This window comes from Devosia sp. 67-54, assembly GCF_001899075.1.
In the GTDB taxonomy this organism is placed as follows: domain Bacteria; phylum Pseudomonadota; class Alphaproteobacteria; order Rhizobiales; family Devosiaceae; genus Devosia_A.
This window is the reverse complement of the sequence record NZ_MKVA01000009.1, coordinates 230,268-287,938: the sequence shown is the minus strand read 5'-3', so window position 1 is coordinate 287,938 and position 57,671 is coordinate 230,268. Positions and strand designations below refer to the sequence as shown.

51 protein-coding genes and 3 pseudogenes (2 of these 54 cut by a window edge) are annotated in these 57,671 nt (G+C 66.5%); 30 read left to right on the top strand and 24 right to left on the bottom strand.

Going from position 1 to position 57,671, the window contains the following annotated elements; genetic code table 11:
- On the bottom strand, window positions 1-505 hold the 5' portion of the coding sequence (locus BGO82_RS16540; RefSeq protein WP_291306717.1) for an IclR family transcriptional regulator. 344 nt of this gene lie to the left of the window's left edge; 505 of the gene's 849 nt are visible here — the first part of the coding sequence; it begins with the start codon at window positions 503-505; its stop codon lies off the left edge, out of view.
- Window positions 506-911: 406 nt separating this feature from the next.
- Here BGO82_RS16540 and BGO82_RS16535 point away from each other — a divergent pair, with 406 nt between their 5' ends.
- From BGO82_RS16535 to BGO82_RS16505, 7 genes are all read left to right on the top strand, one after another.
- Entirely contained in the window at window positions 912-1,985 is a 1,074-nt protein-coding gene (locus tag BGO82_RS16535; RefSeq protein ID WP_291306716.1) for a Gfo/Idh/MocA family oxidoreductase, read from the top strand.
- Window positions 1,930-3,045: a Gfo/Idh/MocA family oxidoreductase gene (locus BGO82_RS16530; protein WP_291306715.1), complete on the top strand. Its 1,116-nt coding sequence runs from the start codon at window positions 1,930-1,932 to the stop codon at window positions 3,043-3,045. The genes BGO82_RS16535 and BGO82_RS16530 overlap by 56 nt, the downstream gene beginning before the upstream one ends.
- A gap of 27 nt (window positions 3,046-3,072) precedes the next feature.
- The gene (locus BGO82_RS16525; RefSeq protein ID WP_291306714.1) at window positions 3,073-4,263 is read left to right on the top strand and encodes an enolase C-terminal domain-like protein; all 1,191 of its coding nucleotides are present in this window, start codon (window positions 3,073-3,075) and stop codon (window positions 4,261-4,263) included.
- A gap of 120 nt (window positions 4,264-4,383) precedes the next feature.
- Complete coding sequence (locus BGO82_RS16520) at window positions 4,384-5,331, top strand: Gfo/Idh/MocA family oxidoreductase (protein WP_291306713.1); 948 nt, start codon at window positions 4,384-4,386, stop codon at window positions 5,329-5,331.
- A gap of 490 nt (window positions 5,332-5,821) precedes the next feature.
- A complete protein-coding gene (locus tag BGO82_RS16515) occupies window positions 5,822-7,063 on the top strand; it encodes an extracellular solute-binding protein (protein WP_291306712.1) in 1,242 nt (413 codons plus the stop codon).
- 89 nt (window positions 7,064-7,152) lie between these two features.
- Window positions 7,153-8,004 (top strand): sugar ABC transporter permease, encoded by an 852-nt coding sequence (locus BGO82_RS16510; protein WP_291306711.1) that lies wholly within the window; start codon window positions 7,153-7,155, stop codon window positions 8,002-8,004.
- A complete protein-coding gene (locus BGO82_RS16505; protein ID WP_291306710.1) occupies window positions 7,997-8,830 on the top strand; it encodes a carbohydrate ABC transporter permease in 834 nt (277 codons plus the stop codon). Before BGO82_RS16510 ends, BGO82_RS16505 begins: the two co-directional genes overlap by 8 nt.
- Here BGO82_RS16505 and BGO82_RS16500 read toward each other — a convergent pair.
- The 12 genes from BGO82_RS16500 to BGO82_RS21080 all read right to left on the bottom strand — a co-directional run bounded on the left by BGO82_RS16500 (window position 8,805) and on the right by BGO82_RS21080 (window position 22,373).
- Window positions 8,805-9,104, bottom strand: coding sequence for a hypothetical protein (locus BGO82_RS16500; RefSeq protein WP_291306709.1), 300 nt, complete (start codon window positions 9,102-9,104; stop codon window positions 8,805-8,807). The two genes, BGO82_RS16505 and BGO82_RS16500, sit on opposite strands and share 26 nt — an antisense overlap.
- Window positions 9,105-10,075: 971 nt before the next feature.
- The gene (locus BGO82_RS16495; protein ID WP_291306708.1) at window positions 10,076-10,954 is read right to left on the bottom strand and encodes a dihydrodipicolinate synthase family protein; all 879 of its coding nucleotides are present in this window, start codon (window positions 10,952-10,954) and stop codon (window positions 10,076-10,078) included.
- 12 nt (window positions 10,955-10,966) lie between these two features.
- On the bottom strand, window positions 10,967-11,776 hold the full coding sequence (locus BGO82_RS16490) for an IclR family transcriptional regulator (protein ID WP_291306707.1): 810 nt from the start codon (window positions 11,774-11,776) through the stop codon (window positions 10,967-10,969).
- The gene (locus BGO82_RS16485; RefSeq protein ID WP_291306706.1) at window positions 11,773-12,810 is read right to left on the bottom strand and encodes an oligopeptide/dipeptide ABC transporter ATP-binding protein; all 1,038 of its coding nucleotides are present in this window, start codon (window positions 12,808-12,810) and stop codon (window positions 11,773-11,775) included. Before BGO82_RS16485 ends, BGO82_RS16490 begins: the two co-directional genes overlap by 4 nt.
- On the bottom strand, window positions 12,800-13,885 hold the full coding sequence (locus BGO82_RS16480; RefSeq protein WP_291306705.1) for an ABC transporter ATP-binding protein: 1,086 nt from the start codon (window positions 13,883-13,885) through the stop codon (window positions 12,800-12,802). The genes BGO82_RS16485 and BGO82_RS16480 overlap by 11 nt, the downstream gene beginning before the upstream one ends.
- 4 nt (window positions 13,886-13,889) lie before the next feature.
- Entirely contained in the window at window positions 13,890-15,011 is a 1,122-nt protein-coding gene (locus tag BGO82_RS16475; protein ID WP_291306704.1) for an ABC transporter permease, read from the bottom strand.
- A 10-nt stretch (window positions 15,012-15,021) separates the two neighbouring features.
- Window positions 15,022-16,017, bottom strand: coding sequence for an ABC transporter permease (locus BGO82_RS16470; protein ID WP_291306703.1), 996 nt, complete (start codon window positions 16,015-16,017; stop codon window positions 15,022-15,024).
- A gap of 34 nt (window positions 16,018-16,051) precedes the next feature.
- On the bottom strand, window positions 16,052-17,245 hold the full coding sequence (locus BGO82_RS16465) for an exo-alpha-sialidase (RefSeq protein WP_291306702.1): 1,194 nt from the start codon (window positions 17,243-17,245) through the stop codon (window positions 16,052-16,054).
- A 97-nt stretch (window positions 17,246-17,342) separates the two neighbouring features.
- A complete protein-coding gene (locus tag BGO82_RS16460; protein ID WP_291306701.1) occupies window positions 17,343-19,346 on the bottom strand; it encodes an ABC transporter substrate-binding protein in 2,004 nt (667 codons plus the stop codon).
- Between the two features lie 62 nt (window positions 19,347-19,408).
- Window positions 19,409-20,185 (bottom strand): RraA family protein, encoded by a 777-nt coding sequence (locus tag BGO82_RS16455; RefSeq protein ID WP_291306700.1) that lies wholly within the window; start codon window positions 20,183-20,185, stop codon window positions 19,409-19,411.
- Between the two features lie 97 nt (window positions 20,186-20,282).
- Window positions 20,283-21,224 (bottom strand): Gfo/Idh/MocA family oxidoreductase, encoded by a 942-nt coding sequence (locus BGO82_RS16450; RefSeq protein WP_291306699.1) that lies wholly within the window; start codon window positions 21,222-21,224, stop codon window positions 20,283-20,285.
- Window positions 21,225-21,953: 729 nt separating this feature from the next.
- The gene (locus tag BGO82_RS21080; protein ID WP_366246966.1) at window positions 21,954-22,373 is read right to left on the bottom strand and encodes a class I SAM-dependent methyltransferase; all 420 of its coding nucleotides are present in this window, start codon (window positions 22,371-22,373) and stop codon (window positions 21,954-21,956) included.
- Between the two features lie 137 nt (window positions 22,374-22,510).
- Here BGO82_RS21080 and BGO82_RS16445 point away from each other — a divergent pair, with 137 nt between their 5' ends.
- The 9 genes and pseudogenes from BGO82_RS16445 (at window position 22,511) to BGO82_RS16405 (ending at window position 28,603) form a co-directional block, all read left to right on the top strand.
- Window positions 22,511-22,738: a CopG family transcriptional regulator gene (locus BGO82_RS16445; protein ID WP_291306698.1), complete on the top strand. Its 228-nt coding sequence runs from the start codon at window positions 22,511-22,513 to the stop codon at window positions 22,736-22,738.
- Window positions 22,735-23,172: a TA system VapC family ribonuclease toxin gene (locus BGO82_RS16440; protein ID WP_291306697.1), complete on the top strand. Its 438-nt coding sequence runs from the start codon at window positions 22,735-22,737 to the stop codon at window positions 23,170-23,172. The genes BGO82_RS16445 and BGO82_RS16440 overlap by 4 nt, the downstream gene beginning before the upstream one ends.
- 131 nt (window positions 23,173-23,303) lie before the next feature.
- Window positions 23,304-23,804 (top strand): Lrp/AsnC family transcriptional regulator, encoded by a 501-nt coding sequence (locus BGO82_RS16435; RefSeq protein ID WP_291306696.1) that lies wholly within the window; start codon window positions 23,304-23,306, stop codon window positions 23,802-23,804.
- A gap of 230 nt (window positions 23,805-24,034) precedes the next feature.
- A pseudogene (locus tag BGO82_RS16430) lies at window positions 24,035-24,454 on the top strand (aminotransferase class III-fold pyridoxal phosphate-dependent enzyme); the annotation flags it as partial.
- 5 nt (window positions 24,455-24,459) lie between these two features.
- Window positions 24,460-24,831, top strand: a complete 372-nt coding sequence (locus BGO82_RS16425) for an ABC transporter permease subunit (RefSeq protein WP_366246970.1) — start codon at window positions 24,460-24,462, stop codon at window positions 24,829-24,831.
- A gap of 125 nt (window positions 24,832-24,956) precedes the next feature.
- Complete coding sequence (locus BGO82_RS16420) at window positions 24,957-25,739, top strand: ABC transporter ATP-binding protein (protein WP_291306695.1); 783 nt, start codon at window positions 24,957-24,959, stop codon at window positions 25,737-25,739.
- A gap of 37 nt (window positions 25,740-25,776) precedes the next feature.
- Complete coding sequence (locus BGO82_RS16415; protein ID WP_291306694.1) at window positions 25,777-26,547, top strand: ATP-binding cassette domain-containing protein; 771 nt, start codon at window positions 25,777-25,779, stop codon at window positions 26,545-26,547.
- On the top strand, window positions 26,544-27,557 hold the full coding sequence (locus BGO82_RS16410; protein WP_291306693.1) for an acetamidase/formamidase family protein: 1,014 nt from the start codon (window positions 26,544-26,546) through the stop codon (window positions 27,555-27,557). Before BGO82_RS16415 ends, BGO82_RS16410 begins: the two co-directional genes overlap by 4 nt.
- Window positions 27,554-28,603 (top strand): ornithine cyclodeaminase, encoded by a 1,050-nt coding sequence (locus tag BGO82_RS16405; RefSeq protein WP_291306692.1) that lies wholly within the window; start codon window positions 27,554-27,556, stop codon window positions 28,601-28,603. Before BGO82_RS16410 ends, BGO82_RS16405 begins: the two co-directional genes overlap by 4 nt.
- Before the next feature lie 566 nt (window positions 28,604-29,169).
- Here the strand turns inward: BGO82_RS16405 and aldA are convergent.
- The 8 genes from aldA to BGO82_RS16365 all read right to left on the bottom strand — a co-directional run bounded on the left by aldA (window position 29,170) and on the right by BGO82_RS16365 (window position 39,806).
- Window positions 29,170-30,609: an aldehyde dehydrogenase gene (gene aldA, locus BGO82_RS16400; RefSeq protein ID WP_291306691.1), complete on the bottom strand. Its 1,440-nt coding sequence runs from the start codon at window positions 30,607-30,609 to the stop codon at window positions 29,170-29,172.
- A gap of 30 nt (window positions 30,610-30,639) precedes the next feature.
- A complete protein-coding gene (locus tag BGO82_RS16395) occupies window positions 30,640-31,368 on the bottom strand; it encodes a VOC family protein (protein WP_291306690.1) in 729 nt (242 codons plus the stop codon).
- Window positions 31,368-32,123: a hypothetical protein gene (locus tag BGO82_RS16390; RefSeq protein ID WP_291306689.1), complete on the bottom strand. Its 756-nt coding sequence runs from the start codon at window positions 32,121-32,123 to the stop codon at window positions 31,368-31,370. Before BGO82_RS16390 ends, BGO82_RS16395 begins: the two co-directional genes overlap by 1 nt.
- A complete protein-coding gene (locus BGO82_RS16385) occupies window positions 32,120-34,432 on the bottom strand; it encodes a molybdopterin-dependent oxidoreductase (protein WP_291306688.1) in 2,313 nt (770 codons plus the stop codon). The genes BGO82_RS16390 and BGO82_RS16385 overlap by 4 nt, the downstream gene beginning before the upstream one ends.
- Window positions 34,429-36,333 (bottom strand): ABC transporter ATP-binding protein, encoded by a 1,905-nt coding sequence (locus tag BGO82_RS16380; protein WP_291306687.1) that lies wholly within the window; start codon window positions 36,331-36,333, stop codon window positions 34,429-34,431. Before BGO82_RS16380 ends, BGO82_RS16385 begins: the two co-directional genes overlap by 4 nt.
- Window positions 36,330-37,193: an ABC transporter permease gene (locus BGO82_RS16375; protein WP_291306686.1), complete on the bottom strand. Its 864-nt coding sequence runs from the start codon at window positions 37,191-37,193 to the stop codon at window positions 36,330-36,332. The genes BGO82_RS16380 and BGO82_RS16375 overlap by 4 nt, the downstream gene beginning before the upstream one ends.
- Entirely contained in the window at window positions 37,190-38,149 is a 960-nt protein-coding gene (locus BGO82_RS16370) for an ABC transporter permease (protein WP_291306685.1), read from the bottom strand. The genes BGO82_RS16375 and BGO82_RS16370 overlap by 4 nt, the downstream gene beginning before the upstream one ends.
- A gap of 76 nt (window positions 38,150-38,225) precedes the next feature.
- Window positions 38,226-39,806, bottom strand: coding sequence for an ABC transporter substrate-binding protein (locus BGO82_RS16365; RefSeq protein ID WP_291306684.1), 1,581 nt, complete (start codon window positions 39,804-39,806; stop codon window positions 38,226-38,228).
- A 351-nt stretch (window positions 39,807-40,157) separates the two neighbouring features.
- Between BGO82_RS16365 and BGO82_RS16360 the strand changes: the two genes are divergently transcribed.
- The 13 genes and pseudogenes from BGO82_RS16360 to BGO82_RS16300 form a co-directional block, all read left to right on the top strand.
- Window positions 40,158-42,260, top strand: coding sequence for a hydantoinase/oxoprolinase family protein (locus tag BGO82_RS16360; RefSeq protein WP_291306683.1), 2,103 nt, complete (start codon window positions 40,158-40,160; stop codon window positions 42,258-42,260).
- Complete coding sequence (locus tag BGO82_RS16355; RefSeq protein WP_291306682.1) at window positions 42,257-44,044, top strand: hydantoinase B/oxoprolinase family protein; 1,788 nt, start codon at window positions 42,257-42,259, stop codon at window positions 44,042-44,044. The genes BGO82_RS16360 and BGO82_RS16355 overlap by 4 nt, the downstream gene beginning before the upstream one ends.
- Window positions 44,045-44,069: 25 nt before the next feature.
- The gene (locus tag BGO82_RS16350; RefSeq protein ID WP_291306681.1) at window positions 44,070-44,450 is read left to right on the top strand and encodes a cyclophilin-like fold protein; all 381 of its coding nucleotides are present in this window, start codon (window positions 44,070-44,072) and stop codon (window positions 44,448-44,450) included.
- Window position 44,451: 1 nt separating this feature from the next.
- Complete coding sequence (locus BGO82_RS16345; protein ID WP_291306680.1) at window positions 44,452-44,907, top strand: hypothetical protein; 456 nt, start codon at window positions 44,452-44,454, stop codon at window positions 44,905-44,907.
- Complete coding sequence (locus tag BGO82_RS16340) at window positions 44,904-45,899, top strand: D-cysteine desulfhydrase family protein (protein WP_291306679.1); 996 nt, start codon at window positions 44,904-44,906, stop codon at window positions 45,897-45,899. Before BGO82_RS16345 ends, BGO82_RS16340 begins: the two co-directional genes overlap by 4 nt.
- Window positions 45,900-45,903: 4 nt before the next feature.
- Window positions 45,904-47,943: a hydantoinase/oxoprolinase family protein gene (locus tag BGO82_RS16335; RefSeq protein WP_291306678.1), complete on the top strand. Its 2,040-nt coding sequence runs from the start codon at window positions 45,904-45,906 to the stop codon at window positions 47,941-47,943.
- Complete coding sequence (locus tag BGO82_RS16330; RefSeq protein WP_291306677.1) at window positions 47,936-49,582, top strand: hydantoinase B/oxoprolinase family protein; 1,647 nt, start codon at window positions 47,936-47,938, stop codon at window positions 49,580-49,582. The genes BGO82_RS16335 and BGO82_RS16330 overlap by 8 nt, the downstream gene beginning before the upstream one ends.
- On the top strand, window positions 49,579-50,397 hold the full coding sequence (locus BGO82_RS16325; protein ID WP_291306676.1) for a rhodanese-like domain-containing protein: 819 nt from the start codon (window positions 49,579-49,581) through the stop codon (window positions 50,395-50,397). Before BGO82_RS16330 ends, BGO82_RS16325 begins: the two co-directional genes overlap by 4 nt.
- A 5-nt stretch (window positions 50,398-50,402) precedes the next feature.
- Window positions 50,403-51,581 carry an amidohydrolase gene (locus BGO82_RS16320; protein WP_291306675.1) on the top strand — a complete coding sequence of 393 codons (1,179 nt, stop codon included), beginning with the start codon at window positions 50,403-50,405 and terminating at the stop codon, window positions 51,579-51,581.
- Between the two features lie 43 nt (window positions 51,582-51,624).
- Complete coding sequence (locus BGO82_RS16315) at window positions 51,625-52,521, top strand: DUF1684 domain-containing protein (RefSeq protein WP_291306674.1); 897 nt, start codon at window positions 51,625-51,627, stop codon at window positions 52,519-52,521.
- A gap of 80 nt (window positions 52,522-52,601) precedes the next feature.
- Window positions 52,602-53,552: a thioredoxin-disulfide reductase gene (trxB, locus tag BGO82_RS16310; RefSeq protein ID WP_291306673.1), complete on the top strand. Its 951-nt coding sequence runs from the start codon at window positions 52,602-52,604 to the stop codon at window positions 53,550-53,552.
- 136 nt (window positions 53,553-53,688) lie between these two features.
- Entirely contained in the window at window positions 53,689-54,498 is an 810-nt protein-coding gene (locus BGO82_RS16305) for an IclR family transcriptional regulator (protein WP_291306672.1), read from the top strand.
- A gap of 17 nt (window positions 54,499-54,515) precedes the next feature.
- Window positions 54,516-54,666, top strand: a pseudogene (locus BGO82_RS16300) (IS481 family transposase); the annotation flags it as partial.
- Window positions 54,667-54,784: 118 nt separating this feature from the next.
- Here BGO82_RS16300 and BGO82_RS21075 read toward each other — a convergent pair.
- From BGO82_RS21075 to BGO82_RS16290, 3 genes and pseudogenes are all read right to left on the bottom strand, one after another.
- Window positions 54,785-54,865 (bottom strand): annotated as a pseudogene (locus BGO82_RS21075) (hypothetical protein); the annotation flags it as partial.
- On the bottom strand, window positions 54,838-55,341 hold the full coding sequence (locus BGO82_RS16295) for an AroM family protein (protein ID WP_291306671.1): 504 nt from the start codon (window positions 55,339-55,341) through the stop codon (window positions 54,838-54,840). The pseudogene BGO82_RS21075 and the gene BGO82_RS16295, both read right to left, overlap by 28 nt.
- Before the next feature lie 1,022 nt (window positions 55,342-56,363).
- Complete coding sequence (locus BGO82_RS16290) at window positions 56,364-57,167, bottom strand: phosphatidylinositol-specific phospholipase C/glycerophosphodiester phosphodiesterase family protein (protein WP_291306670.1); 804 nt, start codon at window positions 57,165-57,167, stop codon at window positions 56,364-56,366.
- A 107-nt stretch (window positions 57,168-57,274) separates the two neighbouring features.
- On the opposite strand from BGO82_RS16290, the gene BGO82_RS16285 reads away from it, so the two are divergent.
- Window positions 57,275-57,671, top strand: the 5' end (the start) of a protein-coding gene (locus BGO82_RS16285) for a sulfatase (protein ID WP_291306669.1). 1,124 nt of this gene lie beyond the right edge of the window; 397 of the gene's 1,521 nt are visible here — the first part of the coding sequence; the start codon lies at window positions 57,275-57,277; its stop codon lies beyond the right edge, outside the window.

Sequence of the window (57,671 nt, the reverse complement as noted above, 5' to 3'; positions counted from 1 at the left end):
TGTTGGGCGATATCCGCCGCAGGCCGAGCGCGAGGAATCTGTCGAGCGTGGCCTGAGACTGGAAAGCCAAGGCGACCTTGCCCGACGACGTCGCATGGGCGGGCGACGATTCCAGCACGAACAGGGTGTTGACCCGCTTGCCTTCGGGGTCAGTCCGATTGATGACCGTCGAATTGATGCCGTCGAAGACCGACAGGTGCACGATCTCGCCGCTCACGCGCGTCAACGACTCCACGCTGCTTTGGGCCTCGCGCTGCAGATCCATGTTGGCGAGGACGGTCGTGCCAAGCTCGAACAGCTTCATGCCCAGCCGGTACTGGTCCCGCTGGCGCTCCTGCTCCATCAGCCCTAGGTCGCGCATCGTGCGAATGATGCGATGGGCGGTGCCGCGCGGCATGTTCGTCCGCTTGGCGATCTCGGCGACCGACAGCTTGCGCTCCAGTGTCGAAAAACAATCGAGAATCGACATCATCTTGACGATGCTTTTCAGATTGTCCTGACTCATCGGTCGACACGTCCCATTCTCGATTGCGAAGACTTGCCCCGAATCGAAAGCGGCGATCGGAGCCGGCAATATCTTTCCTCTATCGCTTCGCATCGTGGCGCCGCAAGCGCTGGGCCCGGGATGGTGGACTCGGCTGTCAGACAAACCCGCACATTCCGCGGTACGCGCAAGCTATGACATTGCCCACGATATGATCAATGTGAACGATTGGCAACTCGACCAGCGTTGGCCTTTCAGGTACTGCGTTCTCGCCTGGCGCGGGCCACGCAGTGAAGAGCAGGGCAGGGCGGCACTCTCCAGGACCGCCCTTTCCGCCCTTGCATCACCATGGTCACTCCGATAGTGTTTCGTAAAATGGTCTATATGACCGTATTGTGGTCAAATAATCTTAGGCGGAGAGACTGGAATGACGACGCTACAGGTGGGCCTCGTGGGCCTGGGGCTGGTCGCCCAGGTGGTGCATCTGCCGGTGCTCCGCACGATGCCGGAGCGCTTCGAGGTCGTCGCCGGCTGCGATCTCTCGCTGTCCCATGCCGAGGCGGTGGCTGCCCGTCACGGCATTCCGCGTGTCCACTCTTCACTTCACGCGATGCTGGCCGCAGAGCAGCTCGACGTCGTCGCCGTGCTCAACAGCGACGAGTACCACACCGACGCGACCATCGCGGCGCTGGACGCCGGATGCCATGTGCTGCTCGAAAAGCCCGTCTGCCTGAACCTTGCGGACGTCGCGGCGATGATCGCGGCGCGCGACGCGGCGCAACGCAAGGTCACGGTGGGCTATATGCGCCGCCACGCGGACGCCTATCGCAAGCTGCAAGCGGCGCTCGGGCCGGCGCCCGATATCCATCACGTCGCGATGCGCGCCATCATCGGGCCCAACGCCTATTTCAACGAGCAGAAAAAGGCCCTGCTCGTCGCCGGCGATCTCCCCGAGGCGGCGGCGCGCGAGCGGTCGGAACGCGCGGACCGCCAGGTGCGGGCCGCCATCGGCGACGTGCCCGAGGCCAGCAGCAATGCGTTTCGCCTGCTGAACAGGCTCTCCAGCCACGACTTTTCCGCCCTGCGGGGCCTGGTCGGCAGTCCGCGGCGCGTGATCGCGGCGAGCTGCAAGCGCGATGGCCGCTACGTCTCGGCGCTCCTCGATTATGGCAGCTTCGTTGCCACCTACGAGACCGGCTCGGACCAGGTGGGCAGGTTCGACGCCCATATCGAAATCTTCACCGGCGAGCGGCGCTGGCGCATCCAGTACGACAATCCCTATGTCCGTCATCTGCCGACCCGGCTCGAATGCCACGGCGCCGGCGACGAGCCGTTCAGCGTGATCGATACGGCGCGCAGTCCCTACGCGATCGAGTGGATGTCGCTGTGGGACGCGCTCGTCAACGGCAAGGATTTCGAGGCGACCCTCGAGGACGCGGCCGAGGATGTGCGGCTGGCGATCGAAATCGTCCGCGCTTTCGCGCCGGACGCGGACGCCTAGCGGTGAATCCCGTTCAGCTCGAGGTCGCACCCGAGGAAGATCGATGTCGACACCATTGAACTGGGGCATATTGGGGAGCGGCCGAATTGCCCGGACATTCGCGGATGCCATCGAGCACAGCGCTCGCGCCAGGCTGGTCGCGATCTCCAGCCGGACACCGGATCGTCCCGATATCGCGGCGCGCTTCGGCGGCCTGCCGGTCCTGTCCTATGAGGCGTTGATCGCGTCCCCGGAGATTGACGCTGTCTACATCGCGGTCAACCACGCCGGCCATGTCGGCCTCGCCAAGGCAGCGGCGCGGGCCGGCAAGCATATCGTGTGCGAAAAGCCGGTCGGCGTGTCGCTTGCGGACGTCGAGGAGATGTTCGCCGTCATCGGCGAGAGCAAGGTCTTCTTCATGGAGGCGTTCATGTATCGCTTCCATCCGCAGATCCGGCGGGCCGTCGAGATCGTCGAGGCCGGCACCATCGGCGATCTCCGGTTTATCCAGGCGGAATACGGTTTCTCCCGGCCATTCAGCAGCCATCGCCTCTACAGGCCCGACGAGTATGGCGGCGGTGTGCTGGACGCCGGCGGCTATCCGATGTCGATGGCGCGTCTGTTTGCCGGCCTTGCCCGGCGCGCGCCCTTCGCCAATCCGGAGTCGGTGCAGGCCATGGCTGCCTTCCACGAGGTCGGCGTCGACATCCTGGCGCTCGCAACGCTGCGGTTTCCCGGCGACGTCCTGGCGCAGATCTCGACCGGCATCGCCATGAAGCATGGTCAGGTGGCCCGGCTTTATGGCACGGGAGGCAATCTCGTGATCCGCTCGCCCTGGTTCGGCGGCGGCATCCATGGCGGCCGCTGCGAGCTGGTGCTGACGCGCGATGGCGAGGAGCCGCAGACAATCGTGATCTATGACGATGTCTGGCTCTACGAGCACGAGGTCAATGCGCTGATCGATGGTGTCGCGGCCGGCAGGACCGAGCCCGAGGCGCCAGCCATGACCTGGGCCGATACGCTCGGCAATATGGCCGCACTCGAGCGGTGGTATCGCGCCAGCCGCAAGACGCAGGCCTAGCCGGCGGTTGAGCCGCGGGAGAGTTGCATGAGCACCATCACAGAAGTCGACATCCTGCCCTTCACTTTCGAGGTCAACGATTTGTCCTTGGCCGTCGACAAGGCGACGGGCGCCAGCACCATGGTTTTTGCCAGGGGTGAGACGCGTCGCGTCATGCGCTACGGGGTCGCCATCCGCACCGACGACGGGCTCGAGGGGCGCTATGTCACGCACTGGGTCGGCACCCCGTCGGCGCTCGGCCAGACCCTCATGCTTGCGCCGAGGCTGCTGGGGCGCAACCCGGAGCATCGAGAATCCATCTATGATGATCTGAAGCGCGAGGCGCGCGCCTACGACCATATGGGCCACGGGCCGCTCGACATCGCGCTGTGGGACTTGGTCGGGCGCAAATATGGCGCATCCATCGCCAGCCTCCTCGGCGCCTATCGCGAGCGGCTGCCGGCCTATGCCAGCACGCATCACGGCCAGGACATTCCGGGCGGTCTCGATAGCGTCGAGGCATTTGCCGACTTCGCCGTCGCGTGCCGCGAACAGGGCGTGCCCGGCTTCAAGATTCATGGCTGGCACGATGGCGACCGCCGGCGCGAGGCCCGGGTGATCGGGGCGGTGCGCCAGGCAGTCGGCGCCGACATGGAGCTCATGGCCGATCCGAGCTGCAAGTTGCGGACCTACGCCGACGCGCTCTATGTCGGACGGGCGTGCGACGAGAACCGCTGCCTTTGGTACGAGGACCCGTACCGTGACTGCGGGGTTTCGGTCATCGGTCAAAAGATGCTCCGCGACAACCTCAGGACGCCCCTGCTGGTCTCCAAGCATATTCGCGGCCCGGAGCAGAAGGCGGCCTTCGCCCTGGCCGGCGGCTGCGACATGATCAATACGGATCCGGAATATGATCTTGGGATCACCGGCACGATGAAGATCGCCCATTTTGCCGAATCGATCGGCATGGACCTGCAGGTGCATGGCTGCGGCCCGGCGCACCGGGCCTGCGTTGCGGCGATGCGCAACACCCATTTCTACGAGATGACATTGGTCGGACCGGGCATGCCGAACCTCGTTCCGCCGGTCTACAAGTGTGGCTACAGCGACCAGTTGGCTGCAATTTCCGGCGATGGAACCGTGCCCGTTCCGTCCGGCCCTGGCCTCGGGGTCGACTATGACTGGCCCTATATCGAAGCCAATAGAACGGCGGAACACTGCTTCCGGCTTGACGCCTGAGCAGTGGCTGCGCGGCGGGCAAGGCTTATGCGGCTCGCGAGCCTTCGCCCGCCATCCGAAACACGGACAGACGACCGAATAGCGACAGCTTTTGTGGATTGGTGGGAAGGGAATGGGTGGATGATGATGCAACGGCCAAGCCTTGAGGGGCGCCCCCTGCGTATCGGCGTTTGCGGCAACGGGCATTGGGCGGGGACCGTGCATGTGCCGACGCTCGCCGCAATGCCTGCGGTCGATCTCGTGGGCGTTTGGGGGCGGACGCAGGAGCGGAGTAGGGCCCTGGCGGATCAGTTCGCGATCCAGAGCTTTGCTGATTTCGACGCGTTGCTCGACGAGGTCGATGCGGTGAGTTTCGCGGTGCCGCCCGAAATCCAGGCCGCTCTGGCGCTGCAGGCGGCGAATGCCGGAAAGCACCTGCTCATCGAGAAGCCGGTGGCCACCACGCTGGCCGAGGCGGATCGTCTGGTGGAGGTCGTGGAGCGACGGCAGTTGTCCGCCGTCGTCTTCCTGACGCGATTCTTCGTCGATGGCGCGAACGACCTGATTGCCCGCGCCCGGGCGGGCGGGCATCGTCGCGGCGAGGCCAGCTGGAGCTCGAGGGCGCTGCTGCCGGGCAGCCCGTTCGCGGCCTCCGTTTGGCGCAACGGCGACTACGGCACGTTGTGGGATCTCGGGCCGCACGTGCTGTCGATCTTCATCCCCGTGTTCGGCCCTGCAATGCAGGTTGAGGCGAGGCGGCTACGCAAGGCGAAATTCGCATGCCGGGTTCTGCATGCCGGCGGCGCAGAATCGATCGTGACGCTGGACCAGATGGACGAGTCGCTGACCCGGGGCAGTGTCGAGCAATATGTCTTTTCGGGCGGTGACGGGGTGGTTCGGGGCGGTCCCTTTACCTATGAGGCGGCGAGCTGCCTGGCGAGCGCGGTTCGGCTGCTGATCGACGGCATCGGCTCGACCGACGCGCCCGTGGGCCCCAACATCCGCTTCGGCCGCGACATCGTCGCCGTGCTCGAAGCGGCTTGCTCCAGCATCGAATGCGGCTGCACACCCGTCGATGTGCGTCTCTAGCGCGCGCAGGTGTGTGCCTGAGGCGCAGCGGATGTGCCGTGCCGAAGCTGTGCGGCATCGAGTCGCTTGTCGGTCTGACATTGTCGTATAATGGACAAATATTTGCCCGCGATCCGTCAGTTTGCGATGCGAGAGGCACCTGCGGGCGAAACGGAAAAAGCGTCGACTTCTGCGCCCCCCTGCTGCTGTTATCATCCCAGGTCGCTTCCTCTCGAAGCTGCCGCTTATTAAGGAGATTATTTAAAGGATTCAATCGGTTGAGCGATGGTGTGGTGAGCAGCGAGGCGCGAGCCTTTAATAGCAGTGCGGGGTGCGCTCCCGCGGCCGCGAGCCAAGTCGGAACGCTGCCCATTGTGGATTGACTATTGTTCGAATTGCGGACAAACTAAATTTGTCCGAGAAGCGGACAAAGTGAGCCGTCAGATGGTGGCTACCGAGATCATGGGAGAGGGATATGCGACAGACGAATAGACGGAGTGTGCTGTCAGGAATGGCGGCGACATTTCTGGGGGCGCCGCTGGCCGGCTCGCTGGTCACGCCCGCGCGGGCGGCCGAGGGCGACTTCAGGATCCTGGGCGGGGCTGTTCAGTCGTTCGGGGCCAGCATCGCGCAGGCATGGGCCGACAGCCACAATCTGAAGCTCGAATACATTTCGCTCGACGTCGATTCGCACCATACGCGGCTGTTCCAGGAAGCCAGCCTTGCCGAAACGACCGTGGACGTTTCCATCATTCTCAATCGCTTCCTCAGCGACAACATCGTCAATCTGTTCGATCCGCTCGATGCCTACCAGGCTGCAAACCCGATCGAGAATCTGGACGGGATCAGCGCCGGCCTGAGGCAGGCCATGACCTATGGTGGCAAGCTCTATGGCGTCCCGTTCCGGCACGCCACCGAGGGCCTCCATATGAACACCGCGCTGCTCAAGGAGCGAGGCATCACCGAGTACCCCAAGACATTCGAGGAGGTGTTGGACTACGCCGAGAAACTCACCTACAAGCGCGCCGACGGCACGCAGGTGTCCGGGCTGATCTTCGAGGGCCCGACCGTCGCCTCCCTGTCCGAATATTATCGCAATTTCGGCGCGGAGTTCATTACACCGGACATGCAAGTCAAGGCGGATGCGCCGGAAATGATTGCGGCGATAACCCAGCTGCAGAAGTTCTTCGCAGACGGCGTGCTCCCCAAAGCCTTCCTCAACTTTGTTCCGCCCGCCGACACGAACAATTTGATGCAGCAAGGTCGCGCCGCGATGATTTTCTCGCCGTTCGGTCGTACCTTCGTCTACGCCGACAGCAAGGCGTCGAAGTTTCCGAACGACATGGCCGTCATTGCCGTTCCGCCGCGTGCGGGACATGCGGCACCCCCGACAAAGACCGAATTCTGGGGGTACGTCATCCCCAAGAACTCCACCAGAAAAGATCTCGCCTGGGATTTCATCCGCTACATGTCGTCGCTCGAGAGCATCGTGCAGATGGCGGTACAGTACGGGAACGGACCGGTGCGTCCGGCGGCCTATGCCGATCCGCGGGTGCAGAAGGCGTTTACCTATGCCGACGCGGAGGCCGCGGCGATCGCCAACGCTACGCCGCCTCTGCCGGGCTTCCCCCAGTCCGCCAAGGCGGCGGATTATTTCACTGCCGCGGTTCAATCGGTGCTGATCGGTGCCAGCTCCGCGGAAGATGCAATGAAGGATGTGGCGTCGCAGACCCGCGCCCTCCTCAAGCAATAAAGCGCCGCTGGTGAAAGTGCCGGCCGGGCCTTCAGCTCGACCGGCCAGTGCGAGGACAATGCGAGGATAGGGTGCGTCCAAAAGGGCTAATGCCGTACCTGCTGACCGCCCCGGTCATGATCATGCTGGGCTGCATCCTGCTGGTGCCGTCGATCTACGTCGTCTGGATGAGCCTCAACTCGTCGAGCTTCGGCGTCGAATCGAATTGGGTGGGGCTCGACAACTACGTCCGCATTCTCTCCGATCCGGTGTTCTGGCGATCGACGTTGAACACGCTCATCGTGGTCAACATCGTCGTTTATGTGGAGATCGTTCTGGCGATCTGCCTCTCGCTCGCGCTGGCGCGCAATGTGATCGGCCGGGCGGTGATCATCTCGATCATCCTGATGCCCTACGCCGTCAGCGAGGTCGCGGCGATCGTTATGTGGCGCTACATGTTCGAGCCCGACGTCGGGATCGTCAACTACGGGCTGGAGTGGCTCGGCCTCGGCCAGCTGAACTGGGTCGTCGACCGCTGGCACGCCCTGTTTCTCGTATCTTTGCTGACCATCTGGCAGAGCTTTCCGTTCACGTTCCTGATCATCTACGCCGCGGTCAAGAACCAGCCGCGCGAGACGATCGAGGCGGCGTTTGTGGATGGCGCCAACAGGTTCCAGGCGTTCTTCAACGTCACGCTGCCGGCAATCATGCCGGTGGTGCTGGTGGCGGTGATCTTCCGCTACATCTTCGGGCTTCGCCTGTTCTCGGAGGTGTGGCTGCTGACCCAGGGCGGGCCGGCGCGGCTTACCGAAGTCATGGCCACCTACCTCTACCGATACGGCTTCCGCTACCAGGATTTCGGCGTCGCCGCGGCGACGGCTCTGATCATGCTGGTCGTCTCGCTCGCCATCGCGACGGTCTATGTCCGCTGGCTGTATCTGAGGTCGTCGAAAATTGGATAAAGATCCTTTCCACATCAAGGTGATCCGCTACAGCGTTATCCTGGTCATGACGATCTGGTCGGCGGTGCCCGTTTATTTCGCCGTGGCGTCGTCGTTCAAGCCGCCACGCGACATTTTCAGCGTACCGCCGACCTTCATCTTCCAGCCGACGCTGGAGAGCTATGAGCAGCTGTTCACGCTTTGGCCGACATTCACCGACGCGATGCTCAACAGCCTGGTCATCGCGGTTGGAACGACGCTATTGACGGTGGTCTCCGCGTCGCTGGCGGGCTACGTCTTCTCGCGCTATCAGAGCCGTGTGCTGAGCGGCGCGGCGATCTTCACGCTGCTCATTCGCATGCTGCCGCCGATCATCATCACCCTGCCGCTGTTTCCCGTCGTCAATGCGTTGCGGCTCAACGACACGCACATCCTGCTCATCGTCATCTATGCGACGTTTCAGCTCAGTTTCGCGACATGGATCATGAAAGCCTTCATCGATGCCGTGCCCAAGGAGCTCGAGGAAGCCGCTCTGATCGACGGGGCGGGCACGGCATCCATTCTGCTGCGCGTGATCATGCCACTGGCCGTGCACGGCATGATCGTGGCGGCGACCTTCGCCTTCATTGCGTCATGGAACGAGTTTCTCTTCGCCTACGTTTTCTCGTCGACGCGCGCCAGGACGGCTCCGCTGATTCTCAGCCAGATGCTGGCAACGGAGAGCAATGTCGAATGGGGCGTCCTGTTCGCTGGCACGTCGATCCAACTGATCCCGGTGATCGTGCTGGTGCTCGCTTTGCAGCGCTTCATCATCGCCGGCCTCACCGCCGGCGGGGTAAAAGGATAAGCTGCGACAGAACATCGTTCTTTCCCTTGCGCTCCACGCTCGTCAGGCGCGAGGCTCTGCTCGCGGCTGACGATAGAGTCGCTCGCGGCTGCAGCAGGCTGCGGACCAGTTCGGGGCGGAGGAACAGGTAGCCCTGGCCGATGGTGATGCCGGTCTTGTCGAGGAGAAGCGCAGCCTCCTCGCTGACCTTCAGCTTTTCGGCCACCGCCTTCAGCCGGTGGCTTTCCGCCTCGGTCAGGCTGGTCCGCTTGGCCGCGAAGACATACGAGGCCAATAGCGAGAATTTGCGCGTCAGCGGGCGCGGCCTGCCGTCCCTTTCAGCCCTGTTGACAGTGCCACTTTCTTCTACAATTTATAAATTGGAATTTATAGAGCTATTGGCCACTATTATCGCGGGACGGGTATAGGGAGCACGAGAGTTAGGATCCTCATAGGTGGTGGCACCACGACTTTCTGTCGTGCCCTCATAGCCGCTTGAAGCCGGACGACCCGCCAGGATCGCATCGGCGTGCAGTGGCGGGGATAGGGGCCAATTGCTCCTTGCCTTCACGGTTGCCGACGCCCTCAGCACCGCGACATTCCAAACCCATTCCAGTTGCCCTCCAGCAGCCTCGGGACCGGGCAATAAAGGACAAAAGCAGGACGAACAGATCCGAGCCCACGGGATCGGGCAAATCATCTGCTTAAGCGACCGCCAGTGCCAAATGATCATGGAAAACTCATCTCGCACTGCGTGCATCGAGCTGGAGAACGAGGAGGGTTGAGTAGTGGTCACTCTGAGTGGCGAAAACGCGATCTTTATCCTGCCGGAGGCCGCCACCAATGGGCGTATGCATCGAGAACGGCGCTCTAATTCATTGCGGCCGTCGCTTTCCTCGACACAGAAGATGGTTCTCGGTCATTGAGGAAGCCCCCACAACGTGGGGCTTACGCGACATGGTCACGCGGAATCGGTTCGCCGTTCATTTTTCGGCTTGCGGTTTTGGCGACCACATTTGGGCAATCGATGGATATCACCTTCACCAGCCCTGAAGAAAAGCCATAGGCTGAGCCTATGGATTTCTGCCTGTCACGTGGAGCGCTTCACCATCTTGAGCCGTTCCGGAGGCGTCGTCATCCACGCTGCCGTGGGTAGGATGGCCACTACTCTCCCACATCCGAACGCCTGCAAGTACGTGCATCCATAGGTGGCCGCGGGGCACACTCAACATTCGGCACCTGGAACCGTCTTCGGCATGACCGATGTCAGCGGCTGCCGGCGCGGAAGCTGCCATCGAGCGGCGGCATTGCACGGCGCCAAGCCTCGTCGCCTGTGCGGGTGGCCAGGCCGGCCTTCAACGCCAGCAACCCACCCGCACTGTCGATCTCTGCAATGCGCTGCGCCGCCAGTGCCGCGAGCTCGGCGGCGCGCGCGCCGTCGGGGTCGCGGTAGAGCGCCACGAGGTCCTCGACATAAAGGTTCGGCAACCCGCCGATCATGCCGGCGCCGCCCACCCTCAGCAGATGCGGCAACACGCGATCGTCGCCGGTGAAAATCGCCAGCTCGGGGAACGCCTCGACATAGGCAACACCACTCGCGAGATCGCCCGTCGAATCCTTGACTCCCGCAATATGCGGACCCTTTCCGGCCTGCAGCGCCCGCACCAACTCATGCGTGATGGTGACGCCGGTCATGTGGGGAATGTTGTAGAGGACCAGTCGGATGTCCGGCCGGCCGGCGCGCTCGAACACCGCCTCGAAGAAGGCCACGAGGCCTGCGGTGGACGGCGCGCCATAGTAGAACGGGGGCAGCATCAGGATGTCGCGGCACCCCAGCGCGACGAGGTCATGCATCTCAGCGGCCGCGGTGCCGACCGACGACGTCATGATCGCCGGCAGGAGTTGGTCGGGCCGCACGCCGGCGGCCAGCAACGCCGCAACGGCCTCGCGCTTCTCGGCCGGGGCGAAGGCGACGCCCTCCCCCGTGCTGCCGAAGGTGGAGATACGGCTGCCACCCTGAGCAAGCAGGTCGCGCGCATGGCGGACGAGCCGATCGGTGTCGATCGTCAGGGTTTCGTGCACCGGCGTGAGAATCGCCGTCATGATGCCGTTGAGGGGGGCCAGCGTCGTGGCGTGCTTGTTCATGGACTCACCAAATCAGCGAACTGTCGCATGCAGTTGCGCATAGGAGGGCGGCACGTAGCCGAGGTTGCGGGACATATCGAAGCAGCAGGCGATGAGTTGCCGCCCGATTTCGGGAGCGCGGGCTCCGATGATCTCGGGGTCTGTACCGGAAATGGAACAGCCCCCGATGACATGCCCGCTGGCGTCAAGCACGGGGGCACCGACGCAGTAGTTGCCGATCTCGTTTTCGCTGTTGTCGAAGGAATAGCCTCGCGTGCGGATCACCGCGAGCTGGTCCATCAGCTCGTCAACGACGGTGATGGTGTTCGGCGTGACCCGGGGCATGCCCACCCGCTCCAGGATCCCACGCGCCTCGTCGGGCGGCATAAACGCCAGGATGGCCTTGCCGACGCCGGTGCAGTGCATCGGCATGCGGTCGCCCACCGCCGTCCGGGCGATCAGGCGGCGCGACGATTCCACGGCGTAGATGTAGAGAATGCGGTCGCCTTCGCGAAAGGTCAGGTAAACCGACTCCGCCACCTTGTCGGCCAGGGCCCGCACATGCGGCGCGGCGCGGTCGCGGAACTCGACATTGACGCGCACCGATTGCGACAGCGCCAGGATGCCGGTGCCCAGCGCATAGGCCTCGCCGCCGATCTTTTCGATCAGCCCCTCGGCGATCAGCGAGCGCAGGATGGCGTGCGTCGTGCTTTTTGGCATCTCGAGGCGCGCGCTGATTTCGGCCAGCGGCAGACGCGGCTCTTGCGCGCTGAACAGCTTGAGAACGCGTACGGCCTTAGCCAGGCTCTTATTCGTAGAGGCTTTGCGTTCTGTGCTGGTCACGGTACCCCTTGCTCCTTCTCCGGCTCGGGCACAACGCCCTTCAGCTGCAGGCTCTCGGCGAAGTGACAGGCCGCAAAATGGCCTGACACGACCTCCCGAAGCGGCGGCGCGTCGCTCTGGCAGACCTCGCGAGCATAGCGGCAGCGCGGGTGAAAATAGCAGCCGCTCGGCGGATTGGCGGCACTGGCCACCTCTCCCCCCAAGATAATCGTCTCGTCGGCGACATCGGGGTCCGGCTGGGGGACCGCCGACAGCAGGGCTTCCGTGTAGGGATGCCGAGGGCGCGCGTACAAATCCTCGGTATCGGACAATTCGACGATCTTGCCGACATACATGACCGCGACGCGATTGGCGATATGCTCGACCACGCTCAGATCGTGCGCAACGAAGATGAAGCTCAGCCCCAGCTCCTGCTGCAGGCGCTGCAGCAAGTTGAGGATCTGGGCCTGGATAGAGACGTCGAGGGCCGACACCGGCTCGTCGGCGACGACGAGCACGGGATCGGTCACCAGCGCGCGGGCGATGCAGATGCGCTGGCGCTGGCCGCCCGAGAACGCGTTCGGATAGCGCGACAGATGCGCCGGATTGAGCCCGCACATCTGCGCGATGCGCTCGACCTTCTCGGTGATCTCGTGGCTGGGCACCTTCTGCGCCCGCAGCGGCTCGCCGATGATCTCGCGTACCGTCATGCGCGGCGACAGCGACGAGAACGGGTCCTGGAAGACCATGTTCATGTACCGCCGCACCTCGCGCAGCTCGCGCTTGCCGGCAGCGGCCAAGTCGACTGTGATGCCGCCCTCCGGCACGAACTGCGCCACTCCGCCCGTGGGATCGATCGCCCGCACGATGCAGCGGCCGAGCGTGGTCTTGCCGCAGCCGGATTCGCCGACCAGCCCCAGCACCTCGCCGCGCGCCAGCTCGAAGCTGACGTCGTCGACGGCCTTCACATGGCCGGTGACGCGGCGGAGCGGCCCGCTCTCGATCGGATAGTATTTCTTGAGGCCCACGACCTTCAGAAGGGGGTCAGTGGACATTGGCGCCCCCCTGGTCGAGACCGGCCGCAGCGACGACCTCGCTGTAGCGGAAGCAGGCGGCGCTGTGGCCTGCGGCCACCGGCGTCAGCGGCGGCACGACGCGGTCGCATACGCCTTCGATGGCGACCGGGCACCGCGGAAAGAAACCGCAAGCTCGCGGCTTGTTGATCGGTACCGGCACATTGCCCTTAATCGACTGCAGCGGCTCGCCGGATTTCTTGCCGATGCGCGGGACCGACGCCATCAGCCCCCTGGTGTAGGGATGCATCGGGGTGCGCAGCAGGTCCCGCACCGCCGCCTGTTCCACGATCGAGCCCATATACATGACGGCCACTTCGTCGGCCATCCGCGCGATGACCCCGAGATCGTGCGAGATGTAGAGGATGGCCATGCCGAGATCGTGCTGCAGGTCCTTCATGAGGCGCAACACCTGCGCCTGCACCGTAACGTCCAGCGCCGTGGTGGGCTCGTCGGCGATGAGCAAGCGCGGCTGCGAGGCAAGTGCCATGGCGATCATCGCGCGCTGCCGCATGCCGCCCGACAGATGGTGCGGATATTTCTTCAGCGTCTCCGCCGGCGCCGGAATGCCGACCTTGGCCAGCATGGCGACGGCGAGATCATGAGCCTCGCGCCGGTGGCGCGTGCGGTGCAGCAGGATGGTTTCCATCAGCTGGTTGCCGATGGTGTGCACCGGTGAAAAGGATGTCATCGGCTCCTGAAAGATCATCGCGCATTCCCCGCCGCGAATCTTCAGCAGCTCGGGGTCGTCAGCGCCGAGCCCGATGATATCGGTCGCCGGCCGGTCGGCGTAGTGCAGCAGGATGCGGCCATCGGTACGCGCTTTGCGCGGCGCGATCTTTAGGATCGACTGCGCGGTGATGGTCTTGCCGCAGCCTGACTCACCCACCAGTCCGAGTGTCCGGCCCGGCCGGATCGCAAAGCTGACACCGTCGGCGGCGACCAGATTGCCCTCGAGCAGCGGCAGCACGACGCGCAGATCCTTGACCTCGAGCAGCGGCTGGTTGGTGGAGGCGGAGTCCGTCATGTCCATCGTGCGATCACCGAGTTCGTCCATGCGTCTAGGTCCTGTACGGGTCGACCGCATCGCGCAACCCGTCCCCGAGAAAGCTGAAGGCAACGACGATGAGCACCACGAGGCCGCCGGGCACCAGCAGCCAGGGGCTGAGCGTCACCGTCTGGATGTTCTGCGAATCGATCAGCAGCGTCCCGAGGCTGACCGCCGGTGGCCGTAGGCCGAGCCCGAGGAAGCTCAGCGCGACCTCGCCCAGGATCATCTGCGGAATCGCCAGCGTCAGATAGACGATGAGATAGCTGGTGAAGCCGGGCAGCAGATGCGTGAGGATGATGCGCGCCTCGCTGACGCCGGAGACCTTGGCCGCCATCACATAGTCCTCCTCACGAAGGCTGAGCAGCTTGCCGCGCACGACGCGGGCCAGCGTTGTCCAGCCGACCACCGCCAGCACCGTCGAGATGCCGAAATAGACCTGCGTCGGCGTCCAATCCTGCGGCACGAGCGCCGCCAGTGCCATCCACAGCGGCAGTGTCGGCAGCGATTGAAGGAATTCGGTGAGTCGCTGCACGAGATTGTCTACCGTGCCGCCGAAATACCCCGAGATGCCGCCGAAGAAGAGACCGAGGGCAAAGCCGATCGAAAGGCCGAACAGCCCGACAAATAGCGAGGTGCGGGCCCCGAAGATCATACGTGTAAAGAGGTCGCGTCCCAGCGTATCGGTGCCGGCCAGAAAGACCTTGCCATCTCCCTCGACCCCGAACAGATGCACATCCGTCGGAATGACGCCGAACAGCTGGTACGCGTCGCCTTTGACGAACAGCGCGAGCGGATAGCGCTTGCTGGTATCTACCACATATTCGCGCTGGAAGGTCTCGCGGTTGAGCTCGTTCTTGAGCCCGTAGACGAAGGGCTGCAAATGGAACTGCCCGTCAGTGTCGACGAATTGCAGACCCGTGGGCGGTGCAAGTAGATAGCCGACATGCCGGTTGAACGGATCATAGGGCGTCACGAACTCGGCGACCAGCACCACGACATAGAGCAGTACAATGAACACCAGCGACACGGTGGCCACGCGGTGGCGCGTGAACTTCGCCCAAAAGATTTGGCCACGCGACAGGATATGGCCGCCCTGCGGGCCGTCTGCCGCGTCGAAAAGCAACTCGGTCACGACCGCCTCCTCAATTCGACCTGCCCATCCGCACGCGCGGATCGAGCACCGCAAGCAGGATGTCCGACAACACGACGCCGACGACCGTCAGGACGCCCAGCAGCATCAGCGAGCTGGCCGCGACATAGGTGTCTTGCGCGATGATGGCGCGCAGCAGCAGCGGACCGATCGTAGGCAGGCCTAGAACGATGGCGACGATGGTCGATCCGGAGACGATTTCGGGCAGCAAGTGCCCCGCCGTCGAGATGATCGGATTGAGCGCCACCCGGAACGGGTATTTGAACAGCAGCCGGCCCTCCGGGACGCCCTTGGCACGGGCGGTGACGACGTATTGCTTCTGGAATTCGTCTAGGAGTTGCGAACGGAGGATTCGGATCGTCGCCGCTGTGCCGGCGAGACCCACCACGACGACCGGAACCGGCAGATGGATGAGCAGGTCGACGAAGCGCCCCCAACTCCAAGGCGCATTCATATATTCGGGGGAGAACAGCCCGGTTGGCGTGATGCCGAAAAGGCGCGCCGATGCCACAAGCAGCACCAGCGCCAGAAGGAAGTTGGGAACGGCGAGACCGATCACCCCCAGGAAGCTGACTGCATAGTCGCCGGCAGAATATTGGTGCGTCGCCGAATAGACCGCCACCGGGATCGACACCGCGTAGACGAACACCATCGAAACCAGCGAGACGATGATGGTCAGCCACAGCCGGTCCGCGATCAGCGACCAGACCGGCTGCTGCCACTCGAACGAGAAGCCGAAATCGCCATGGGTGACGAGCGGGATGATCCAGTTCCAGTATTGCACGATCAGGGGCTGGTCGAGGCCGTAGCGCACTGTCAGATAGTCAAGCTGAGCCTGGCTAGCTGGCGCGCCCGACGCCTCGAGCTGCGTCGCGAAAGTCTCGATGAAGCTGCCGGGCGGCAGATTGATGATGTAGAAGCAGACGATCGAGATGAGGATCAGGACTACGACCATGTAGCCTAGGCGACGAACGATATAGGAAAGCATCGCTGCCCCTCACAGACCGAGAACGGAGGCGCTGCTAGAGCAGCGTCCTGAAATTTGGAACGGTGCCGTACATGATGCGGTTGGCGTCGTGGAAATTGGCCGCGCCGCGATAGCCGCACCGCACCGCGTAGATGAGGTCGTCGGGCCCGTCGAACTGCCAGTCCGTGTACTGGAATCCCGTCAGCCGGATCGAATCTTCACGGCCAAGCCCGGTGTCGTCCTTGATCAGCAGCTTCACCCGCCGCCAGTGCCACAGATCTTTGGACGCCAGCAGATAGGATTTGTTGCGCTGGCGCATGGAATGATCCTTGTGGAAGCGCGTGAAGCTGTCGTCCTCCTCGCGCGCCCATTTCCGCAGCACCTCGATATCGTCGAGGGCGTTGCCGATGGTCAGGTATTCCCCGCTGACCGGATCGCGCCGGATCGTCAGCTTGGCCTTGCAGCCGGGCAGATCGAAATAGTCCCGCGCCGGATCGAAAACGATCCGCTTGCCGTCATCTTCGATACGAATCCGCGCCGCCTTCTCGGCTTCGAGCGGCCCGGCTTCGAAGGTCAGGATGTCCCAGAGCTGCCCGTCCGGATCGGCCACCACATTGCCCTCGCGCCAGCCCGGCTTCAGGGTGCGGCCCCACTCCTTGGGCACCCAGGCCGGATCGTAGGGCAGCTTGTTGCTCATCGTCCAGTTGGCCGCGTCGAGCAGATTGGCGCCGACCGGAGCCGACACGACGCAGGCCTGGAAGCCGGTGCCCCACACGCAGGGCGTGCAATCCTCGAACGCCTTGTAGATGCGCCCGTTATGGATCGTCACCGCCACCGGCGCGCAATGATAGTTCGGCCCGTCGTGATAATAGCCGCCGGCGAACAGCCAACCATTCTCGGGACCTGTCGGATGCGTCCACGTATAGCCGCCATCGTCGCTGCGGCGGATGACGATCGAGCCATATTGCTGTGACGTGCCGAAGATGTAGAGCACGCCCTCATGCACGAACAGCGTGCTCCAGTAGCAGTTCATGATGTGGGTGATGTTCACCCAGGTCGCGCCATCGTCCTCGGAGCGATAGATGGAGGTGAGGCTTTCCTCGGACTCATGGTTCCGCGGGCAGCCCACGCCGTAATAATCGTGGCTGACGACGAGGGCGCCGTCGGCGAGACGGACGACGCTCGGGCTGCCCAGATAGGAGCGGGCGAGTTCGGGCTGGTATTTGACCTGGCTGAGACGGGGAGGCATCGCTGGACCCTGGTGCCGCTGCGCGCGGCGGTTGCTGTGTTGCGGAAAGGGGATGGCCCGGACGCGCATCGCCGCCCGGGCCGCTGGTCGCGAAAGGTCAGTTGGCGAGATACCACTGCTCGGAATGCGCCCCGCGCGTATGGTCGATGAACAGCGTGTTCTCGCCGGGGAAGTTCTTGATGCGGTTCGAGCGGGTGTAGATGTACGGGACCTCGCCCACGGTGCCGATGTGCAGCATCTGCTTGACCGTGTTGGCCACCACTTCCTTGCCCAGCTTGTAGTAGTCGTCAGATCCAATTGGCGTCGACTGCCACTGCGTCACCAGCTTCTGCTGCGCCTCGTACTCGGCCGGGGGCTTTTCGCCCTGCGCGCCGTTGGTCAGCTCCCATTGCCGCCAGGCGAGGCCGCCGCCGACGGGATTGGTGTCGAGGCCGTAGGGCGGCCGGAACCAGATCGGCCGCGTATACATGTCCTTTTCCGACACCACGTCGGCGAACCAGACCGACGCCTGCACCTGGTTGGCGATGACCGCCTGCTGGAACGCCTCTCTGGTGATGGTGTTGACCTGCGTCGGTACGCCCACCGCCGTCCAGTATTCAGCGATCAGCTCGGAGAGCTGCACGCGGTTGACCGCGTCGTCGAGCACGAGGCGCAGCGGCTTGCCGTCGGGCCGCAGGCGGACCCCGTCCGGCCCCTTCTTCAGCCCCATCTCGTCGAGCAGGGCGTTGGCCTTGGCCACGTCGTAGTCGGCGAAATACTGGCCTTCCCAATCCTCATAGAGCGGCGAGGCGGACGAGACACCCCACTGGCGCGGAACGCCCAGGCCGAAGAAGATGGTGTCGTTGATCTCGGGCCGATTGACCGCCAGCGACATCGCTTCGCGGAAGCGGATGTCATTGAAGATGTCGCGCAGCACCGGGTCGTCCACGGTGATGTCGAACTGGTACTTCATCGCCGCGCCCTGGTCGGCACGGAACAGCATCGTGGTGTAGTTGCCGGTCTTCTCGCCAGCCTTGAGCACCGGCAGATCGGCCTGTGCGAATTTGTCGGCATAGTCGAGTTGGCCCGACTGCACGTCCAACTTCACCACCTCGGGGTCGGCGATGAGCATGCGCACCTGCTCATCGATATAGGGCAATTGGTTGCCCTCGGTGTCGACCTTCCAGTAAAACGGATTGCGCTTGAAGTACTCGTTGCCGAACTGGTCCACCTGCGACAGGATCCACGGCTTCAGCACCGGCAGGTTGGGATCGACCTGGAAGTCGGAGACCTGTCCATTCTGGTGCGAAACGAAGGCGTCCACCCAGGACGAGAAGCCCTCCTTCTTGGCAAGCGCCTCAGCGTCGGGATTATATTTCTTGTGCCATTTCTTCAGGTAGTGCGCGGGTGCCAGCGGGAAGCCCGCCTCGGCGCGTGCGACGTTGAGGATGAAGGCCGGGTTGGGAATTGGGAAATGGAAAATGACCGTGAAGTCGTCGACTTTTTCCACTGTGGTCGGCTTGCCGCCGAGCACGAGGTTCCCCGGCAGCGGCGGCAGATCGCCCTGGCCGGCGATATCGTTGAAGAAGAACAGGATGTCGTCGGCGGTGAGCGGCACGCCGTCGCTCCACTTCATGCCGCGGCGCAGCTTGACCGTGGCCGACATGTTGTCGGGCGCCATGTCGATGCTGCGGGCGATATCGGGATAGACGATTTCCCAATTGGTGGTGAAGCCGGCGAGCTGGGCGTCCCAGGCCGAGTAGCCGATATTACCGAACGATTGCGGATTGGTGGCGTTGTAGCGGATGGTGCCGCCATAGGTGCCGACGGCGTCGCGCGGCCGCTCCACCATTACATCTTCGCGCACCGGTAGCCGGTCGGCGACCGGCGGCAGCGTACCGTTCGCGACTGCGGCGTCGAACTGTGGCGACTGTTTGAAGGCGGGGACGGTCTTGCCGGTCGCCGCCTCGTAATCCGATAGACTCCATGCCATGAAATTGTCGACCAGCTTGATCTGCTGCGTCTGCGCGTAAGTTGCGCCGGTCGTGGCGCCGACCCCGATGGCCCCTGCCATCAACGCCAGTGCCGCAGCACCCAGCCATTTGTTCAGCCTGACACGCATACCGTCCCCTCCCTTTGGGTTGCTTTCCGATTGTCCCCGGCGCCAGCCGGAGGTCCCTGCTCTCACCATTCGCCGGACTTGCCGAACTGCCGGCGGGCAGCCTCGCCGAAACGTCGTTCTGCCTCGACCATCGCCGCCCGCGTTTCGGCCATGCTGCGGCCGCGTAGCGGCTGGCCAGCCTCGATCACCGAAGTGCACTCATTGGCGTCCATGAACTGGGTTGCCGCCAAAACGCCGGTCTGGTCTTGCTCCGGAATGACCATGAAGCCGTGCTGGTCGGCATGCACCAGCTCGCCCGGGCGGATCGTGAGGCCGAAGACCTCGACCTCGTGCCCCCAACGCACCGGCCAGGCATAGGCGTGGCCGACGCACAGCCGCCGCGCCAGCGCCTTGAAGCCGAGCGAGGTCATCTCGACCACGTCGCGGATGCCACCGTCGGTGATGATGCCGACGCAGCCGAGCGCCCGATGCAGGCTGGCATTCACCTCGCCCACATAGGTGCCGATGATGCCGGGGCTGTCGGCGTCCTTGACGATGACGATTTTCGGCCCGGGCACGCTCTCCAGATAAGCCCGGTAGGCCTGGGGCGCGTCCTTGTGCGTCAGATGGTCGGGATTGCTCGGCTCGACCTCGAGCGTCACCGCATAACCGACCATCGCGCCGAACTGCGGCATGAAATCCCGCACATCCTCGCGATTGACGACGCCGCGGCGGTCCACGGCGCTGATCTGCTCCCAGCCATTATAGACGGTCGGCGTCGAGAACCGGCGCAACCGCAGCAGGTCGCCCTCGGACAAGGTGAGGCGGTCGGACAGCTTTACCTCCCATACATTCAGCAATGCTGAACGATATTCGTTATTTTGGTTTAAGCAATCACGAATATGCGAGCCGGTCAACGAGATTCCGGTGCGCTGGTCGAAGTTGTCGAAAACGGCGCTAGTTCTGCCGGATCTGCCGAGCGGCGGCGAGGGCCAGACGATGCGTCGCGAGCGCATCGTCATAGGGGCACAGCACCACGTCGGGACGGTTGCGGCGCACCGCGTCGAAGAAGGCACGATCCTGCAGCGCGTAGCTGCTGGTGCCCGACGCCGTATGGCTGCTCTCCCGCCCGCGGACAATCGTGACACCGGCAAGGCCGATCGCGATCTCGCAGCCCTCGCAGATCAGCCGCAGCTCCGCGCCGGGACCGTTCGGCAGCACGCAGGCGGCGGTGATCACGCCAGGTACGCCGCCAAACAGGAACAGTGCCGCGCTCGTCCCGGCAACATCGCCGTCCGGTACTCCAGGCAGCGCCCCGCGGGTTCCGGCTGCCGCCAGCAATTGGCCCGCGCCTGCCAAATATCGGGACAGGTCGATGAGGTGGCAGGCCTGCTCCAACATCTGGCCGCCGCTGTGCGCCTCGAAACGCCACCACGGCGTCAGCGGCGTGCCGATGTGAAAGCGTCCAATGACCATGCGGATCGGTGTCTGCTCAATCTGCCGTCGCACAGCGGCAAGCGTGTCGAGAGCGCGCCAGTTGTAGCCGACCGCTGCGACCAGATTGCGCCGCGACAGGGTGTCCGCAATGCGATCGGGAATCGCGTCGTCCAGGCCGATGGGTTTTTCAACGAGGAACGGAATTCCCGCTTCCGCCAGCGCGAGTTCGATCGGCCCATGCTGGCTGGGAGGCACCGTGACGATCACGGCATCCGGCCGTCCCTGCCTTATGAACGCCTGCACTGTGTCGAACGCCTCGCCGCCGAAGCTGCGTGCCGCCTGCGCGGCTTTTTCCACCGAACGCGACAGGAATGCGACCGGATAAACGTCCGGATCGGCCTCGGCCAAAGCTGCGATATGCCTCGCCGCGATAAGACCTGCTCCAATAATGCCCAAGCGCATCGCCGTTCCTGCCGAACCTGCAACATCTGGCGATGAGAATCGCCGACCTCCACATCGAAGGCCCCATCACAACGAAACTTCAAGGTCATGGGCGGCTTGATCGTGCAGAGCGTTGGCCGACCGAAGCGTCACGATCGTCAGAGCAGCTGGTACGCAACCATGCTGGGCTGGGTCGTATACTTGCCGGGTGATCCGCCCAAAAACAACGTCACTGGGATCAGTTCTTTCCACACGGCCAAGGCGAGAGCTGGTTGAGCAGGCAAAGGCTCAATCGCCTGGAGCGCGATGTGACGTGGGCCAGCATTGGGGATTCGTGACCGCTTCACGCAACCAGTTGCGGAGTTTTCAACGAACCGTGTATTCCCATCTAGCTGAATCAGCGCAGAGTTCAATCGAAGCCGCGAGGCGCATCGCCCCGCCCAGCGACCGGCTACCCATCCGACGAGGCCGACCGGTTTCTCTGCCTCGACCAGCGCTGGTGGGATCTCACCGGCCGGGACTGACGGGCACGCCGCCGCAAACCGGCCTGTTCATCGCCCGCCGCATGCCTTCGTGCGGGCTATGCCCGCATCCTGCTGCCTTCACCCACAGGGGCTCGCTCGGTCGGGCGGCAGACACACGCGCTTGAGTAGAGGCCTACCTGCTGGGCCACGAGGATGCGGCGCTCGGTCTGGCCGTAGCGGCTCCAGGTTTCGAGGAGATAGCGGTCGCACACCTCGACCAGCGCCATTACCCGACTGCACCAGCGCCGACATGGATGGAGCGCGACAGCGTCGTCTCGATTTTGACGCCATCGGCGACGCCGTCGGGCACGATGGCGAGCCCGTGGATGGCATAGCGCCCGCCAGGCCGGAGGATACGGAAAGCCTCCGCGGCGATCGCCTGCTTGTGCGCCGGCGCGTTGAGCGTCAGCGTTGCCTCGGCAACGACCAGGCTGGCGGTCCCCTCGGTAAGTCCCGCCTGCTCGGCCGTGCCGGTCAGTACACGAGGCTCGGGCTCGGCGGCAAACGCTGGCGCATGAAGGCGGCAGCTTCGGCAGCGCGCTCGACGCCGACATATGAATGTGGCCTGTGCTCGAGCATGCGCTGCGCCGTGAGCCCCATTCCCGGCGCCAGCTCGACAATGCGTCGGCGGACGTGACGCCGGCATCCGCAAGCACCGCCTTGGTCAGCGCCGGCCCGTCCGAACGCAGCACCCACTTGCCGAGCCGCTGCCTGGTCTTGAGCAGTTTCGGCTTTCGCATTATATGATGCGTGATGACTGATGCGCGCTTAGGACGATCAGAGATGAGAACGACACTGGCGATCGATGACGACGTGCTCGAAGCGGCCAAGGCGATGGCGCGACAGCAGGATCGGAGCATGGGTGAGGTTATTTCCGATCTCGCGCGCCGCTCCCTGCGCCGACCTGCAGGCGGCGGCGAACGCAATGGCATCCCGCTGCTGAAAGCAAGATCGGGCACGCCCCCAGTCACGCTGGAGACGGTCAATGCGTTGCGCGATGAGTTGCCGTGACCTTTCTGCTGGACGTTAATGTCCTGATCGCGTTGATTGATCCTGGCCATGTCGCGCATGAGGACGCGCATCGCTGGTTCGAAGCAGAGGGCAGGGCGTCATGGTCCACCTGTCCCTTGACCGAAAGTGGCGTCATCCGGATTGTTGGCAATCCGAAATACCCCAACTCTCCGGGGTCGCCGGCTCTGGTCGCAACGATCGTCGAGAAGCTCCGGACTCTTCCGGGCCACAGCTTCTGGCCTGACAATCTGAGCCTGGTTGGTGTCGAGCACGTCGATGCACGCAAGATTCTCACTTCGGCGCAGGTCACCGACACCTATCTGCTCGCGCTTGCGAAAGCGAATGGCGGGCGTCTGGCGAGCTTTGATCGCAGATTGTCGACTGCCGCTGTCAAAGGCGGCAAAGCCGTGCTCTTTCTGATCCTGGGCAAGTAGCACTGGAAACCCACGCCCCGCGATCACAACCTCCGGACGCCGGACGCGTAAGGTCTGGGCGCAACGGATTTGTGGTCTCGAACTGCTCTTGTACAGCTTCAACGGGCGACGGACATGCGAAGGAGGCATCCATGGTCGAGAGCCGCATCGCCGCACGGAGGCTCGATGCGCGCGACGTCAGGATTCTCGAAATCCTGCAGCGCGAGGGTCGTATTTCCAAGGCGGCCCTGGCGGCGCGGGTCAATCTGTCGGCGACGCCCTGCTGGGAACGTCTGCAGCGGCTGGAACGCGCCGGAATCATAGAGAGCTATGGCGCGCAGATTTCGCTCAAGACATTCGGGCCGATGGTCATCGTCTTCGTTGAGATTGAGCTCGACAGCCATCGCAAGGCCGACTTCCAGCGTTTCGAGCAGGTAGTGGGGAAGATGCCAGAAATCACCGAATGCTGGGCCATCGGCGGTGGCATGGACTATCTGTGCAAGATCGTGGTGCGGCATCTGGCCGAATACCAGGATCTCATCGACGCGCTGCTCGGCCGCGACGTCGGCATCAAGCGCTACTACACTTATGTGGTGACCGCTCCGGTGAAACAGACGCCGTTGCCGTTGCAGCGGCTCCTGCCGGAGGCTTAGACGAATCGTCGCCAAAACTGCCTCGTAGCAGATGCTTCATCGGCCGCGGGTGCTCAGTTTGGTGTCAGCGTCTGTCAAGGCGTGGCTATCTTCGCCAGCGGATCGACACGCCCGAAGCGCTGACGCGCAATGCGACCCGATACGGTGCGAAGGCTTCGAGCTGGGGCTCAGGGATCTCCATCGAGGTCACATAGGCCCCGCCGTCAGCGACGTGATGCAAAGGAAGCGCCATGCTGAGCAACGACCAACTCGATCGCTGGGACCGCGACTCGTTCTTCCATCCCTCGACCCATCTCGGCCAGCATGCGCGCGGCGAAAGGCAAGGTCGCATCGTCACCGGCGGCGAGGGGGTCTATATCGAGGATCGCGACGGCCGGCGCCTGCTCGACGCCTTCGCCGGACTCTATTGCGTCAATGTCGGCTATGGCCGGCGTGAAATCGCCGACGCCATTGCCGAGCAGGCGCGCGAGCTTGCCTAGTATCATGCCTATGTCGGACACGGCACCGAAGCGTCGATCACGCTGGCGCATATGGTGCTCGAGCGCGCGCCGCAGCATATGGCGCGGGTCTATTTCGGCCTTTCGGGCTCGGACGCCAACGAGACCAACGTCAAGATGGTCTGGTACTATAACAACGTTCTCGGGCGGCCGCTGCCATTCTCGGTCCCGGGCTGGACCACACGATTCTCGTCATCGGCCTGCTGCTGTGGTCAACGACGGCCCGCGTGGTGCGCGCGCAGGTCAAGTCCGGGCGCGAGCGGCTCTATGTGCAGCGGGCGCGATCGCTCGGAGCCGGGCACCTGCATATTTTACTCCGCCACATTCTGCCCCAGGTGCTGCCTCTGATCGGCACGACCGGCTCGCTGGCGGTGGCTCTTGCCGTGCTTACCCAGGCGGCGCTCGAGTTTTTCGGGCTGGGTGGCACGGATTTGCTCTCCTGGGGGACGATGATCCGCTTCGCTTTCCAGCGCGACGCCATGCTCAATGGCGCGTGGTGGATGATCGTGCCGCCGGGGCTTTGCATCTGACTCGTCATCACCGCCTGCTACTGGCTCGCCCAAAGTCTCGAGGAGGCGCTGAATCCGCGGCTCAGGGCAACGGACCTGCGCATCCGCTCTTTCCGCCTGCGTGGGGAAAGGTCGCGCTGATGCCGATGATCGAGATCGAGCACCTCAATGTGTGGATCTGCGCCGGCGCGCGCGAAGTGCATGCGGTGCGCGACGTGAGCCTGGCGCTCGAGCCGGGCGCTCACCTCGCGATCATTGGCGAGTCGGGCAGCGGCAAGTCAACGTTGCTGCTGGCCATGCTCGGCCTGCTGCCGCCGACGGCGGAAGTCAGCGGCCGGCTCGTGGTTGACGGGGTCGATGTGCTGCAGGGGCCTGAGGCGGAGTTCAACGCCTTGCGCTGGCGGCGGGCTGCGATGGTGTTCCAAGCCTCGTCCAATCCGTTCAGTCCGGTCCGTACGATCGGCCGGCAACTCGGCGCGGTCCTCAGATTTCACGGTTCGACGCCGGTCGCGGCGCGGGGGCGGGTCGAAGACCTTCTTGCCATGGTACGCCTGCCGACCTCGGTCGCTGCGGCCTATCCGCATCAACTTTCGGGCGGCATGCGCCAGCGCGCGGTCATCGCGCTCGCGCTCGCCTGCGCGCCGAAAATCCTGCTGGCCGACGAGCCGACCACGGCGCTCGACCCCATCGTGCAGGCCGAGATCGTCGAGCTGCTGTTCTCGCTCAGCGCTCAGCTTGGGCTGACGCTGGTTCTGGTCAGCCACGATTTGCAGCTCGTCAGCCACATGACCGGCGACCTCGCGGTCATGCAGGCAGGGGAAATGGTTGCCTGCGGCGCGGTGGGCGAGCTCATGGCGCGGCCGACACATGTGCATCTTCGCGACCTGATCACCGCTTTGCCGCGCTTCGAGCTGACGGAGGCGCCATGAGCGACGACCGCAATCTGCTCGAGCTCGATCATGTCTCGTGGCTTTTATCGGGGGCGGACTGTTCGGACGCGGACCGCGGACGATCGCCGTCAATGATGTGAGCTTTGCCGTCGGCCGTCGCGAGATCGTGGCCCTGATCGGCGCCTCCGGGTCGGGTAAGACAACCATCGTGCGCACAGCTCTGGGCCTGCAGGCTCCAAGTGCCGGAGCCGTGCGGTTCTGCGGGCGACCGGTGGACACGCTCGGCGCCAGCGAGCGCCAAGCCTGGCGGCGGCGCGTGCAGCTCATCTTCCAGGACCCGTCGGAAGCGCTCAATCCGCGCATGACGGTGCAGCAGATTCTGCTGGAAGGGCTCGCTATCCATCGGCTTGGCACACGCGCGGAGCGGCAGGCCCGCATCGTCGAAGCCCTCGGCTTCGTCGGCCTCGCGCCGGCGGACGCGTTCCTGGGGCGGCATCCGCACACGCTCTCGGGCGGGCAGCGCCAGCGTGTCGCCATTGCTGCCGCGCTGGTGCTCGAGCCTGAGCTGCTGGTTGCCGACGAGCCGGTGTCGATGCTCGATCCCTCGATCCGGGCCGGCATTCTCGAGCTCTTCCGCCGGCTGCGCACGGAGCGTGGCATGAGCACCTTGATCGTCACGCATGACCTGCCGTCGGCCTACAACCTCGCCGACCGCGCGCATGTGATGAATCGCGGCCGCATCGTCGAGGAGGGCGATACCGCTGCCGTGTTCCGGTCGCCGCGGGACGATTACACGCGGCGGCTGATCGCCGCGGCGCGCGGCAAGGTGCAGGAGGCCGCGTCGTGAACGGCCTCTTCACGCCCAGGGCCGCGCATGTGCCGGCAGCGCGGCACCAATATGTGTTCGACGCCGCGGCGGAGCCGGCATTGGTGGTCGAGCCGGGCGCCACCATCGTCATCGAGACGCTGGACTGCTTTTCCAATCGCCTCGGGGCAGGCGCGCCGACGCTGCGCGACGAGAACGACATTCTGGATTATATCGGCGGGCGCTACAATCCGGTGAACGCGCCGATCTTCGTTGAGGGTGCCGAGCCCGGCGACCGGCTGGCGGTCGATATCGTCGATATCGCCCTCGGCCGGCGGGAACGCTACGCCGTCACCCATGTCGCGCATGACTGGGCGGCCGGTTTCGGTGGCGCGGCCTTCGCCGACGCCGCGGCGCCGGTCCTCACCATCGCCGAGATCGAGGGCGAGTCCGTGCATCTGCGCATCGGCGGGACCACGCGCATCTGCCGCGCGCAGCCGATGATCGGCACCATCGGCACCGCGCCGGCGGGGCGGGCGCTGAGCTCGCTGCTCTATGGCGCCGGTCACGGCGGCAATCTCGACTGCCCGCATGTGCGGCCGGGCGCGACGATGCTGCTGCCGGTCAACGTGCTGGGCGGGTTGCTGTCGCTCGGCGACGTGCATGCGCTGATGGGGGAGGGCGAACTGACCGGAACGGCGCTCGAGACCAGTGCGGACGTGACCGTGCGCATCCGTCTCGAGCGACACCCCGATCGCCCGTTGCCGGCGCCCCGCATCAGCGACGGCGAGGGATTGGGCGTCCTCGGCTGCGTGTCGCGCACCAGCCTCGAGGACAATGTCGCCGCGGCCATGCACGATCTGGTGATGCTGCTCCGCGACGAGATCGGCATCGCCTCAGCAGAGGCGCTGCAACTCGTCAATCTGTTCGGGCGCATCGTCGTCAACCAGGCAGTCGGCAGCGGCGCCGAGCGCTGGCTCAGCGTGCTCGCGCGCATGAGCTGGGCCGATCTGGAGCTGTTCGCGCCGCAGGCGGCGGCGATGCGTCCATGACAGCGTCATCTCCAGGTCCGCTGAGCCAGGTGGCGTTCGTTAGTGTCGAGCGCATGATACGGCTCGTGCATGCGATTGGAGTCGGCCGCATGCTGGCGGAGCTCGCCGGCTACATCGAGGCGGATTTCCGGCGCTGGCGCAGCTTCGACAAGACACCTCGGATCGCGTCGCACAGTCATGCCGGCGTCATCGAGCTGATGCCGACCAGCGATGGCGTCCTCTATGGCTTCAAATACGTCAACGGCCACCCCGGCAATGTGCACAGCGGCCGGCAGACTGTCACGGCCTTCGGTGTGCTCGCCGATGTCGAGACGGGCTATCCGCTGCTGCTGAGTGAGATGACGATCCTCACGGCGCTGCGCACGGCAGCAAGCTCGGCGCTTGCCGCGCGTCTGCTCGCGCCGCCCGGAGCCGGCACCATGGCGCTGATCGGCAATGGCGCCCAGGCGGAATTCCAGGCGCTCGCCTTCGGAACCGTGCTCGGCGTCGGCCGGCTGCGGCTCTACGACATCGACCGGGCTGCGAGCGAAAAATGCCAGCGCAATCTCGATGGCTTGGGCTTTGCGATCGAGATTTGCGCGTCGGCGGAGGAGGCGGTCGCCGGAGCCGAGATCATCACCACGGCCACCGCCGACAAGCGCCACGCCACCATCCTGACCGACAACATGGTCGGCGCCGGCGTTCACATCAACGCCGTTGGCGGCGACTGCCCTGGCAAGACGGAGCTGCATGCCGACATCCTGCGGCGCTCCGACATCTTCGTCGAATATGCGCCGCAGACGCGGATCGAGGGCGAGTTGCAGCAAATGCCGCCTGACCATCCGGTAACGGAGCTGTGGCAAGTGCTGGCTGGCGAAGCGCGGGGACGTACCGATGCGCGCCAGATCACCTTGTTCGACTCGGTCGGGTTTGCCGTCGAGGACTACGCGGCCCTGCGCTACGTGCGGGACCAGATCGGGCGGATCGAGCTGGCCGAGCAACTGGATCTCGTTGCCGATCCCGATGATCCGCGTGATCTTTTCGGGATGCTGTTGCGCGCAGCGTGAACGAATGCCGCTGCGGCGGAGAGTTTGTGCCTGCGCGTTGGACCAGTAGGATTCTAAGCGCACTCGCCCGCGTCCCCGACCGTTGCGTTCGTCGTATAGTGGCAGATCTCATGCACACGATCGCCGTCGACCGGCCGGAGACTGCTGCTGAGAGCGTTGTGTTGTCACCAGCCGTGGCCGGCTGAGGCGACTGTAGAGGGCCGAAATCGCGGCGGTGAAGCGGTTCGCCGTGGCCGTGACCGAAAGGGCCAAGCCTGCTGCTCCGTCAGAGTTGGTGGCGCCGGCCGAATACGCGGCCTCGACGACCGTACCGGTTTGCGCCGGCGAAACGCAGGGGCCGCACCGGTGTGGCCATGAAGCTACTGGCGTATCACCGCCTCGGACACTGCCATCAAGGAGCTACGCAGCAGCCTTGGCCTGGTCGAGACGGCCCTCGTAGTGCCATCTTCACCAGCGTTGCCACCGCGCCGCCGACCGCAAGATCGTTTGAAGAGACTGGAACGCTGCTCTCTTAGTGCCAGATCGGGCCGCCGCCGAGTGCGGCGACCCGCGATGAAGCGGCGAGATCAGGTCTCGATGTAGACCGTGTGGGTGGTGGTGTATTCGTAGATGCCGTGCTTGCCGTCGGCCCCGCCGATGCCCGATTTGCGCTGCCCGGCATGGAAGCCCTGCATCGCCTCGAAATTCTCGCGGTTGACATAGGTCTCGCCGAACTTCAGCTCGCGGCTGGCCTTCATCGCCGCCCCGAGGTCGCGCGTATAGATCGACGAGGTGAGGCCGTACTCGCAGTCATTGGCCATGTCGATGGCCTGGTCCAGGTCGTCGAACACCGCCACCGGCACCACCGGCCCGAAGATCTCCTTGCGCATGATCTCCATGTCCTGCCGCGCCCCGGCGATCACCGTCGGCTCGAAGAAGAAGCCGTCACTTTCGCTGTTGGGCGTGCCCCCGGTCACCACCTCGGCGCCGTCGGCCACCGCCTTGTCCACCATCGCCTTCACCTTCTGGCTGGCGGCGGCGTTGATCAGCGGTCCCATGTCCACCGTCTCGTCCTTGAGCGGGTCGCCAAAGCGTGACGCCTTCATCTTCGCCGTCAGCTTGGCGATGAAGGCGTCGGCCACCTTGCGGTCGACATAGACGCGCTCGGCGCAGTTGCACACCTGCCCGCTGTTGATGATGCGCGAATCCTTGATCGCGCCGGCGGCGAGCTCGAGGTCGGCGTCCGCCGTCACGATGGCCGGCGCCTTGCCGCCCAGCTCGAGGTTGACCTTGGTGATGTTGCGCGCCGCCGCCGCCATGATGGCCGAGCCGGTGGTCACGCTGCCGGTGAAGCTCACCATGCCGACGCCCGGGTGGCTGGCCAGCGCCTGGCCCACGCTCGGCCCGCGCCCGAACACCAGGTTGAACACGCCGCGCGGCATGTCGGTCTCGGCCAGCAGCCGGCTGAACATCGCCGCGTTGTTGGGCGTTTCCTCGCTCGGCTTGATGACGATGGTGTTGCCGATCAGCAGCGCCGGCGCCATCTTGCGGGCAATGAGGAAGAACGGGAAGTTCCACGGCAGGATGCCGGCCACCACCCCGATCGGCTGGCGGTGCAGGAAGATGGTCTCGTTGCGCCGGTCCGAGGGAATGATCTCGCCCTCGATGCGGCGCGCCCATTCCGCCATGTAGTCGATGTAGTCGGCGGTGAAATTGGCCTCCACCTTGGCCAGCCCGAGGATCTTGCCCTGCTCCTCCGAGATCGCCCGCGCGATCTCGTCGGTATTGGCGCGGATGCGCGCCGCCACCTGCCGCAGCAGGCTGGCGCGCTCGATCGGCGCCAGCCGGGCCCAGCTCTTCTGCGCCGCGGTCGCCGCCGCCACCGCCTCGTCCACCACCGCGACGGGCGAGTCCGGAATGCCCGAGATCACCGCGTTTCGCGACGGGTTGAGCACGTCGATGCGCGCCGCGCCCTTCGGCACGGCGAAATGCCCATCGACGTAATTGGAATGCAGTTCGTTGAGCACGAGGCTATCCTCCTGGTTGATGCCTGATGACTAGGGAGCGTTGCCGATGATTGCCGGCCGCGGGCCGGCCAGCGTGACGTCGATGATGCCGGGGCCCACCGTTTGCAGCCGCGCCGCCTCCGCCGTTCCCGGCGCCGGCTGCAGCAGCTCCACCCAGCCGGCGGCGGTGGCGAAGCGTTGCCCGCCGCCCGCGCCAGCGGCCGGCACCGGGCTCAGCACGGCGCAGAGCCGCGCGCTCGAAGCGGCGAGATCGTCCACCGCGATGCGCACGCCGGCGATGCCGGTGGCGCCGTTCGGGTGCACCACCTGCGTGTCGGGCACGCGCAGATTGTGCGCCGTGCGGTCTTCCGCCAGCATCGGCATGGCCGGATCGCCCACGCCGCGGCCGAAATGGCTGAGCCAGACCTCCCAGCTGCCGCCGTCGGCCAGCGTCTTTTGTACCTTGCGGATCGGGGAGGTGGGCTGTCCGTCGTCGGTAATCGCGGCATGCGCCGCCGTCAGGTCGTCGATGCGCAGCACGTAGTCGGCCCAGCCGCCATCGGCGACCGGCGCGAAGCGGTGCGTGCGTAGCAGCGCCGGGTCGCGGAAGCGCACCAGCTCGATATAGCTGCCATCGGCAAAGCAGATCAGCCGGTTCTCCGTGGGGCCGGCCTCGCGGTCGGCCCGCTCGGTGATGGCAAAGCCCAGCCCCGCAAAGCGCGCCGCCGCCGCAGCAAGGTCGTCGACGACGAAGATGAGATGGTCGAAGCGGGGCAGCATCAGCGGTTCCTTGCGAAAAGCCGGCCGGGGCCGGGTGCGTCCGGCATGCCGATGAGCTGCAGCGCATGCCAGGCGAGCGCCTGCGAGCTGGTTACCACCGGCCGGCCGGTCGCCGCCTCGATCTGCTCGATCCCCGCCGTGGCGCGGATGCCGGTGCAGGAGATGAACACCGCGTCGGTGTCGTCGCCCGCCGCCGCGATCGCCGCCTGCGCGATTATCTCCGGCTGCAGCCGCGCGAAATCGGTGCCAAGCCCCAAGTCGAAGCAAGACGATCGCACCACCTCGCGCCCGCCCGCCGACGCGGCCCGCACCACCGTCTCGTGCACGCTCCGCTTGTATGGTGACACAACGGCGATGCGCCGCGCCCCGAGCCGCGTCAGCGCCGCCTGCGCCGCGGTGAGCGGCGTCGTGGCGGGCGTGCTGGGGCGGGCCCCGGCCAGAAGATCGATCATCGCCTGCTCGCCCTTTTGCGCCGAGCGCGAGGTGCAGCTATAGGCCAGCACGTCGATCCCCGCTTCGGGCAGGATCTGGCCCACCGCCTCGGCCAGCTCGCGGTCCTCCTCGTCCTCGCGGCTCTCGCTGTAGCGGTACAGTACCCGGGTGCTGAAGCAGTGTGCCCCGGCCGCCTCGACGATGCCGCGGAACGCCGCCTCGCCCACCTGGTCGCTCGACAGCACCACGAGGCCGATGCGCCGGCCCGGCGCGATGCCGGCATCGAACTGCGGCGCAACCGGCGTCGGGGCTGTGGCGCTCATGGGTGGCTCCTTGCAACGATGGGGGGAACGGCATGCGCGCTGACCGGCGGCGTCGTCGCGGCGCGCTCTACCTCCACCAGCACCGACAGCGGCGATGGCCCCTGCGCCAGCGACGAGGTGCCGGCGTCGCGCGTCAGCACGTTCGGGTTGCCGGCCTTTTCGAGCGCCGCGGGATCGGCATAGTCCTCGGGGTCGTACCAGGCGCCGGTCGGCATCCGCACCACGCCCGGCATCATCATCTCCGACACCGACAGCGAGGCGAGGCATGCCCCGCGGTCGTTGAAGGCCCGCACCACGTCGCCGTCGCGCAGGCCGCGCTGCGCGGCGTCGGCCGGGTGCATCGCCAGCACCTCGCGGCCGTCCACCTTGGCCGCGGCGCTGACCCCCACCCCGTCCTGCTGGCTGTGCAGCTTGGTCCCGGGCTGGCTGGTGACCAGGTGCAGCCGGTAGCGCGTCGCCAGCGGCGCGCCGAGCCATTCCACCGGCTCGATCCAGCTGGCGTGGCCGGGGCAGTCGGCATAGCCGAAGCCCGCGATGGTCTCCGAAAAGATCTCGATGCGGCCCGATGGCGTTGCCAGCGGGTTGGCCTCCGGGTCGCGCCGGAACGCCTCGAACAGCACGAAAGGCGTCGCCGCGTCCGGCGTCTGCACGTGACCCCGCGCCCAGAACGTCTCGAAATCGGGCAGCTCGAGGTCCTGCGCCGCGGCGCGCCTGCGCGCCTCGTCGTAGAGATGCCGCGTCCACTGCGAAATCGTCCGGCCTTCGGTATAGGCCTCGACGAAGCCGAAGCGGGCGGCCAGCGCGGTGAAGATGTCGTAGTCGTTGCGCGCCTCGTGCAGCGGCGACACCAGCTGCTGCATGGCGAGGATGTAGCGGTCGCGCGACGAGGCGGCGAGGTCGTCCCGCTCATAGGCGGTCGTCGCTGGCAGCACGATGTCGGCCTGCCGCGCCGTCGGCGTCCACCACGGCTCCTGCACGATGATCGTCTCCGGCCGCTGCCACGCTTGCCGCAACCGGTTGAGATCCTGGTGATGGTGGAACGGGTTGCCGCCGGCCCAGTAGATCAGCTTGATCTCGGGGAACGTCACCTCGCGCCCGTCGAAGGCGATGGTTTCGCCTGGCCGCAGCAGCAGGTCGGTGATGCGCGACACCGGGATGTCGCGCCGCAGCGGGTTGCGCCCCTCCGGCATCGCCGGCACGCTCACCGGCAGGCGCGGGTTGCCCAGCCCGTTGATCGAGCCGTAGCCGAAGCCGAAGCCGCCGCCGGGCAGGCCGATTTCGCCCAGCATCGCCGCCAGCGTCACCAGCGCCCAGTAGGGCTGCTCGCCGTGGTCGGCGCGCTGCAGCGACCACGTCGCCGTCAGCATGCTGCGCTGGCTCATGATCTGCCGCGCCACCCCGGCGATGGTCGCCGCAGGCACGTCGGTGATCGCCTCGGCCCAGGCCGGCGTCTTCGCCACGCCGTCCGTCTCGCCGCGCAGATAGGCGCGGAACTGCCGGTAGCCCACCGTGTAGCGCCCGAGAAAGCCGGTGTCGGTGCGCCCGCTTTGGTCCACCACATGTGCCAACGCCAACATCATCGCCGTGTCGGTGTTGGGTCGGATGGGGATGAACTCGGCGTTGAGGAAGGCCGGCGCGTCCTCGCGGTCAGGGCTCACCACGATGAACTTCACCCCGGCGCGCGCCGCCCGCTCCAGCCACGGCACGAAATCGTGCGAGCCGCCGCCGCCCGAAGTCACGCGGGCATTCTTCGGGTTAGCGCCGCCGAACATCAGCATGGTGCCGGTCGCCTCGACGATGCTCTGCCAGTCGGTCACCGGCCCCGACACCGCCTCGCGGTTGCCCACGATGCGCTTCAGCAGCACCTCGGCGGCGCCCCAGCTGTAGTTTGTCACCTGCCCGACCGAGCCGCCGAACAGGTTGAGGAAGCGGTGCACCAGCGTGCGCGCATGGTTCACCCGCCCGGCGCTGGCCCAGCCATAGGAACCGCCGAAGATCGCCTCGTTGCCGTGTCGCGCGCGCACGCTTTCGAGCGCGTCGCCGACCAGCGCCAGCGCCTCGTCCCACCCCACCTCGACGAACGGCTCGCTGCCGCGCGCCCGGCTGGCCGTGCGGCGTTCGAGATAGCCGCGCCGCACCGCCGGCCGGCGGATGCGGTTGGCCGCGTAGAGCGCCGCAGGTATGGCCTCGACCAGCGCCGACGGGTGCCTGTCGTGCTCGAATGGCAGCGTCCGCCGCACCACGCCGTCGACAATCTCGGCGCGGAACGCCCCCCAATGCGCGGCGCTGCGGCGGATTTCGACGCTCATGCCAGCTCGCTCATCCTGGCCTGGCCGTCCTGCGTGGCGATGCCGGGATAGTGGCACGCCACCTCGTGCCCGTTGTCCTGCGCCGCCAGCGCCGGGTCCGACGCCGCGCACAGCTCGGTCGCGAACGGGCAGCGCGTGCGGAACCGGCAGCCGGTCGGGATGTTTGACGGCGACGGCAGCTCGTTGGCGGCGATGCGGTGTCCGAAGCGTCGCGCATTGGGGTCGAGCGAGGGCACCGACTGGAACAGCATCGTGGTGTAGGGATGCAGCGGCGATCTATATAGCGCCGCCCGTGGCGCTCGCTCGACGATGCGCCCCAGATACATCACCGCCACCGTGTCGGCGATATACTCCACCACGCTCAGATCGTGGCTGATGAAGATGTAGGACAGCCCCAGCTCGCGCTGGATCGACGCCATCAGGTTGAGGATCTGCGCCTGCACCGACACGTCGAGCGCCGACACCGGCTCGTCCGCCACCACCACCGCCGGGTTGAGCACGATGGCGCGGGCGATGGCGATGCGCTGGCGCTGCCCGCCGGAGAATTCGAACGGATGCCGCCCGAGCATCGCCGGGCTCAGCCCCACCAGATCGAACAGCCGCGCCACCTTGGCGTCGATGGTGCGGCTGTCGTCGCCTCCCAGATTGACCAGCGGCTCCGCCACGATCTGCTTCGCCGTCATCTGCGGGTGCAGCGACGCGAACGGGTCCTGGAACACCATCTGGATGCGCCGCCGCACCAGCCGCCGCGCCTCGCCGCGCAGCGAGGCGGTGGCCTGGCCGTCGATCTCGATGTCGCCCTCACTCGGCGCGATGGTCAGCATCAGCATGCGCGCCAGGGTGGATTTGCCGCAGCCCGACTCGCCGACGATCGCCAGCGTCTGCCCGCGTGGCAGCTCCAGCGACACGCCGTCCACGGCGCGGATCGGCTTGGCCAGCCGGCCGAGCCAGCCCGTGGTCTGCCCGAAGCGCTTGCCGAGGCCGCTGGCGCGCAGCGCCGTGCCGGCGTCGGCTGGCGCCGGCATCACCGATGGCGACGGCGCGCCGTCGATGGTCTGCAGCACCCGCCCTTCGCGCCACGAGCCGCCGCCGAGGCGCGGCGTCGCCGCCAGCAGTGCCCGCGTATAGGGATGCTGCGGCCGGTCGAACAGCTCGACCACCGGCGCCTCCTCCACCTTCTCGCCGGCGCGGAACACCGCCACGCGGTCGGCCATCTCCGCCACCACGCCCAGATTGTGGGTGATGAGGATCACCGAGGTGCCAAATTCGCGCTTCAGCTCGGCGATCAGCGCCAGCACCTGCGCCTGGATGGTGACGTCGAGCGCCGTCGTTGGCTCGTCGGCGATCAGCAGCTTCGGCCGCGACATCAGCGCCATGGCGATCATCACGCGCTGCCGCATGCCGCCCGACAGCTCGTGCGGATAGGCGTCGAGCCGGCTGGCCGCGTCGGGAATGCGCACCCGCTCCAGCATCTCCAGTGCCTGCCGCCGCGCCGTGCGGGGCGAGGCTCCGGCGTGCCGGCGCACCACCTCGGCCAGCTGCGTGCCGATGCGCATCGCCGGGTTGAGCGACGTCATCGGCTCCTGGAAGATCATGCCGATGTCGCGCCCGCGGATCGCCGTCATCTCGGCGTCGCTGAGCGTCTCCAGCGCCCGTCCGTCGAACTGGATGCGGCCCGAGCTGCGCCGCGCCGTGCGCTCCGGCAGCAGTCCCATGACCGACAGAGTTGATACCGACTTGCCCGAGCCAGACTCGCCGACGATGCACAGCGTCTCGCCGGGCTCGACCGAGAAATTCACGTTGCACACGGCCGGCACCCACTGCCGGCCCGAGCGGAACTCGACCGAGAGGTTTTCGACCGCCAGCAGCGGCAGCTTCGGGTTGGCGGGTAACATGTTCATCGGGTTTCGCGGCGCAGTTTCGGATCGAGCTGGTCGCGGATGGCGTCGCCCAGCGAATTCACCGTCAGCACGAGGATGGACAGGCAGACGCCGGGCGCGATCACCACCCACGGCGCGATCTGGAACAGCGTGCGTCCCTCCGAGATGATGTTGCCCCAGCTCGGCACGTCGGGCGGCGCCCCGGCCCCCAGAAACGACAGGATCGCTTCGGTGATCACCGCCGCCGAGAACACATAGGTCGCCTGCACCAGCATCGGCCCGGCGGTCATCGGCATCACGTGGCGGAACAGCAGCCGCAGCGGCCGCGCGCCATTGGTGATGGCCGCCTCGATATAGGGCCGCTCGCGGATCGACAGCGTCACGCCGCGCACCACACGCGCCATCCGCGGCACCTCGGGGATGATGATGGCGATGATGGCATTGAACACGCCGGCCCCGAACAGCGCCATCAGCGCGATGGCCAGCAGGATGGTGGGAATCGACATGATCGCGTCCATGATCCGCATCAGCACCGCGTCGACGCGGGCCACGAATCCGCTCAGCAGTCCCAGCGTCACCCCGATCAGCAGCGCCGCGACCGTCACCGACGCGCCCACCAGCAGCGAGATGCGCGTGCCGTGCAGCGTGCGCGCCGCCACCGAGCGGCCGAACTGGTCGGTGCCGAACAAATTGGCGAGGCTCGGCGCTTGCAGGCGCGCCATCGGATTAATGCCGGAGGGGTTGCCGATCAGCGCCGGCGCCAGCAGCGCCAGTACCGTTGCGGCGACAAGGATCAGCACCGGCACGAGAATGCGCGGCCGTGCCAGCGCCTGTTGCAGGGCCGAGGCGGCGCGGCCGGTGTCGGCGGTGGCGTCGGTCATCGGTTCACCGCCTTCCACACCCGCACGCGCGGGTCGAACAGCCCGTAGCTCAAGTCGACCAGCAGATTGACCAGCACATAGACCACTGCGAACAGCAGCGTCAGCGCCTGGATGATGGGATAGTCGCGCTGCAGAATGGCGCTCGCCGCCAGCTGCCCCAGTCCAGGAATGTTGAACACCGTTTCGGTCACCACGACGCCGCCCAGCAGGCCGCCGACGCCGAAGCCGATGATGGTGACGATGGGGATCGCCGCGTTGGGCAGCGCATGCACGATCAGCACATAGAGCCGCGACAGCCCTTTGGCTCGCGCCGTGCGGATGAAATCTTCGGTCAGCACTTCGATCACGGCGGCGCGCGTCACCCGCGCGATCTGCGCCATGTAGACGCCGCACAGCGCCACCGCCGGTAGCATCAGCGAATTGAGCGTCGCGCCGAGCCCGGCGCTGAGCGGCTTGTAGCCCTGCGCCGGCAGCCAGTGCAGCTTCAGCGATATGAAATAGACGAGCCCATAGGCGAGGATGAACACCGGCACCGAAAACGCCATCACCGACAGCAGCATCACCAGCCGGTCGATCAGGCTGCCGACCCGCGTCGCGGCGAACGTGCCCAGTGGCACGCCCACGCACACCGCGAGGATGATGGTGAGCAGCGCCAGCATCAGCGTCGGCTCGATGCGCTGCGCGATCAGCGTCGTCACCGGCACGCCGGACAGCAGCGACGTGCCGAGATCGCCATGGGCCAGCGCCGAGCCCCAGGCCATGGCCTGCACCAGCGGCGGCTGGTCGAGGTGCAGTTTCTCGCGGATCGCCTGGATCTGCTCGGGCGTGGCCGTGTCGCCGGCGATCAGCTGCGCCGGGTCGCCCGGCGTCAGCTGCAGCAGCGAGAACACGGCCACCGCCACCAGCAGCAGCACCGGGATCACCGCGAAAATACGGCGGACGAGATAGCCGATCATGACCGAAGAGCTCGCATCGATGAGTGTCCTTCACGCTTCGGTCAGGCCGACCCCATGCCGTCCGCCGGGGGCGATCCTACGCCGTCTTTTCCATGCCCCAGTATATCGGCACGGGGGCGCTGACGACGTTCTTGATCGCAGCCGTATACGCGTGCGGCTGGTAGAAGGTGCCGCCAGGGAAGATGAAGCCCTGCTGCAGCGCCTCGACCTGGATGTCGGCGGCGATCGGCTTGCGCTTTTCGATGTCGCCTTCCGCCAGGAACGCCGTGCGCAGCTGTTCCACCTTCTCGTCCTTGGCCCAGCCCAGATAGTCGCCGGCGCCCGACAGCGAGCGGCTGGTGATCGGGTCGGCCATATCGGTCGCGATGTTGGCGAAGTGGATCATGTGCCAGCCATTGCCGGACTCGATCGGGTCGTTCTTCAGCGCCCGGGCGAACATGGTGCTGAAGTCGCTGGCCTGCACCTGCACGTTCAGCCCGGCGCGGCGCAGCTGGTCGGCCGTCACCGTCGAGAAGATGCGGTTGGTGGCGATGTCGGTCGCCTGCAGCACGACGATCGGCTCGTTGTTGTAGCCGCTCTTGGCCAGCAGTTCCTTGGCCTCGTCGGGGTTGAACGTGATGACGCCGGCGTCGGTATGGTACGGCGTGCCCACCGGATACACCGAGCCGTCGACGGTGAAGTATTTCGGGTCGCCCAGATAGCTGGTCAGGTGCTCGACGGGGTTGAGCATGCGCATGAAAGCGGCGCGGAAATCCGGATTGTCGAACGGCTTGGCGGTGTGGTTGGGCCGCACCACCATCTCGACGCCGGATTTGTTGGTCACGTCCAGCGTCACGCCGGGCAGGGCGCCCAGCACCGGCAGCAGTTCGGGCGAGGGCTCCTCGAAATAGTCGAGCTCGCCGCTCTGCATGGCGTTGGTGGCGGTCACGTCGTCCATGAAGAGCCATTCGACGCGGTCGACCTTGACCACCTTGCCGCCGGACGTGCCCGACGGAGGCTCCTGGCGCGGCTTGTAGTCGGCGTTGCGCACATACACCGCCTTGGAGCCCGGTACGTAATCGCCGGCCGAGAAGGTGAACGGCCCCGAGCCGATCATCTCGGTCACCTGCGTCGCCACGTCGGTCTGCGCCAGCCGTTCCGGCATGATGAAGCAGCAGTTCGAGCTGGCCTTGCCCAGCGACTGCAGCAGCAGCGAGAAGGGCGAGGTGAGTTCGAGCCTGACGGTGCGCGCGTCGACCGCCGTCAGGCTGCCGATGAGCTTGCCGATGCGCAGCCCCAGATTGTCCTTCTTCGACCAGCGCTGGATCGACGCGATGACGTCCGCTGAGGTGACCGGGGCGCCGTCGTGGAAGCGTAGTCCGTCGCGCAGCGCGAAGGTGTAGGTCAGCTGGTCGGCCGAGATATCGAAGCTGTCGACCATCTGCGGCTTCACGTTCAGCCCCTCGTCCACGCTGAACAGCGTGTCGAAGATCATGTAGCCGTGGTTGCGGGTGATGTAGGCGGTGGTCCAGATCGGATCCAGCGAGCTCAGGGAAGCGATCACCTTCGAGCGGATCACGTTCGGGCTGCTCTGCGCAAAACCGGGCCGGATGACGAAGGGCGACGCCACTGCCGCGCTGGCAGCGGACAGCATGAAGTTTCGGCGCGTCAGACGCATAATGGTTCCTCCTTGTTGCACAAAGCGCAACACTGTTCACAAATTTGATGTAAAGAGCATTTTTGCGGGCTGTCAAGGCGGATTCGTCCCGCCGCTCTGCGGTGGCTATGCAGTATCTCAACAACGGTCCCGTGCGCCCAACGATGCGGCGTCGCACCCGACAAACAATTCCGCGAGCGAGCCAACATTTTGTTTGTAAAGGGCTTTCCTTTCGAATTGGCCGTTCGGCTTAGCCGTGACTCGACCAAACTGACGGCCCGAAGAAGGCCGCTTGACAGAAAATGAGCCCCCGCTATAGCTTGCATGAATTAGCAACACTGTTGCGCATTATGCAACGCGATCAGGTGGGTTATGATTATTGGCGTTGATGTGGGGGGCACCTTCACCGACATCGTTCTCGCGGACGACAGGGGCGGTCTCACCATCTCCAAGGTGGTGTCGCGGCCCGACGATTATGCGGCGGGCATCGTCGATGCGATTCGCAGTGTGCTCGAGCGGGCCGGCGCCGAGCCGTCCGGCGTCACCCGCTTCATTCTGGGCACCACCGTCGGCACCAACGCCGTGATCGAGCATCGTGGCGCCCCCACCGGCATCATCATGACCGCCGGCTTCGAGGACGTGCTCGAGATCGGCCGGCAGAAGCGCGACGTGCTCTACGATCTGTTCGTCGAGCCCGAGACCCCGGTGTTTATCGCCCCGCGCCGCCAGCGCCGCGGCGTCGTCGAGCGCATCGGCGCCCAGGGCCAGGTGCTGACCGAGCTCGACGAGGATCAGGCCCGCGCCGTCATCCGCGACCTCGTGGAAGTCGAAAAGGTCGAGGCCATTGCCGTCTGCTGCCTGTTCTCCTTCCTCAACCCGCGCCACGAGCGCCGCATCCGCGAGCTCATCGCCGAAGCCTACCCCGCCATTGCCGTCTCCATCTCGTCCGAGGTCGATCCGGTGTTCCGCGAATATGAGCGGCTCTGCGTCACCGCCCTCGACGCCTACCTGAAGCCGGTGATGCGCCGGCACATCGAGCAGCTGATGGCGGGCCTCAGGAATGCCGGCCTCGACGTCGACCTCGAAATCATGCAGTCGCGCGGCGGCATCTCCAGCTACCGCCGTATCCTCGAGGCACCGGCCCGCACCCTCGTCTCCGGCCCGGCCGCCGGCGTCCGCGGCGCCCACCACATCGCCGAAGCGGCCGGCAGCAGGAACATCATCAGCCTCGATGTCGGCGGCACCTCGGCCGATATCGCCGTCGTCCGCGGGGGCCGCGTGCTGACCACCACCGAAGGCCGGATCATCAACTACCCGATCCGCCTGCCCACCATCGACTGCACCGCCATCGGCGCCGGCGGCGGCTCCATCGCCTGGCTCGACGCCGCTGGCGGCCTGCATGTCGGCCCGCAGAGCGCCGGCGCGCAGCCGGGGCCGGTGGCCTACGGCCAAGGTGGCACCGAGCCTACCGTCACCGATGCCAGCCTCGTGCTCGGCTGGCTCGACGCCAGCAATTTCGGCGGCGGTCGCGTGCGCATCGATGCCGCCGCCTCGCACCGCGCCATCGAGGCCCTCGGCCGCCGGCTTGACCTGCCGGTCCACGAGACCGCCTGGGCCATCCACGCCATCGCCAATGCCAACATGGCCAACGAGATCCGGCTGTGGACGGTCGGCCGCGGCTACGACCCGCGCGATTTCGCGCTGGTCGTGCTCGGCGGCGGCGGCGCCGTGCATGGCGGTCTCGTCGCCCGCGCCCTCGCCATGAAGAAGGTGATCGTGCCGGCTGTGCCAGGCGTCCTCGCCGCCCTCGGTCTTCTCGTCGCCAACATCGAGCACGACAACGCCATCTCCTTCAACCGCAAGTCCGAGGCCACCGGCCGCGACGACCTTGCCGCCACCTTCGGCGAACTCGACCTGCTCGGCCTCGCCCAGATGCGCGAGGAGGGGGTCGCCGCCGCCGATGCGCGCGTCATCCGCTCCGCCGACCTGCGCTATGTCGGCCAGTCCTTCGAGCTCAACATCGTGCTCGAGGGCGAGATCGACGCCGCCGCCGTCGCCCGCCTGGTCGCCAGCTTCCACCGCCGCCACCAGGAGGTCTACGGCCAGTCCGATCCGGAGGCCCCGGTCGAGATCGTCAGCCTGCGTACTGTGCATTGGTTTCCGGTCGCCAATCCGGAGCTGCCGGGGCCGGCCACGACGAAAAGCTGGGATGAGGCGAAGAAGGGCAGCCGCATTGCCCGCTTCTTCCCCGAATTTGCCGAGGGCGTCGACACCCCGGTCTACGACCGGCTGAAGGCGCCGCTCGGCGTGCCGCTCGCCGGCCCCGCCATCATCGACCAGCTCGACACCACCACCGTCGTCTATCCCGGCTTCGTCTGCGAGGTCGATCCCAGCGGCAGCATGATCATGACCGCCACCGACAACGACGGCCATGTCGCGCCATCCGCCTCTCTTGCCCAGGAGCTCGCGCTGTGACCGCGCCCAAGACGTTCGATCCCATCACGCTCGAAGTGCTGCGCAACCGCATGGAGGCCATCGCCGATGAAATGCAGGCGGCGATGATCCGCAGCGCCTTCTCGATGATCATCAAGGAAGGCGGCGATTGCGGCGTCGCCATCTTCGACGCCAAGGGCGGCCTCATCGCCCACGCCAACGCGCTGCCGGCCAATCTGGGCATCCTCAATTCCTCCGTCGCCCGCGTCCTGCAGGACTATCCCGCGAGCGAGATGAGCGAGGGTGACGCCTACTGCTTCAACGATCCCTACGAGGGCGGCACCCACATTCCCGACGTCGCCATGATCGTGCCGATCGTGTATCGCGGCCGCACCGTGGCGCTCTCTGCCGTTATCGCCCACCAGCAGGATTTCGGCGGCATGACCATCGGCAGCCTGCCGCCGGATTCCACCGAGATCTTCCAGGAGGGTCTGGTGCTGCCGCCCTGCCGGCTGATCAGCAAGGGCACCTGGAACAAGGAAGTCCTCGGCATCATCCTCAAGAACATCCGCATGCCGCGCCATACCATGGGCGATTTCCGCGCCGAGCTGGCCGCCGGCGATGTCGGCCGTCGCCGCTTCATCGAGACCATCGACGAATACGGCCTCGATACCGTGCTGAGCTACATCGACGAGCTCAACAACCGCGCCGAGCGCCAGGCCCGTGCCAAGATCGAGGAGATCCCCGACGGCGTCTACGATTTCGAGGACTACCTCGACAATGACGGCATCGATCTCGGCATCAAGCGCAAGATCAAGTGCACCGTCACGGTGAAGGGCTCGGAGATGACCTTCGACTTCACCGGCACCGATCCGCAGTTGCGCGGCGCCGCCAACAGCGCCATCTCCGGCGCCATCTCCTGCTGCTACTACGTCGCCCACTGCCTCTACGGCCACGACGTGCCCAACAACGAGGGCTGCTATCGCCCGCTCACCATCAAGGTGCCCAAGGGCACCATCCTCAATCCCGAGCACCCGGCCGCGCTCAACTCGCGCACCATGACAGTGCTGCGCGCTGTCGACACCGCCTTCGGCTCCCTGATGAAAATCATCCCGCAGCGCCTGCGCGCCTCCTCGGGCGGCATGGAGGGCGTCACCCTTGCCGGCCGCCGTCCCGACGGCAATGCCTATGTCTATCTCGAGCTCTTCGCCGCCGGCATGGGCGCCCGCCCGACCAAGGACGGCATCGACTATATCGAGAGCGACACCACCAACATGCTCAACACGCCCATCGAGGCGCTGGAACTCGACTATCCCGTGCGCATCCACCAGCTGCTGCTGCGCCAGGATGGCGGCGGCGCCGGCCGGTTCCGCGGCGGCACCGGCCTCGTCAAGGAATTCGAGATTCTCGATGAGAGCACCGAGGTCTCCCATCGCGGCGACCGCTTCGTCACCCAGCCCTGGGGCGTCTTCGGCGGCCTGCCGGGCGGCAGCTGGCAGACCACCGTCACCCGCGCCGATGGCGAGGTCTTCTCGGTGCCTTCGCGCAAGCGCTTCAAGCTGCACAAGGGCGACCGCATGGTCTGCGCCACCGGCGGCGGCGGCGGCTATGGCGATCCGCTCGAGCGCGACCTGGCGCTGGTCTCGGCCGACGTGCGCGACCGCAAGGTCAGCGTCGAACGCGCCCGCACCGACTACGGCGTGATCCTCGATGCCGCCGGCAAGGTGGACGAGGCCGCCACGGCGGCGGAGCGCAGCAGCCGGGCGGCGTCGCGCGGCAAGGTCGACTGGACCTTCGACCGCGGCGTGCTCGGCACTCAAGCGTAATGGAATTGCACACGGAGGCTTCGCGGTGACCCGCTTGAAACTGGCCATTGGGCCGCACACCTGCACCATCGACCTGCTCGACGACGCCGCGCCGCAGACCGTGCGCGGCATCACCAGGCTGCTGCCGCTCGAAACCGTGCTCGGCCACGCCAAATTCGCCGGCGAAGAGCTGATCTTCATGATCCCCGAAATGTTCGAGCGCGAGAACATCGTCGGCAGCGTCGCCCCTGGCGACGTCGCCTATTATCCCGACCGCCAGACCATCTGCATCTTCTATGGTGACATCGTTCCCTTCGCCAAAGTCGGGCTCGTCGGCAAGGTCAGTTCGGGCCTCGACACCCTGCGCAGGATCGGTCCGTCGCTGTGGGCCCAGCCCTGCAACATCACCGTTTCGCTGGAGGCGTGAGATGAACACGGTCGAAAAGCTCACTGCCGCCACCAGGGCCATCTGGCACGCCGATCCCAAGGGAGCCGCGCGCCTCGCCGGTCTGCACCGGCCGCCCAGCGGCGACATGCCCAAGCGGCTCTACGCCAATTTCGATGCCTACTGGTTCGCCGGCATCCTCTACCAGCTGCGCGAGGGCCGCCGCACCGGTGAGCTCACCCTCGAGGGCGCCCGCGACAGCGCCGCGCTGTTCGCCCGCTACGGCGCCGCCCGCCTGAAACTCTGGGGCTTCGACGAGGAATCGGCGCTGATCGACGCTGCCGCCGGCGAGATCAAGGCCGCCGGCGAAAAGCAGCTCGACGACCTGCTGCAGGCGATCATCGTTCTGGTCGACACCCTCAACGCCTGGATCGACGCCACCATTCCGTGGGCGGCGCTTGGCGACGTCGCGCCGGTCAAGCCGGGAGAAGCCAAGTGAAGCTCGATCAGATCCCGCGCCTGCCGCTCGTCTTTGGGCCGACTCCGGTCGAGCCGATGCGACGCTACAGCGAGGCGCTCGGCGTCAACCTGTCGGTCAAGCGCGACGACTTCACCGGCTTCGGCGGTGGCGGCAACAAGGTGCGCAAGCTCGAATTCCTCATGGCCGACGCCGTGGCGCAAAACGTCAAGGTGCTGATCACTACCGGCGGCCACCAGTCCAACCATGCCCGTATGGTGGCGGCGGCGGCGCGCCATTTCGGCATGCACCCGGTGCTGGTGCTGCGCGGCAATCGGCCGACCGAGTACCAGGGCAACCTGCTGCTCGACCGGCTCTTCGGCGCCGAGCTCGAATTCCTCGATCCCGACGCATATTTCGATGAGATCGCCCCGCGCATGCAGGCCCACGCCGATGCCGCCACGGCCCGCGGCGAGGCGGCCTACATCATGCCCGTCGGCGGTGCCACGCCGCTCGGCGCGCTGGGCTACGTGCAGGCCGTCAAGGAACTGGCCGGCCAATATGCCGCCGCTGGCAGGAAGCCGCCGCAATACATCGCCACCGCCGTCGGTTCGGGCGGCACGCTGGCCGGTCTCGCCATCGGCGTCCATCTGTTCTGGCCCGAAACCAGAGTGGTCGGCATCGCCGTCTCCGGCAGCGCCGTCCCCTTCGTCGAGCGCATCGCCGTCATGGCCACCGCCGGTGGCGAGCTGATCGATGCCGGCCGCGGCTGGACCGCCGACGACATCTGGGTCGAGACCGACTATGTCGGACCCGCCTATGGCGTGCCGAGCGATGCGGGCAACGCGCAGATCTTCCGCGCCGCGCGCGACGAAGGCGTGCTGCTCGATCCGGTCTATACCGGCAAGGGCATGGCCGGTCTCGTGGACATCATCGCCAAGGGCAAGATCGCCCCGGGGTCCGATGTCCTCTTCATTCATACGGGCGGTTCGCCGGCGCTCTATCCCTTCGCGGCTGTCCTCAACCGGGACTGAAGTCATGGCTTATCGCATTGGCTGCGACGTTGGCGGCACCTTCACCGATCTCTGCCTGTTCGAGGTGGAGACCGGCCGGTCCATCTTCGTGAAGACGCCCACCACCGTTGGCCATCAGGGTACCGCCGTGGTCGAGGCCACCAAACTTGCTCTCGGCTATGCCGGCATCATGCCGTCCGACCTGGTGGGCTTCGCGCACGGCACCACCGTCGCCACCAATGCCATCCTCGAGCGCAAGGGGGCCCGCACGGCGCTGCTCGTCACCAAAGGCTTCCGCGACCTGCTGATCATCGGTCGGCAGACCCGCGCGCATCTTTATGACCAGGCGGCGCGTCGGCCCGCGCCGCTGGTGCCGCGCAGCCTGGTCTTCGAGGTGAGCGAGCGCGTCGGCCCTGACGGGCAGGTGCGCGAGCCGCTCGACGAGGCTGGCATCCGCGACATTGCCGAGCAGATGCGCGCCGCCGGCGTCGAGACCGTCGCCGTCACGCTGCTGCACAGCTACGCCAACCCCGTGCACGAGCAGCGCATCGCCGCTCTGCTGGCCGGGCTGCTGCCCGATCTGCGCGTCTCGATTTCGAGCGAGGTCCTCGCCCAGCCCGGCGAGTTCGAGCGCGCCTCGACCACGGTGATGAACGCCTACCTGATGCCGCCGCTACGCGCCTATCTCAACGCCATCTCCAGCGACCTCAAGGCGTCCGGCGTCACCGCCGCGCCGGCCATCATGCAGTCGAGCGGCGGCGTCATGCCGATCGAGACCGCCGGCGGCGTCAAGGCTGTGCACACCTGCCTGTCCGGCCCCGCCGCCGGCATGATCGGCGCCCGCGGCTTCGCCGTCGCCGCCGGCTACGACAACGTCGTCACCATCGACATGGGCGGCACCAGCTTCGATGTCGGCCTCATCGAGAACGGCCAGATCCTCACCCGCTACGAAAGCGCCATCGAGGGCTTCCCGGTGCGCGTGCCGATGTTCGACATCGTCACCCTCGGCGCCGGCGGCGGCTCCATCGCCAGTGTCGATGTCGGCGGCCTGCTCAAGGTCGGCCCCGAGAGCGCTGGCGCCATGCCAGGCCCCGCCGCCTACGGCAAGGGCGGCACCCGTCCTACCGTCACCGACGCCAATGTCGTGCTCGGCCGCCTGCGCCACGGCCGCGCCCTCGGCGGCGGCATCGTGCTCGACCGCGAGCGCGCCGTCGCCGCCATCCGCGAGCACGTCGCCGACCCCGCTGGCATCTCCGTCGAGGAGGCTGCCATGGGCATCCTGCGCGTCGTCAACGCCGCCATGGTGCGCGGCATGCGCGGCGTCACCGTCGAGCGCGGCCTCGATCCCGCCGATTTCGCCGTCATGGCCTTCGGCGGCGCCGGCCCACTGCACGCCGTCGATCTGTGCGCCGAGCTCGACATCGAGACTGTCATCGTGCCGCCTTCGCCGGGCCTGCTCTGCGCCATCGGCCTGCTGCTCGCGCCCTGGCGCCACGACGAAACCGGCATGGTCGGCCGCGACGCCCGCGAGTTGCAGGGCGGCGACCTCGACGCGCAGATCGCCGCGCTCTCCGAACGCGTCCTCGCCCAGGCCGCGCTCGACGGCGTCGTCGCCGACGCCGTGACGCTGTCCACCGCGCTCGGCATGCGCTATCGCGGCCAGGGCCACGAAATCTTCGTGCCCTTCTCCTCCGACGGCACCCTCGCCGACGCGCTCGACCGTTTCCACCGCGCCCACCGGCAGAGTTTCGGCTACGACCGCCGCGACCAGCCGGTCGAGGTGCTGCTGCTGCGCATGCACGGCACCGCCCCGGCGCCCACCGACCGCCTGCCGCTGCCGCAGATCGAGCCGGGTGCCGACCCGGTGGTGGCGCGCGCCCGGCTGTGGGTCGATGCTCGCTTCGAGGACGTGCCGGTCTACGACCGCGCCCGCCTTGCCCCCAGCACCACCCTGCACGGCCCGCTGATCGTCGAGCAGCAGGACACCACGCTCATCGTCGGCCGCCAGTCGGTGACCGTCGACAGCCTCGGCAGCCTCATCATCCGGATGCAAGACCATGCGTAAAGACGCCATCCTTCCCGAGATCGCGCGCCACGGCCTGCAGGCCGTCGCCGAGGAGATGGGCGCCGCCCTGATCCGCACCGCCTATTCGGTGAACATCCGCGACCGCCGCGATTTCTCCTGCGGCGTGTTCGACCGCAAGGCCCGACTCATCGCCCAGGCCGAGCATATCCCGGTGCATCTGGGCCTGCTCGCTGGCGTCGTCGAGCGCGTCATCGCCGATCTCGGCGCCGATCTGCCGGCCAACGGCATGATTGTCACCAACAACCCCTGGCTCACCGGCTCGCACCTGCCCGACGTGGTGGTGATGGCCCCGGTCGACCACGAGGGCGTGCGCCTCGGCTACGTCGCCAACATGGCCCACCAGGTCGATCTCGGCGGTATTGCCCCGGGCAGTCTCGCGCTCGGCACCGTCGATGTCATGCAGGAAGGGCTGCGCGTGCCGCCCATGCCGCTGCTGCGCGACGGCGAGGTCGACGGCGCCGCGCTGAAGCTGTTCCAGCTCGGCAGCCGCACCCCCGACGTCGTCGCCGGCGACCTGCTCGCCCAGGCTGCGGCCAATGCCACCGGCGCCCGCCGCCTCGCCGATCTGGTGCGCCGCATCGGCCACGAGGCCTTCGAGGGCGCCGTCGAGGCGCTGCTGGAGAACACCGCCCTGCGGCTCGGCCAGCGTTTCGAGGCGCTCGAGGGCAAGTCCGCCGAATTCGCCGACGTGCTCGAGCTGCGCCAGGGCGATGCCGATGTCGACCTGCCCATCCGCGTCCGCCTGTCGGTCAGCAACGGCCAGCTGCTCGCCGATTTCGCCGGCACCGCCCCGCAGGTGCGTGCCCCGGTCAACGCGCCGCGCTTCCTCACCGCCAGCTGCGTGCTCTACGCCGTCAAGACCATGCTCGATCCGGCGCTGCCCTCCAATGCCGGCCTCATGCGCAAGATCACCGTCGACACCCCGCCGGCCAGCATCGTCGACGCCCAGGCCCCGGTGCCGGTGGCGCTGTGCACCTCGATCACCAGCCAGCGCATCTGCGACGCGCTGCTCGGCGCCTTCAACAAGCTGCTGCCCGACGGCCAGGTGGCCGCCTCGACCGGCAGCATGAACGCGCTCATCGTCGGCGGCCTCAATCCGGCTCTGGGCCAAGCCTATTCCTACGTCGAGACCTATGGCGGCGGGCAGGGAGCCATGGCCGGCCACGACGGCGCCGACGGCGTGCACTGCCACATGACCAACACCGCCAATTCGCCGGTCGAGTTCATCGAGCGCGAATATCCGATGACGGTGCTGCATTACGGCCTCGTCGCCAGCAGCGGCGGCGACGGCGAGTTCCGTGGCGGCCACGGCCTGTCACGCGGCATCCGCCTCGATGCCGACGCCACCGTCACCGTGCATCTCGACCGCACCCGCCACCGCCCGTGGGGCGTCAATGGCGGCGGCGAGGCGCAGGGCTCGCGCGTCGTGGTCGAGGATGCCGCCGGCCGCCGCGAACTGCCCGGCAAATCCACCACCGATCTGCCGCGCGGCACCGTGCTCGTCGTCGAAACCGCCGGCGGCGGCGGCTGGGGTTCGCCGGTGCGCCGCCGTCCGGCCGCCCGCGACGACGATGTCCGCAACCAGCTCCAGCCTTTCATGTCGGCGGCGGCCGAATGAGCCGCCTGCTGCAGGCCGCCGAAGCCATCGCGCGCGCTGGCGACGAGGGGGTCCTCTTCGTCGACGTGCGCGGCCACGAGGCCTTCCGGGCCGGCACCATCCCCGGCGCGGTGCAGCTAAACGTGTACGATTATTTCATCCCGCACAGCGACGCGGCCGGCTTCGCCGATCTTGAGGCGGCCGTCGCCGCCGCCTTTGCCGCAAGCGGCATCGATGCCGCCCGCACCGTGGTCTTCTTCGAAGAGCACACCGGCATGGCCTCGCCCCGCGGCCTGTGGTTCCACGAGCTTGCCGGCCGCACCGGCGGCCATGTGCTCGATGGCGGCATCGCCGCCTGGCGCGCTGCCGGCGGGCTGGTCGTGCCAGGCACCGGACCAGCCCATGCCGTCGCCTCTCGTACCGGCCTGCCGCCGGTCGCCCCCATGCGGCGCGAGCTTCTCGCTGCCGTGACCGATGTTCTGCATCCCGGCGCCAAAGTCGATATTTTCGACGTGCGCCGCGCCACCGAATTCTCCGGCAGCTTCGCCCATGCCTGCTGCAGCCGCGCCGGCCGCATTCCCGGCGCCAAATTCCTGTTCTACGAGGATCTGCTCAGCGCTGGCCGCTACAAGCCAGCCGGCGAAATGGCCCGGCTGTTCGCCGCCGCCGGCCTGTCGCCGCGCCGCACCGTCATCACCTACTGCCATCGTGGCGCCCGCGCCGCCACGGCCTATGTCGCCCTGCGCGAAGCCGGCTATGATGACGTCCGCATTTTCGTCGGCTCGTGGCACGAATGGGCGGCCCGCCCCGACCTGCCGCTGCTGACCGGAGCATAGTCCAGATGCCGGCAATCGAGCGCATCGCCGCGTGGCTTCCGGAGCTGACCGCCATCCGCCGTCACCTGCACGCCCATCCCGAGCTCGGCTTCGAGGAGCACGAGACCGCCGCGCTGGTCGCCCAGCGGCTGGGCGGCTGGGGCATCGAGGTTCACACCGGCATAGGCGGCACCGGCGTCGTCGGCATCCTGCGCTCCGGCCGGCCCGGCCGCACCATCGGCCTGCGCGGCGATATGGACGCGCTGCCCATGCACGAGGAAACCGGGCTGGACTACGCCTCGGTGCATCCCGGCCGCTTCCATGGCTGCGGTCACGACAGCCACGTCGCCATGCTGCTTGGCGCCGCCCGCTATCTCGCCGAAACCCGCAATTTCGACGGCACCGTGCATCTGATCTTCCAGCCGGCCGAGGAGGGCCTAGGCGGCGCCCGCGCCATGATCGCAGATGGCCTGTTCGCGCGTTTTCCCTGCGACGAGATTTACGCCCTGCACAATTCGCCGCTCGATCCGCCCGACCGGGTCGGCCTGCTGCCCGGCCTGTCGCATGCCGGGGCGGATTTCTTCGACATCACCCTCGCCGGCAAAGGCGGCCACGCCGCCATCGCCCATCTGGCGCGCGACCCAATCCCCGCCGCCGCCGCCCTGGTGCAGGCGTTGCAGACCGTCGTCAGCCGCGACGCCCACGCCGGCCATGCGCTAGTGCTCACCGTCACCCGCCTCGAAGCCGGCGCCGCCTATAACATCATTCCGGAAACGGCCCTGCTGTCTGGCACCGTGCGCTATCTTGACGATGCCGACCGAGATCTGGCGCGCGCCCGCATCGCCTCGCTCGCCGACGGCGTGGCGCAGGCCTTCGGCATGGCGGCGGAGGTCAGGCAGTGGAACGTCTTCGACGTGCTCTACAACGATCCGGCGCTGACCGAGAGCGCCGCCGCCGTCTGCCGCGGCATCGTCGGCGCCGACAATGTCTATTTCCGCGACGGCCCGTTCATGGGCAGCGAGGATTTCGCCGATATGCTGAAGCGGGTGCCCGGGTCCTTCATCATCGTCGGCCATGCCGGCGATGTGCCGGTCCACAACCCCCGCTTCGTGCTCGACGACGCCATCCTGCCGGTCGGCGCCAGCATCCTCGCCCGCCTCGCCGAAACGCGCAGCGTGCTACCTCCGGCGGCGCGCGCATCGTAACCCCCGAGGGGCAATCGTCCATCCGCAACGAGAGACAAAGGCAATGGCACTTTCGCAGGACTACATCGCGGACTGGCAGAAATGGCATGATGCGCGCGTCGCCGAGCTGAAGCGCCCCTATGGCCTGCTGTCCGTCGTCAGCCAGGACTGGTTGACCGAGGGCGAGCCCCTCACCTCCGAATTCGTGCCCGGCCAGTGGCTGCTCGACAAGGGCGAGATCTACTACCATCCCGATCCGGAGCGCACGGCCAGGGGCGAGCTGCTCACCGTCGACGGCAAGCCGGCAACCGGCCCGGTCCACATCCCGCACGGCTACAACCGCAATTCCGGCACCGGCTCGTCGGTCCCGGTGTTCTTCACCGACCTCGAGGTCGAGACCATCACGCGCCTCAACGCCCGCGGCGAGGTGATCTACGCTGTCCGCGTCCGCGATCCGAAAGAGGCGGCGCGCAAGCAGTTCGACGACATCGAGACCTTTCCCCTCAGCGAGGACTGGATCCTGCCGGCTAGATTCACTCCCGCCGAGATCACCCTCCATTCCGTCCCCACGGTCGAAGGTGGTCTCTACGAGGCCAGCTACACCATCGGCACGCTCGACATCGTCATCGACGGCCGGCCCTTCCACCTCGAGGTCAGCGGTCATCGCGCCGGCAGCGCCAGCACCGGCTATTTCCGCGATCTCAACTACGTCCATATCGGCGACCTGACCAGCAGCAGGGAAACCTATGGTGGCGGCCGGCTCGTCGGCTACGATTCCGACGAGGCGCTCGAAAGCATCACGCAGATCGATTTCAACCGCGCCGTCTCCTTCCCCTGCGCCTTCTCGACCTTCATCGCCTGTCCGTCGACGCCGCCGAGCAACCGGCTGCCCTTCCGCGTCACCGCCGGCGAGTTCAAGCCGCCGATCCCGCACGCGCGCATCCCCACCTACAAGGGCTAGCCGTCCGCCGCCCTTGGCCTGCTGCGCGCCTCCTGTCTGGCCGGCGCGTCGGCTGCACCATCGCCTCAGGAACGTCGCACATGTCGGCACGCCACACGCCCGTCCTCGTCATCGGCTCCGGTCCGGCCGGCTACACCGCGGCCATCTACGCCGCCCGCGCGCTGCTGCACCCGGTGCTAATCGAGGGGTCGCAGCCGGGCGGCCAGCTCACCATCACCACCGATGTCGAGAATTATCCGGGCTTCGCAGCGCAGGTGCAGGGGCCCTGGCTGATGGACCAGATGCGCGCGCAGGCCGTCCAGTGCGGCGCCGCCGTCGTGCAGGACCGCGTCGTCGAGGTCGATCTGAGCCGGCGTCCGTTCCGCGCCACGCTCGAGTCGGGCGGCGTCTGTACCGCCGACGCGCTCATCGTCGCCACCGGCGCGCAGGCGCGCTGGCTTGGCCTGCCCGATGAGGGGACCTATCGCGGCGCCGGCGTTTCGGCCTGCGCCACCTGCGACGGCTTCTTCTATCGCGGTCAGGATGTCGTGGTGGTCGGGGGCGGCAACACCGCCGTCGAAGAGGCCCTCTATCTCTCCAACATCGCCCGCAGCGTCACGCTGGTGCATCGCCGCGACCGGCTGCGCGCCGAGCGCGTCATGCAAGAGCGGCTCGCCGCCCGGCCCAATGTCGCCATCCTCTACGGCCAGGTCGTCGAGGGCCTGATTGGCGAGACCCGGCCCGCGCCGCTGCCGCCGGCGGTAGCCGGTGTCAGGCTGCGCGACCTCGCCACCGGCGCGCTGCGCGAGCTCGCCGCCACCGGCCTCTTCGTCGCCATCGGCCACGCCCCCGCCGTCGAGCTCTTCGTCGGCAAGCTCCGCCAGAAGCCCAACGGCTATCTGTGGACCGCCCCGGACTCGACCGCCACCGACGTCCCCGGCGTCTTCGCCGCCGGCGATGTCGCCGACGACGTCTTCCGCCAGGCCGTCACCGCCGCCGGCATGGGCTGCATGGCCGCCCTCGAGGCCGAACGCTTCCTCGCCGCAAGCTGAGACAACCGCGGGCCAAGCGCGGGACCATGCCGAGATAGAGGCGGGAATAACCGGGTCATTCTTGGCCAACATGTTGCAAATTACGCAACAATGTTGTTTCCAAGGGAGAACCACACCCCTTCGAGGACCCTCATAGATGAGCCAGGCTGCGGCTTCAGCTTCCGCTCCCGTCGCCGGGGCCAAACGGTCCCGCACTCCTGACGTCGCGTCGGTGAGCCACGCGATCGCTATCCTCAATGCCATTGGCTCTTCTCGCGAGTCACTCGGCGTCAACGAGATCGGTCGTCGCGTCGGCCTGCACAAGAGCACGGTGTCGCGCCTCCTGGCGACGCTGGAGCGGCATGGCTTCGTCGAACGCCTCGGTTCCGATGGCCGGTTTGCGCTCGGGTTCGAGCTCGTGGCTCTCGCCGGACCACTGATCGCCGATCTCGACGTGGTCAAGGTCGGCCGGCCCACGCTCGTCCAGCTCGCGGCCGAGACCGGGGAGACCGTTTACATGGCCGTTTGGAACGGCCGTGACACTATCATGATGGAGCAGGCCATGGGCGAGCACGGCATGGCGCAATATGTGCGCCCCGGCACGGCCATGCCCGCCCACGCTTCCGCGGCCGGGAAGGTATTTCTCGTCTTCGTGCCGGGTGCGTTGCACGCCGCACTGTCGGCGCCGCTCCCGCGCTACACGCAGTTCACCAAGCTCGGCAGCGACCTCGAGGAAGAGCTCAACAGCATCCGCCAGCGCGGCTACGCCCTCAATGATCAGGAATACGAAATCGGCTCCTGCGGCCTTGCTGTGCCCATCCGCGACGTGCGCGGCACCGTGGTCGGCGCGCTCACCGTCGCCGTGCCGAAATACCGCTTTGACGCCGCGCGACAACAGCAACTCGCCGCCATGACCATGAGCCGCGCCGAAGAGCTGGGCCGCCGTCTCGGTTATGTCGTGCGATAGACGAATGGGAACGGCTCGGTGAACTGCTCCATCTCGACATCAAGTGCCTGGGGCGCTTGGAGCGCATCGGCCACCGGATCAGTAGGATCGCACCGGCCAGTCCAGGAGCCGGGGTATTGGGTGGGACCATCCGCACGTCGCTATGATGATGCCAGCCGCCCAGCCTATAGAGGTCCTGCCCAGCCTGGGCCGCGAGGATGCCACGGCTGCTTGGTAATAACAGCTGGAGGAGCTGCTTTAGCACGGCCATGACCGTGTTGAAGGCAAGCAGCGTCGGGACCCGCACGATCGGCTGGATGCGCGACCTGATCTCGTCGGCATAGCCGAGACAGTCCATGATCACGAAGTCGGGCTGCAACGCCGCCATCTCGGCGCCGGCGGAATCGATCTCGAGTGGCGTCGTGCCTGGCAGCAGCGGCACGCCCCCACCTCGCGGCCCGGCGCTTGCCAGCGCGCGATGAAGTGCTCGCGCTGCTCGGGTATCGGCATGAACATGCCGAGCCGCCCGGCGGCGAAAACGGCATTCACCACCTGCGTCATCACCGTCGACGGCAGCACGAACAGGCCGGTGGTCGATACGTTCGGCAAGTCGCCGGCGCAGAACAGCATGCTCACCTTGACGCCGTTTTCGCCGAACGTAGCAATGACATCCTCGGCGTGCGTCTCCACGATCCGCTTGCTGACCTTGCGGCCGGCCGCCTCCGCCCTTGGGCCGCGCTTCTCGAGCGGCACGAAAGCGATCGGCGTGTTGGCATCGTCGCGTAGTGCGGTGGCCGCGAGTTCTTCCGGCGTCGATCCATCGAGCGCGCCGCGCCGCTCGCGGCTCGAAACGACGCGCGTCACGAGGTCCCGGCCGGTCAGGCCTCGTATCCCTGCGCTCCTTCGTGAACCCCGAGCAATTTGCGGGCGTCCTGCAATTGCCAGTGCGAGCCGCAGATGGGGGACGGCCCAGTGCGATTGTCACGTAATCCCCTTCAGGCGGTACAAAAAGGAGGCGTCAGGGTGTCGGGGGACGACCTTCGCCGAGGGTTCTGTCGAGGCCTCACGGCAGGTAACCCGGGGTGACGGTGTGCCGCACGAGTGTAGCACAAGCACATTGATCCGCAGCCGAATCCCCCGGATTTGCTAGGGTTTCCCGGCCGACGGAAATTGGGCGCGGGTCCTAGCGCCCCAGCCAGCCGCAAGTGGGTCACCGTCGAGTCGTTGGAATCCTGGATCTGTGGTCGCGTGCTCCGGCTGCGGCATGTGTGACACAGGACTGGAGCGCACGATGTGGACATGCGCTGCGGGCGATCCCAATCTTTTCGGTGAAGCGCCGCACCACAGGGGACAGTGCATCCCCTCAAGTGAGACGCTCGTGATGTTTGGCGGTCGGTAGCTGACTTATTGCGACGCAAGACATAATGACCGGCGAGTTGACCAGTCCGAAAAAGTGTTGGTCCAGTGCCAAGAGTCTAGAGCGTGCGGGTGCCCGATGATTTGTGACAAGGTCACGTGTCCGAGGTCGCCTAGTGAGTGTGCGGTCTCAGGATTTGCGGGCGGTAGAGGCGGATCGTGGGAGCGCATCCCTCCTCCGCTACCAGGGCAAACAGGCGCCTTGGGCCCCGTCCGGGACTGGTTCATCGCGGGGAGACGCTGCATGGGCTGTCGCAACGGCACGACGTTTTCCTGCAACCTCATTCGCATCTGGGTCCGCAAGAATCAGCAGGGCGCGTTCCCGGGCCAGGGCCTAGGGCGGATCCGTGCCATATGGCACCGTCGCCTACCTGCGTCTGGCCGACAGGCGGCACCCCTGCCGGAGGGCCGTATCTCGACGACGGGTTTCCCGTCGCGCACGATAGAACGGTACTCCAGACACCATGGTCTCAGCTTTTGGGTCCCAGCGTCCGACGGAAGGCGGCGAAGCCGGGGAGGTCGTCGGTGTTGATGAAATCGACGCCCGACAGGGCGAGCAGGCGCCATAGCCGGTCGCGATCGGGGCCGGGCGCGTCGGGCGTGTTCCAGAAGCGCAGCTTGTAGCCTGCCGCATGGGCCCTGGTGACGATATCCCGGAGGTGCGCCGCCTCGGCCGGCGGCATCTCGCCGGCGCCGGTCCAGCTGAAGATCTTGGTCCAGTTGTCGGAAACGAGTGGCATGAGATCTGCCGGCAGACCGCTGTCCAGATCGTTCATGCGGCCGTCGTAGAAGGCGAGCCGGCGCGGCTCCGCCTGCATCGTGGCCAAAGGCCGGTTGCCTGAGACGATGGCTGTCACCAGTCCGGGCACTAATTTTCCGGCCTCAAACCGGGTCAGCATGCCGGCATAGGGGGCGAGCGCCTGCTCGAGCGCGGCATAGGTCGATTCGCCCTCCGTCTTGATGTCGATCAGGAGGATCAGCGGCTGCAGCGTCTCCGCGGCGGCCTTCGCCGCGAGCGGATCGAGATAGAGGCTTTGCAGCGTCCGTCCGGGCCGCAGGGCGGCATAAGAGTGCCCGATCCGCAATTGTCCGGCATCCAGCCAGATATCTGCTTCGACGCTCGTGAACCCGGCGGCGAGCGCGTCGACCAGCGGCCGGGCGTGCTCGTAGTCATTGTGCGCGTGTCCCTCGGGGCGGAGGTCGGCGGCACCGGTCGCGGCGGCGCCAGTGAGGAACAGGAGGGCGGCGGCAAGAGCGCGGAGGAGCTGCATCATGGCCGCGAACCTAGACTAGGCGCCGCGACGCGTCGACCTGGGCATCGGTGCGGTTTTGACGGCGCCACGCGATTCTGCCTATCTGGACGAGCCAAGCGGGGGGAAGGATGCGCGCGATCCTGGTGCTGTTCGATTCGCTCAACCGGCTGGCGCTGGGCGCCTATGGCGGCCACATCGGCACGCCGAATTTCGACCGCTTCGCCCGCCGCGCGGTGACATTCGACACCCACTATGTCGGCAGCCTGCCCTGCATGCCGGCCCGCCGGGATCTGCATACCGGCCGCCTCAATTTCACGCATCGGTCCTGGGGACCACTGGAGCCGTTCGACAATTCTTTCCCGGAACTGCTCAAGGAGCATGGCGTCCATTCCCATCTCGTCACCGATCACTCGCATTATTTCGAGGAGGGCGGCATCACCTATCACCAGCGATATGCGAGCTGGGACTTCATCCGCGGTCAGGAGAACGATCCGTGGAAGGCGATGGTGCAGCCGCCGCTGGAGC

Coding starts and splice junctions, on each gene's coding strand:
- BGO82_RS16535 (WP_291306716.1), top strand. CDS start 912: ATGACGACGCTACAGGTGGGCCTCGTGGGCCTGGGGCTGGTCGCCCAG.
- BGO82_RS16530 (WP_291306715.1), top strand. CDS start 1,930: ATGTGCGGCTGGCGATCGAAATCGTCCGCGCTTTCGCGCCGGACGCGG.
- BGO82_RS16525 (WP_291306714.1), top strand. CDS start 3,073: ATGAGCACCATCACAGAAGTCGACATCCTGCCCTTCACTTTCGAGGTC.
- BGO82_RS16520 (WP_291306713.1), top strand. CDS start 4,384: ATGATGATGCAACGGCCAAGCCTTGAGGGGCGCCCCCTGCGTATCGGC.
- BGO82_RS16515 (WP_291306712.1), top strand. CDS start 5,822: ATGGCGGCGACATTTCTGGGGGCGCCGCTGGCCGGCTCGCTGGTCACG.
- BGO82_RS16510 (WP_291306711.1), top strand. CDS start 7,153: ATGCCGTACCTGCTGACCGCCCCGGTCATGATCATGCTGGGCTGCATC.
- BGO82_RS16495 (WP_291306708.1), bottom strand. CDS start 10,954: ATGAACAAGCACGCCACGACGCTGGCCCCCCTCAACGGCATCATGACG.
- BGO82_RS16485 (WP_291306706.1), bottom strand. CDS start 12,810: ATGTCCACTGACCCCCTTCTGAAGGTCGTGGGCCTCAAGAAATACTAT.
- BGO82_RS16480 (WP_291306705.1), bottom strand. CDS start 13,885: ATGGACGAACTCGGTGATCGCACGATGGACATGACGGACTCCGCCTCC.
- BGO82_RS16470 (WP_291306703.1), bottom strand. CDS start 16,017: ATGCTTTCCTATATCGTTCGTCGCCTAGGCTACATGGTCGTAGTCCTG.
- BGO82_RS16465 (WP_291306702.1), bottom strand. CDS start 17,245: ATGCCTCCCCGTCTCAGCCAGGTCAAATACCAGCCCGAACTCGCCCGC.
- BGO82_RS16460 (WP_291306701.1), bottom strand. CDS start 19,346: ATGCGTGTCAGGCTGAACAAATGGCTGGGTGCTGCGGCACTGGCGTTG.
- BGO82_RS16450 (WP_291306699.1), bottom strand. CDS start 21,224: ATGCGCTTGGGCATTATTGGAGCAGGTCTTATCGCGGCGAGGCATATC.
- BGO82_RS21080 (WP_366246966.1), bottom strand. CDS start 22,373: ATGCCGGCGTCACGTCCGCCGACGCATTGTCGAGCTGGCGCCGGGAAT.
- BGO82_RS16445 (WP_291306698.1), top strand. CDS start 22,511: ATGAGAACGACACTGGCGATCGATGACGACGTGCTCGAAGCGGCCAAG.
- BGO82_RS16435 (WP_291306696.1), top strand. CDS start 23,304: ATGGTCGAGAGCCGCATCGCCGCACGGAGGCTCGATGCGCGCGACGTC.
- BGO82_RS16420 (WP_291306695.1), top strand. CDS start 24,957: ATGATCGAGATCGAGCACCTCAATGTGTGGATCTGCGCCGGCGCGCGC.
- BGO82_RS16405 (WP_291306692.1), top strand. CDS start 27,554: ATGACAGCGTCATCTCCAGGTCCGCTGAGCCAGGTGGCGTTCGTTAGT.
- BGO82_RS16395 (WP_291306690.1), bottom strand. CDS start 31,368: ATGCTGCCCCGCTTCGACCATCTCATCTTCGTCGTCGACGACCTTGCT.
- BGO82_RS16390 (WP_291306689.1), bottom strand. CDS start 32,123: ATGAGCGCCACAGCCCCGACGCCGGTTGCGCCGCAGTTCGATGCCGGC.
- BGO82_RS16385 (WP_291306688.1), bottom strand. CDS start 34,432: ATGAGCGTCGAAATCCGCCGCAGCGCCGCGCATTGGGGGGCGTTCCGC.
- BGO82_RS16380 (WP_291306687.1), bottom strand. CDS start 36,333: ATGAACATGTTACCCGCCAACCCGAAGCTGCCGCTGCTGGCGGTCGAA.
- BGO82_RS16375 (WP_291306686.1), bottom strand. CDS start 37,193: ATGACCGACGCCACCGCCGACACCGGCCGCGCCGCCTCGGCCCTGCAA.
- BGO82_RS16370 (WP_291306685.1), bottom strand. CDS start 38,149: ATGATCGGCTATCTCGTCCGCCGTATTTTCGCGGTGATCCCGGTGCTG.
- BGO82_RS16365 (WP_291306684.1), bottom strand. CDS start 39,806: ATGCGTCTGACGCGCCGAAACTTCATGCTGTCCGCTGCCAGCGCGGCA.
- BGO82_RS16360 (WP_291306683.1), top strand. CDS start 40,158: ATGATTATTGGCGTTGATGTGGGGGGCACCTTCACCGACATCGTTCTC.
- BGO82_RS16345 (WP_291306680.1), top strand. CDS start 44,452: ATGAACACGGTCGAAAAGCTCACTGCCGCCACCAGGGCCATCTGGCAC.
- BGO82_RS16335 (WP_291306678.1), top strand. CDS start 45,904: ATGGCTTATCGCATTGGCTGCGACGTTGGCGGCACCTTCACCGATCTC.
- BGO82_RS16330 (WP_291306677.1), top strand. CDS start 47,936: ATGCGTAAAGACGCCATCCTTCCCGAGATCGCGCGCCACGGCCTGCAG.
- BGO82_RS16325 (WP_291306676.1), top strand. CDS start 49,579: ATGAGCCGCCTGCTGCAGGCCGCCGAAGCCATCGCGCGCGCTGGCGAC.
- BGO82_RS16320 (WP_291306675.1), top strand. CDS start 50,403: ATGCCGGCAATCGAGCGCATCGCCGCGTGGCTTCCGGAGCTGACCGCC.
- BGO82_RS16315 (WP_291306674.1), top strand. CDS start 51,625: ATGGCACTTTCGCAGGACTACATCGCGGACTGGCAGAAATGGCATGAT.
- trxB (WP_291306673.1), top strand. CDS start 52,602: ATGTCGGCACGCCACACGCCCGTCCTCGTCATCGGCTCCGGTCCGGCC.
- BGO82_RS16305 (WP_291306672.1), top strand. CDS start 53,689: ATGAGCCAGGCTGCGGCTTCAGCTTCCGCTCCCGTCGCCGGGGCCAAA.
- BGO82_RS16290 (WP_291306670.1), bottom strand. CDS start 57,167: ATGATGCAGCTCCTCCGCGCTCTTGCCGCCGCCCTCCTGTTCCTCACT.